Origin of the sequence: Stappia indica, from assembly GCF_020177335.1 — a bacterium.
Taxonomy (GTDB): Bacteria; Pseudomonadota; Alphaproteobacteria; order Rhizobiales; family Stappiaceae; genus Stappia; species Stappia indica_B.
Map to the genome: position 1 here is coordinate 228,209 of NZ_JAIVMG010000003.1, position 55,668 is coordinate 283,876.

The 55,668-nt window shown below is 66.0% G+C and carries 53 protein-coding genes and 1 riboswitch (1 of these 54 running past the window's edge); of the genes, 38 read left to right on the top strand and 15 right to left on the bottom strand.

Annotation, left to right across the window (positions count from 1 at the left end):
• The 3 genes from LC062_RS05400 to LC062_RS05410 all read left to right on the top strand — a co-directional run.
• Positions 1 to 229: the 3' end of a cytochrome c oxidase subunit 3 gene (locus LC062_RS05400; protein ID WP_404829680.1), read on the top strand. 635 nt of this gene lie to the left of the window's left edge; the window shows 229 of its 864 coding nt (coding positions 636–864); the start codon falls outside the window, past its left edge; the stop codon is at positions 227 to 229.
• A 339-nt stretch (positions 230 to 568) separates the two neighbouring features.
• Complete coding sequence (locus tag LC062_RS05405) at positions 569 to 964, top strand: DUF983 domain-containing protein (protein ID WP_224910008.1); 396 nt, start codon at positions 569 to 571, stop codon at positions 962 to 964.
• Positions 954 to 1,730, top strand: a complete 777-nt coding sequence (locus LC062_RS05410) for an SURF1 family protein (RefSeq protein ID WP_224910009.1) — start codon at positions 954 to 956, stop codon at positions 1,728 to 1,730. Before LC062_RS05405 ends, LC062_RS05410 begins: the two co-directional genes overlap by 11 nt.
• A 91-nt stretch (positions 1,731 to 1,821) precedes the next feature.
• Here the strand turns inward: LC062_RS05410 and LC062_RS05415 are convergent, their stop codons facing one another.
• The gene (locus LC062_RS05415) at positions 1,822 to 2,307 is read right to left on the bottom strand and encodes a peroxiredoxin (RefSeq protein ID WP_224910010.1); all 486 of its coding nucleotides are present in this window, start codon (positions 2,305 to 2,307) and stop codon (positions 1,822 to 1,824) included.
• A 138-nt stretch (positions 2,308 to 2,445) separates the two neighbouring features.
• Entirely contained in the window at positions 2,446 to 3,303 is an 858-nt protein-coding gene (locus LC062_RS05420; protein WP_224910011.1) for a protein-disulfide reductase DsbD domain-containing protein, read from the bottom strand.
• Between the two features lie 223 nt (positions 3,304 to 3,526).
• Between LC062_RS05420 and LC062_RS05425 the strand changes: the two genes are divergently transcribed.
• From LC062_RS05425 to LC062_RS05445, 5 genes are all read left to right on the top strand, one after another.
• The gene (locus LC062_RS05425; RefSeq protein WP_224910012.1) at positions 3,527 to 4,126 is read left to right on the top strand and encodes a YqgE/AlgH family protein; all 600 of its coding nucleotides are present in this window, start codon (positions 3,527 to 3,529) and stop codon (positions 4,124 to 4,126) included.
• 500 nt (positions 4,127 to 4,626) lie between these two features.
• A complete protein-coding gene (thrC, locus tag LC062_RS05430; RefSeq protein ID WP_224910013.1) occupies positions 4,627 to 6,039 on the top strand; it encodes a threonine synthase in 1,413 nt (470 codons plus the stop codon).
• Entirely contained in the window at positions 6,039 to 7,322 is a 1,284-nt protein-coding gene (locus tag LC062_RS05435; RefSeq protein ID WP_224910014.1) for a M16 family metallopeptidase, read from the top strand. Before thrC ends, LC062_RS05435 begins: the two co-directional genes overlap by 1 nt.
• A gap of 121 nt (positions 7,323 to 7,443) precedes the next feature.
• Positions 7,444 to 8,121 (top strand): GNAT family N-acetyltransferase, encoded by a 678-nt coding sequence (locus LC062_RS05440; RefSeq protein WP_404829681.1) that lies wholly within the window; start codon positions 7,444 to 7,446, stop codon positions 8,119 to 8,121.
• Between the two features lie 97 nt (positions 8,122 to 8,218).
• Positions 8,219 to 11,059: an EAL domain-containing protein gene (locus LC062_RS05445; protein ID WP_224910016.1), complete on the top strand. Its 2,841-nt coding sequence runs from the start codon at positions 8,219 to 8,221 to the stop codon at positions 11,057 to 11,059.
• Positions 11,060 to 11,166: 107 nt separating this feature from the next.
• On the opposite strand, the gene rnhA is transcribed toward LC062_RS05445, so the two are convergent.
• The 3 genes from rnhA to ispH form a co-directional block, all read right to left on the bottom strand.
• Positions 11,167 to 11,640 (bottom strand): ribonuclease HI, encoded by a 474-nt coding sequence (gene rnhA, locus LC062_RS05450; protein WP_224910017.1) that lies wholly within the window; start codon positions 11,638 to 11,640, stop codon positions 11,167 to 11,169.
• A 65-nt stretch (positions 11,641 to 11,705) separates the two neighbouring features.
• Positions 11,706 to 12,671 carry a homoserine kinase gene (locus LC062_RS05455; protein ID WP_224910018.1) on the bottom strand — a complete coding sequence of 322 codons (966 nt, stop codon included), beginning with the start codon at positions 12,669 to 12,671 and terminating at the stop codon, positions 11,706 to 11,708.
• Between the two features lie 5 nt (positions 12,672 to 12,676).
• Complete coding sequence (gene ispH, locus LC062_RS05460; protein ID WP_224910019.1) at positions 12,677 to 13,669, bottom strand: 4-hydroxy-3-methylbut-2-enyl diphosphate reductase; 993 nt, start codon at positions 13,667 to 13,669, stop codon at positions 12,677 to 12,679.
• Positions 13,670 to 13,836: 167 nt separating this feature from the next.
• Here ispH and LC062_RS05465 point away from each other — a divergent pair, with 167 nt between their 5' ends.
• The 8 genes from LC062_RS05465 (at position 13,837) to LC062_RS05500 (ending at position 21,235) form a co-directional block, all read left to right on the top strand.
• On the top strand, positions 13,837 to 14,430 hold the full coding sequence (locus LC062_RS05465) for a hypothetical protein (RefSeq protein WP_224910020.1): 594 nt from the start codon (positions 13,837 to 13,839) through the stop codon (positions 14,428 to 14,430).
• A gap of 209 nt (positions 14,431 to 14,639) precedes the next feature.
• Positions 14,640 to 14,732, top strand: a riboswitch (glycine riboswitch).
• A gap of 189 nt (positions 14,733 to 14,921) precedes the next feature.
• The gene (gene gcvT, locus LC062_RS05470) at positions 14,922 to 16,070 is read left to right on the top strand and encodes a glycine cleavage system aminomethyltransferase GcvT (protein ID WP_224910021.1); all 1,149 of its coding nucleotides are present in this window, start codon (positions 14,922 to 14,924) and stop codon (positions 16,068 to 16,070) included.
• A 48-nt stretch (positions 16,071 to 16,118) separates the two neighbouring features.
• The gene (gene gcvH / locus LC062_RS05475) at positions 16,119 to 16,490 is read left to right on the top strand and encodes a glycine cleavage system protein GcvH (RefSeq protein ID WP_224910022.1); all 372 of its coding nucleotides are present in this window, start codon (positions 16,119 to 16,121) and stop codon (positions 16,488 to 16,490) included.
• 5 nt (positions 16,491 to 16,495) lie between these two features.
• Entirely contained in the window at positions 16,496 to 16,975 is a 480-nt protein-coding gene (locus LC062_RS05480; RefSeq protein WP_224910023.1) for an OsmC family protein, read from the top strand.
• A gap of 19 nt (positions 16,976 to 16,994) precedes the next feature.
• On the top strand, positions 16,995 to 18,341 hold the full coding sequence (gcvPA, locus tag LC062_RS05485; RefSeq protein WP_224910024.1) for an aminomethyl-transferring glycine dehydrogenase subunit GcvPA: 1,347 nt from the start codon (positions 16,995 to 16,997) through the stop codon (positions 18,339 to 18,341).
• The gene (gene gcvPB, locus LC062_RS05490; protein ID WP_224910025.1) at positions 18,338 to 19,930 is read left to right on the top strand and encodes an aminomethyl-transferring glycine dehydrogenase subunit GcvPB; all 1,593 of its coding nucleotides are present in this window, start codon (positions 18,338 to 18,340) and stop codon (positions 19,928 to 19,930) included. Before gcvPA ends, gcvPB begins: the two co-directional genes overlap by 4 nt.
• 135 nt (positions 19,931 to 20,065) lie before the next feature.
• Positions 20,066 to 20,536: a MarR family winged helix-turn-helix transcriptional regulator gene (locus LC062_RS05495; RefSeq protein WP_224910026.1), complete on the top strand. Its 471-nt coding sequence runs from the start codon at positions 20,066 to 20,068 to the stop codon at positions 20,534 to 20,536.
• Between the two features lie 27 nt (positions 20,537 to 20,563).
• Complete coding sequence (locus LC062_RS05500) at positions 20,564 to 21,235, top strand: cysteine hydrolase family protein (RefSeq protein ID WP_224910027.1); 672 nt, start codon at positions 20,564 to 20,566, stop codon at positions 21,233 to 21,235.
• Positions 21,236 to 21,331: 96 nt separating this feature from the next.
• On the opposite strand, the gene LC062_RS05505 is transcribed toward LC062_RS05500, so the two are convergent.
• Positions 21,332 to 22,474 carry a site-specific DNA-methyltransferase gene (locus LC062_RS05505; RefSeq protein ID WP_404829682.1) on the bottom strand — a complete coding sequence of 381 codons (1,143 nt, stop codon included), beginning with the start codon at positions 22,472 to 22,474 and terminating at the stop codon, positions 21,332 to 21,334.
• Positions 22,475 to 22,910: 436 nt separating this feature from the next.
• Here LC062_RS05505 and LC062_RS05510 point away from each other — a divergent pair, with 436 nt between their 5' ends.
• Positions 22,911 to 24,419 (top strand): AMP nucleosidase, encoded by a 1,509-nt coding sequence (locus tag LC062_RS05510; RefSeq protein WP_224910028.1) that lies wholly within the window; start codon positions 22,911 to 22,913, stop codon positions 24,417 to 24,419.
• A 9-nt stretch (positions 24,420 to 24,428) separates the two neighbouring features.
• On the opposite strand, the gene LC062_RS05515 is transcribed toward LC062_RS05510, so the two are convergent.
• Entirely contained in the window at positions 24,429 to 24,977 is a 549-nt protein-coding gene (locus tag LC062_RS05515) for a 2OG-Fe(II) oxygenase (RefSeq protein WP_224910029.1), read from the bottom strand.
• A 191-nt stretch (positions 24,978 to 25,168) separates the two neighbouring features.
• A complete protein-coding gene (mutY, locus tag LC062_RS05520) occupies positions 25,169 to 26,233 on the bottom strand; it encodes an A/G-specific adenine glycosylase (protein WP_224910030.1) in 1,065 nt (354 codons plus the stop codon).
• Between the two features lie 219 nt (positions 26,234 to 26,452).
• Between mutY and LC062_RS05525 the strand changes: the two genes are divergently transcribed.
• The 9 genes from LC062_RS05525 (at position 26,453) to LC062_RS05565 (ending at position 34,718) form a co-directional block, all read left to right on the top strand.
• A complete protein-coding gene (locus tag LC062_RS05525) occupies positions 26,453 to 26,980 on the top strand; it encodes a DUF721 domain-containing protein (RefSeq protein ID WP_224910031.1) in 528 nt (175 codons plus the stop codon).
• Positions 26,981 to 27,099: 119 nt separating this feature from the next.
• On the top strand, positions 27,100 to 27,753 hold the full coding sequence (locus LC062_RS05530) for a DsbA family protein (RefSeq protein WP_224910032.1): 654 nt from the start codon (positions 27,100 to 27,102) through the stop codon (positions 27,751 to 27,753).
• 69 nt (positions 27,754 to 27,822) lie between these two features.
• Positions 27,823 to 31,284 (top strand): AAA family ATPase, encoded by a 3,462-nt coding sequence (locus LC062_RS05535; RefSeq protein WP_224910033.1) that lies wholly within the window; start codon positions 27,823 to 27,825, stop codon positions 31,282 to 31,284.
• Positions 31,285 to 31,496: 212 nt separating this feature from the next.
• Positions 31,497 to 31,859, top strand: coding sequence for an AtpZ/AtpI family protein (locus tag LC062_RS05540; RefSeq protein WP_404829687.1), 363 nt, complete (start codon positions 31,497 to 31,499; stop codon positions 31,857 to 31,859).
• 62 nt (positions 31,860 to 31,921) lie between these two features.
• Positions 31,922 to 32,680 carry a F0F1 ATP synthase subunit A gene (locus LC062_RS05545; RefSeq protein WP_224910034.1) on the top strand — a complete coding sequence of 253 codons (759 nt, stop codon included), beginning with the start codon at positions 31,922 to 31,924 and terminating at the stop codon, positions 32,678 to 32,680.
• A 76-nt stretch (positions 32,681 to 32,756) separates the two neighbouring features.
• Complete coding sequence (locus LC062_RS05550) at positions 32,757 to 32,984, top strand: F0F1 ATP synthase subunit C (RefSeq protein ID WP_224910035.1); 228 nt, start codon at positions 32,757 to 32,759, stop codon at positions 32,982 to 32,984.
• A 110-nt stretch (positions 32,985 to 33,094) separates the two neighbouring features.
• Complete coding sequence (locus LC062_RS05555) at positions 33,095 to 33,646, top strand: F0F1 ATP synthase subunit B (protein ID WP_224910036.1); 552 nt, start codon at positions 33,095 to 33,097, stop codon at positions 33,644 to 33,646.
• A gap of 10 nt (positions 33,647 to 33,656) precedes the next feature.
• Entirely contained in the window at positions 33,657 to 34,136 is a 480-nt protein-coding gene (locus LC062_RS05560; RefSeq protein WP_224910037.1) for a F0F1 ATP synthase subunit B family protein, read from the top strand.
• A 126-nt stretch (positions 34,137 to 34,262) separates the two neighbouring features.
• Positions 34,263 to 34,718 (top strand): acetyltransferase, encoded by a 456-nt coding sequence (locus LC062_RS05565; RefSeq protein ID WP_224910327.1) that lies wholly within the window; start codon positions 34,263 to 34,265, stop codon positions 34,716 to 34,718.
• Between the two features lie 52 nt (positions 34,719 to 34,770).
• Here LC062_RS05565 and LC062_RS05570 read toward each other — a convergent pair whose 3' ends face one another.
• The 3 genes from LC062_RS05570 to LC062_RS05580 all read right to left on the bottom strand — a co-directional run bounded on the left by LC062_RS05570 (position 34,771) and on the right by LC062_RS05580 (position 37,768).
• Positions 34,771 to 35,439 carry a ribonuclease HII gene (locus tag LC062_RS05570; protein ID WP_224910038.1) on the bottom strand — a complete coding sequence of 223 codons (669 nt, stop codon included), beginning with the start codon at positions 35,437 to 35,439 and terminating at the stop codon, positions 34,771 to 34,773.
• Positions 35,440 to 35,549: 110 nt separating this feature from the next.
• Positions 35,550 to 36,665, bottom strand: a complete 1,116-nt coding sequence (locus LC062_RS05575) for a PA0069 family radical SAM protein (protein ID WP_224910039.1) — start codon at positions 36,663 to 36,665, stop codon at positions 35,550 to 35,552.
• A 119-nt stretch (positions 36,666 to 36,784) separates the two neighbouring features.
• A complete protein-coding gene (locus LC062_RS05580) occupies positions 36,785 to 37,768 on the bottom strand; it encodes an AraC family transcriptional regulator (protein ID WP_224910040.1) in 984 nt (327 codons plus the stop codon).
• Between the two features lie 329 nt (positions 37,769 to 38,097).
• On the opposite strand from LC062_RS05580, the gene LC062_RS05585 reads away from it, so the two are divergent.
• Both LC062_RS05585 and LC062_RS05590 read left to right on the top strand, forming a co-directional pair.
• Complete coding sequence (locus LC062_RS05585) at positions 38,098 to 38,598, top strand: cupin domain-containing protein (RefSeq protein ID WP_224910041.1); 501 nt, start codon at positions 38,098 to 38,100, stop codon at positions 38,596 to 38,598.
• Positions 38,599 to 38,770: 172 nt separating this feature from the next.
• A complete protein-coding gene (locus LC062_RS05590; protein WP_224910042.1) occupies positions 38,771 to 40,258 on the top strand; it encodes a flavin-containing monooxygenase in 1,488 nt (495 codons plus the stop codon).
• Between the two features lie 58 nt (positions 40,259 to 40,316).
• Here the strand turns inward: LC062_RS05590 and LC062_RS05595 are convergent, their stop codons facing one another.
• Both LC062_RS05595 and moaB read right to left on the bottom strand, forming a co-directional pair.
• Positions 40,317 to 41,285 carry an MBL fold metallo-hydrolase gene (locus LC062_RS05595; RefSeq protein WP_224910043.1) on the bottom strand — a complete coding sequence of 323 codons (969 nt, stop codon included), beginning with the start codon at positions 41,283 to 41,285 and terminating at the stop codon, positions 40,317 to 40,319.
• 120 nt (positions 41,286 to 41,405) lie between these two features.
• Positions 41,406 to 41,963, bottom strand: a complete 558-nt coding sequence (gene moaB / locus LC062_RS05600; RefSeq protein ID WP_224910044.1) for a molybdenum cofactor biosynthesis protein B — start codon at positions 41,961 to 41,963, stop codon at positions 41,406 to 41,408.
• Between the two features lie 125 nt (positions 41,964 to 42,088).
• Between moaB and LC062_RS05605 the strand changes: the two genes are divergently transcribed.
• From LC062_RS05605 to LC062_RS05620, 4 genes are all read left to right on the top strand, one after another.
• Complete coding sequence (locus tag LC062_RS05605; RefSeq protein ID WP_224910045.1) at positions 42,089 to 42,754, top strand: ceramidase domain-containing protein; 666 nt, start codon at positions 42,089 to 42,091, stop codon at positions 42,752 to 42,754.
• A gap of 76 nt (positions 42,755 to 42,830) precedes the next feature.
• Entirely contained in the window at positions 42,831 to 45,140 is a 2,310-nt protein-coding gene (locus LC062_RS05610; protein WP_224910046.1) for an NADP-dependent malic enzyme, read from the top strand.
• 208 nt (positions 45,141 to 45,348) lie between these two features.
• Positions 45,349 to 45,978 carry a peroxiredoxin gene (locus LC062_RS05615; protein WP_224910047.1) on the top strand — a complete coding sequence of 210 codons (630 nt, stop codon included), beginning with the start codon at positions 45,349 to 45,351 and terminating at the stop codon, positions 45,976 to 45,978.
• A gap of 271 nt (positions 45,979 to 46,249) precedes the next feature.
• Positions 46,250 to 46,807 (top strand): flavodoxin domain-containing protein, encoded by a 558-nt coding sequence (locus LC062_RS05620; RefSeq protein WP_224910048.1) that lies wholly within the window; start codon positions 46,250 to 46,252, stop codon positions 46,805 to 46,807.
• Positions 46,808 to 46,838: 31 nt separating this feature from the next.
• On the opposite strand, the gene LC062_RS05625 is transcribed toward LC062_RS05620, so the two are convergent.
• Entirely contained in the window at positions 46,839 to 48,518 is a 1,680-nt protein-coding gene (locus tag LC062_RS05625) for an electron transfer flavoprotein-ubiquinone oxidoreductase (RefSeq protein WP_224910049.1), read from the bottom strand.
• Between the two features lie 257 nt (positions 48,519 to 48,775).
• Between LC062_RS05625 and LC062_RS05630 the strand changes: the two genes are divergently transcribed.
• From LC062_RS05630 to LC062_RS05640, 3 genes are all read left to right on the top strand, one after another.
• Complete coding sequence (locus LC062_RS05630) at positions 48,776 to 49,744, top strand: uracil-DNA glycosylase (protein WP_224910050.1); 969 nt, start codon at positions 48,776 to 48,778, stop codon at positions 49,742 to 49,744.
• Positions 49,745 to 49,872: 128 nt separating this feature from the next.
• On the top strand, positions 49,873 to 50,748 hold the full coding sequence (locus LC062_RS05635; protein ID WP_224910051.1) for a S49 family peptidase: 876 nt from the start codon (positions 49,873 to 49,875) through the stop codon (positions 50,746 to 50,748).
• 67 nt (positions 50,749 to 50,815) lie between these two features.
• The gene (locus LC062_RS05640) at positions 50,816 to 51,001 is read left to right on the top strand and encodes a hypothetical protein (RefSeq protein ID WP_224910052.1); all 186 of its coding nucleotides are present in this window, start codon (positions 50,816 to 50,818) and stop codon (positions 50,999 to 51,001) included.
• Between the two features lie 43 nt (positions 51,002 to 51,044).
• Here the strand turns inward: LC062_RS05640 and LC062_RS05645 are convergent, their stop codons facing one another.
• Positions 51,045 to 52,283, bottom strand: coding sequence for an MFS transporter (locus tag LC062_RS05645; protein ID WP_224910053.1), 1,239 nt, complete (start codon positions 52,281 to 52,283; stop codon positions 51,045 to 51,047).
• Between LC062_RS05645 and LC062_RS05650 the strand changes: the two genes are divergently transcribed.
• The 3 genes from LC062_RS05650 to LC062_RS05660 all read left to right on the top strand — a co-directional run bounded on the left by LC062_RS05650 (position 52,282) and on the right by LC062_RS05660 (position 55,653).
• The gene (locus LC062_RS05650) at positions 52,282 to 52,563 is read left to right on the top strand and encodes a hypothetical protein (RefSeq protein ID WP_224910054.1); all 282 of its coding nucleotides are present in this window, start codon (positions 52,282 to 52,284) and stop codon (positions 52,561 to 52,563) included. The two genes, LC062_RS05645 and LC062_RS05650, sit on opposite strands and share 2 nt — an antisense overlap.
• A gap of 258 nt (positions 52,564 to 52,821) precedes the next feature.
• Positions 52,822 to 53,907 carry a quinolinate synthase NadA gene (gene nadA / locus LC062_RS05655; RefSeq protein WP_224910055.1) on the top strand — a complete coding sequence of 362 codons (1,086 nt, stop codon included), beginning with the start codon at positions 52,822 to 52,824 and terminating at the stop codon, positions 53,905 to 53,907.
• A 132-nt stretch (positions 53,908 to 54,039) separates the two neighbouring features.
• The gene (locus LC062_RS05660) at positions 54,040 to 55,653 is read left to right on the top strand and encodes an L-aspartate oxidase (protein ID WP_224910056.1); all 1,614 of its coding nucleotides are present in this window, start codon (positions 54,040 to 54,042) and stop codon (positions 55,651 to 55,653) included.
• Positions 55,654 to 55,668: the final 15 nt, after the last annotated feature.

The window sequence follows — 55,668 nt, forward strand, 5'->3', positions numbered from 1 at the left end:
CATCTACGGCTCGACCTTCTTCATGGCCACCGGTTTCCATGGCTTCCATGTGATCGTCGGCACCATCTTCCTGGCGGTCTGTCTGATCCGCGCGATGGCCGGCCAGTTCACTCCCGAGAAGCACTTCGGCTTCGAGGCTGCCGCTTGGTACTGGCATTTCGTCGACGTGGTGTGGCTGTTCCTGTTTGCCTCGATCTACGTCTGGGGCGCCGGCACCCCGGCGCACTGACAAGGAACGGTGCTCCGGTCGCGGCAACGCGGCCGGAAATCCTGGGACGTTTCGGGGCCGCGGATCATCCGCGGCCCTCAGGTTGCCGACAAAGGGCAACGACGCCGCGAAGGATTTGCCCCCGGACGACACCGTTTCATGGGCAGTGGCGACACGCCCCCGGACATCGGCCCATACTCAGCGTCCTCCCGGACGCCGCAAAGCGGCGATCCGGGACCGGAGAGCCACGGGGGGCGGTCCAGTCCGTTCGCCTTCCGCCGGGCGCCTTCACTTGGGCCGGGCGCCTTCACTTGGGAAGGGAAGGTGGGGCGCAGGAAACGGGGGAGAAGGCAAGAGCGCATGACGCAGGACACGAGCAAACGCGACACGGCGCATTATCCGCCGCAGGATCCCTTGCGGGTCGGCATGAAGGGGCGCTGCCCCCGCTGCGGACAGGGGCGCCTGTTCAAGGGCTTTCTCTCCACCGCCGAGCGCTGCTCCAATTGCGGTCTTGATTTTGACTTCGCCGATTCCGGCGATGGTCCGGCCGTCTTCATCATCATGGCCGTGGGCTTCATCGTCGTTGCCCTGATGCTGGTGGTGGAGATTAGTTTCCGCCCGCCGATCTGGCTGCACATGCTGCTCTGGCTGCCGCTGACGGTGATCCTGGGCCTGGGGCTGCTGCGCCCGCTCAAGGGCGTGATGATCGCCCAGCAATACAAGCACAACGCGCGGGAGGGGAAGGTTGACGACTGATCCCGTTACCGCCAGTCGCCCGGGGGGGCTGCGCCGTCTGCTCTGGCCGCTGATCGCCGCGCTCCTGGTGCTGGCCGCGTTGTTGGCGCTCGGAAGCTGGCAGGTGGCGCGGCTGAACTGGAAGCTCGACCTGATCGAGCGGGTGGAGCAGCGGGTCGATGATGCGCCGGTCGCCGCTCCCGGTCCGGCGGACTGGCCGGCGCTGACCGACGACGGTTGGGACTACCGTCCGGTTCGGGTTAGCGGCCGCTTCCTGCCCGGCGAGCTTTACTACTACATCGCCCTGGCCGATCCGAAAGGAGCTCTCGGTGGTCCCGGCTACTTGGTCTATGCGCCGTTTGCCGCGCGCGAGGGCTATGTGGTGCTGGTCAATCGCGGTTTTGTGCCCGACCGGCAGCGCTTGCCGGAGAGCCGGCCCGGCAGCGCCGCACCGGAAGGCGAGCTCACCATCGAAGGGTTGTGGCGGCGCAACGAGCGCGGCAATTTCGCTACCGTCGAGGCGGATGAAAAATCCGGCATCTGGTTCGTGCGTGAACCTGCGAAGATGGCCGCAAGCCTCGGGGTGGGAGGCACCATGCCGATCGCGCCCTATACGATCGACGCGCGTGCATCGCTGACGCCGCCGTCCGGTCTGCCGCAGGCCGGCGAAACCCTGGTGAGTTTCACCAACAACCACCTGCAATACGCCGTGACCTGGTTCGGTCTGGCCGCCGTTCTGGTGGTGATCTTTCTGGTGTTCGCGCGCGGCCAGTTGCGCAAGCCCTGAGTGCCCCCGACCGGAGCCTGTCCAACCCGGGGGAGCGCAAAGCGAGCTCGGGAGACCGCGCCAGCGCCCTCCCGAGCCGCGAAAACGCGCCTCAGAGTGCGGTGAGGATTGCCGCCGCGCCTGAGACTGTGGCCTCGCCCGGGGCGTCTTCCACGTTCAGCTCGGTTACCTTGCCGTCCTTGACGATCATGGCGTAGCGCTTCGAGCGCAGGCCCATGCCGAAGCCCGAGGCGTCCAGCTCCATGCCGATGGCCTTGGTGAAATCGGCGCTGCCGTCGGCGAGGAACAGGATCTTGTCGCCGGCCCCGCTCGCTTTCTGCCAGGCCTCCATGACGAAGACATCGTTGACCGAGACGACGGCGATCTGATCGACGCCCTTCGCGCGGATGGTCTGCGCATGCTCCACGAAGCCCGGCAGGTGGTTGAGGTGGCAGGTCGGGGTGAAGGCGCCGGGCACGGCGAACAGCACCACCGTCTTGCCGGCGAACAGCTCGCCGCTCTTTACCTCGGCCGGACCGTCGGCACTCATGGTCTTGAAGCTTGCCTCGGGAAGCGTGTCGCCAACCTTGATGGTCATGGGAAAGTCTCCGCTATCGGAAAGGGTAGGGTTTGGGTCCAAGCCCCAGGGCCACGAGGTTTGCCGCGCGGCTCTGAGGAGATAGGCATGCAACCGTCCGCCGTCGAGGTGAAATTTGCAACGATGGCGGATGAAGTTTCATGAGCCGGGGAGGCGGGCGATGTCGATCCGATGTTCGATCGCCGTGCCGCCGGTAACGAGCACAAGCGACAGTGGCTGGCGGCCGCCGGTCTCGGCAAGGCCCCGGGTGGAGAGGGTGAAGCGCATCTGCCCGTTCTCCGTCAGTCCTTCCCGTTTCGGAACGCCATTGTACGATCCGGCCGCGCCATAGGCGAAAAGGTCAGCATCGACGGCGTTGGGCATCAGTTCGGCAGTGATCGTCAACAGTGCTGCGCCATCCTCACCGGAGGGTTCGCGCTCCACCTTGAGAATGCGTGGCGGCACATCCGTCTGCGGGTGCGGCAGGGCGAGCCGGGCGCGCGCCAGCATCATCCGGTGGCCGATATCCGAAGCCGCCAGCGTCTCCTCGGAGACGTCGAGCTCAAGGGAGGCTTCGACCGGCACGCAGATATCGCTGCACATGCCAAGCCGGACCAGGGCGCGCAGGGTCGCGGGCGAGGTGGAGGGGACGGGCAGGTCGATGGGCAGAACCACCTGCCGCCTGTAGACAATCGAGGTGGCATAGCCGTCGTCATACCGCTCCGGAGCGGGAAACCGCAGCCGTGCCGGTTCGATGCCGGAGGAGGTGGAAAAATCCACCTCGGTCGGGATGCCCGAGTCCCCGGGGTACTTCCAGTAGGTGTGCCAGCCCGGATCGAGGTGAATTTCCAGGCCGATATCGGCGGTTCCGGTGCTCGCATCCACACCGCCGGAGATCAGCCTCAGCTTGCCGCCGGTGACCTCCTGCCAGGGACTTTCGCCGGCAAGAGCGCCCATGGGCAGGCAAAGGGCGCACAGGGCGATCAAAAAACTGCGGATCATCATCCGGAGGGGCATGGCGATTTGGTCTTTCGTGACGGCAAGGCGCTGGCCCGGATCGTAGGGGGATCGGGCGGCGGGCGCCAAGAAAAAGCTTCGTGATCGCGCCGGCGCGGTCTGCGGTGACGGGATTGTGTCGCGACCCTGCGGTTCACAAGTGCCCGCGAGAAGCGTAATCTGGAATGAATTCAGATCTGTGGCTTGAGCGCCCAAGGCGCTGGAAAGGCGGGAACGAAGGATCATGCGGAGCGGGCAACCGGAAGACACGTCCCTGACGGGGCAATTGCTGATCGCCATGCCGCAGATGGAAGACGAACGCTTTGCCCATGCCGTCGTCTATCTGTGCGCGCATTCGCCGGAAGGGGCGATGGGCATCATTCTCAACCAGCAGGCATCGAGCCTCTCCTTCCCCGAGCTGTTGCGGCAGTTGGACATCATTCCCGAGGAAGGGGACATCGTGTTGCCCGAGCCGGCGGATCGGATGCAGGTGCATCGCGGCGGGCCGGTGGAGACCGGACGCGGCTTCGTGCTCCATACCGGCGATTTCTTCATCGACAACTCGACGCTGGCGATCCAGGACGGTATTTGCCTTACCGCGACCCTCGATATCCTGCGGGCGATTGCGGAAGGGCGCGGCCCCAGACAGGCGATGCTGGCACTGGGCTACGCCGGATGGGGGGCCGGGCAGTTGGAGACCGAGATTCAGGCCAATGGCTGGATCACCGGTCCGGCGGATAGTGCCATCATCTTTGATGAGACGATCGACAACAAATGGGATCGGGCGCTTGCCAAGATGGGTATCTCTTCGGGGATGCTGTCGCGTGAGGCGGGGCACGCCTGAACCGGCCGTCGGACCTTCCGCGTCCGACGGCCACAAATGCAAGCCATGCACCGGAAATGCGCGCGGGGGCGGGTGTCGGTGTGTCGCATCTCGCTTGCCCGCCTATTCCTGGACCGTTAGGGTGCGCGATGGGATGCGCTTCGGTCAGGCAGGGGCCGTGCTCGGATTCCGGCGTTGGTGGTACCCATGCCAGGGGCAGACCCGCTTGGAAAATTCTGGCGGATGGATTTCCGCGCCGATGACCGTCGGACGTGCGTCTGGGCTTGTTGTCTCATGTGCGAACGGCCGTGCCGCAAGCTTGCGAAGCGGGTGGGAAAGGCAAAGCCCTCGGTGAGTGCCGGACGCGCGTCGCGGCGACGGACAAGATCGCCCTGCGGTGGCGGGGCGGGCAGGAGATACCTCGGGCCGTGGGGTCCGGCAAACAGATCGCGGGTCGTACCGGTGCTCCGGTGGGACACGAAATGAAACGCTTAGAAGAACGCATCAAAGGAAGTCCTCACGTGAAATATGTCAGTACGAGAGGCGAGGCTCCGGTTCTCGGATTTTCAGATGTTCTCCTGACCGGGCTGGCTGCCGATGGCGGGCTTTACGTGCCCCAGTCCTGGCCCCGGCTTGAGCCTGAGACGATCGCTGGGTTCGCCGGGCGGTCCTATGCCGAGGTCGCCGAGACCGTGATTGCCCCCTTCGTTGGCGCCGACATCGAACGCGGCGCGTTGCAGACGATGATCCGCGAGGCCTATGCCGGCTTCCGGCATCCGGCGGTGACGCCGCTGGTGCAGATCGCACCGCAGCGCTTCGTGCTTGAGCTGTTTCACGGGCCGACGCTGGCGTTCAAGGATGTGGCCATGCAGCTGCTCGGGCGGCTGATGGATCATGTGCTGGCCGAGCGCGGCGGCCGGGCCACCATCGTCGGGGCAACCTCCGGGGACACCGGCGGCGCGGCGATCGAGGCGTTCCGTGGGCGCGAGCGGACCGATGTCTTCATCCTCTTTCCCGACGGTCGGGTCTCCGACGTTCAGCGCCGGCAGATGACGACGCCGACCGAGGCGAATGTTCATACGCTGGCCCTGACCGGCACCTTCGATGACTGCCAGACGATCCTCAAGGAGATGTTCGGCAACACCGCTTTCCGCGACAAGGTGCATCTGGCCGGGGTCAACTCCATCAACTGGGCGCGGATCGTCGCGCAGGTTGTCTATTACTTCGTCGCCGGCGCCGCGCTCGGCGCGCCGCACCGGCCGATCTCCTTCACCGTGCCGACCGGCAATTTCGGCGATATCTTCGCCGCCTATGTGGCCAAGCGCATGGGGCTGCCGATCGAGCGGCTGGTGATCGCCACCAATGCCAATGACATTCTGGTGCGCACGCTGGAGGAAGGGCGGTACGAGACCCGGGGCGTTTCGCCGACCATCTCGCCGTCGATGGATATCCAGATCTCGTCCAACTTCGAGCGGCTGCTGTTCGAGGTCCACGACCGGGATGGAGCTGCGGTGCGCCAGCTCATGGGCCGGCTCTCCCAGTCCGGCGGCTTCACGCTCGATGGGGCGGCGCTGGAGCGGATCCGCGCCGAGTTCGATGCCGGGCGCTGCGACGAGGCGGCGACGTCCAGGACCATCGAGCGGACGCTGGCGGAAGCCGGTTATCTTCTGGATCCGCATACGGCCACCGGCGTCAAGGTGGCCGAGGAGCAGGGCGAGACGACAACGCCGATGGTGATTCTGGGCACGGCCCATCCGGCCAAGTTCCCCGACGCGGTCGAGGCCGCTTGCGGGCAGCGGCCGGAGCTGCCGCCCATGCTGCAGCCTATGATGAGCGCGCCGGAGCGGTTCAAGCCGCTTCCCGCCGACCGCGCGGCCGTCGAAGCGCATATTCTCGATCAGGCTCGCGCCGCCCACGTTGAGGAGGTGTCCTGATGGAGGCTCGCGTCACCCGGCTTGCCAACGGATTGACGGTCGTCACCGACCGGATGCCGCATCTGCGCACCGCCGCACTCGGGGTCTGGGTCGGAACCGGGTCACGCTCGGAAACGCCGGAGCAGAACGGCATTACCCATCTGCTCGAACACATGGCGTTCAAGGGCACGCGCAGCCGGTCGGCGCGGCAGATCGCCGAGGAGATCGAGGCGGTCGGTGGTGAGCTGAACGCCTCCACCAGTGTCGAGCACACCAACTACCACGCCCGGGTTCTGGCCGAGGATGTGCCGCTGGCGGTGGAGCTGATCGCCGACATCTTGCAGAATTCGGTGTTCGACCCGGAGGAGCTGGCGCGCGAGAAGCACGTGATCCTGCAGGAAATCGGCGCTGCCCACGACACGCCGGACGACAAGGTGTTCGACCTGTTCCAGGAAACCGCCTGGGCCAATCAGGCAATCGGCCGGCCGATCCTGGGGACACCCGAAACGGTTCTGTCGTTCCGCCCGGAGGACCTGCGAACCTATCTGTCGGAGCGCTATTCCGCACCGGAACTGGTGCTGTCGGCGGCCGGTGCCGTGGAGCATGAGGCCATCGTTGCCCTGGCTGAGGAGCATTTCTCCGGCCTGCCCAACCGTCCGGCGCCGCAGGCCAGCGGCGCGGTCTATACCGGCGGCACCAGCCATCTTGAGCGGGATCTTCTGGAGGTTCAGCTCGTCCTCGGCTTTGAGGGCAAACCCTATCGCGCACCGGACTATTACGCGGTGCAGGTTCTCGCCTCGGTGATGGGCGGGGGCATGTCCTCGCGCCTGTTCCAGGAAATCCGCGAGCGGCGGGGCCTGTGCTACGCGATCTATGCCTTCCACTGGGCGTTCCAGGATTCCGGCCTGTTCGGGGTTCACGCGGCCACCGGCGAGGAGGACATCGACGAGTTGTTCCCGGTGTTGGTCGATGAGCTCGGGCAGGCGGCGCAGACCATCGAGCAGGCGGATGTGGACCGGTCCAAGGCGCAGATTCGCGCCGGTCTGATGATGTCGCTGGAAAGCCCGGCGGCGCGGGCGGGGCAGATCGCCCGCCAGCTGATGATCCATGGCCATGTGCTGACCCCGGAGGAGATCCAGGCACGCATCGACAAGGTGACGCTTGAGCGGTTGCGGTCGGTGGCGGCGGAAACCTTCGCCGGTGCGCCGACCGTTTCGATCGTCGGCCCGCCCAGCGTCAAGCGGCAGGGTTCGGAAGTGTCCGCCAGGCTCAATGATCTGGCGGTGCGCGCGGTGGAGGCCTGAGCGGCCCCGGTCGGTCGCATCACAGCACCGATGTGACAGGTAGGTGGCTTCTCCGGCGTGTGCCGGGCGCGGACAGGGATCCGGTGGCGACAGGCGGATCAGGGGCGAAGCGGGGATCGCGATGGTCTTCTTGCGTGGTTTCGGCGGAGGGGAGGACGGGCGGCGATTGTTCGCTGACGGGGTCTGGTTGCGCGCGCCCCAGCCGGGCGACTTTCCCGAATGGTCCGGCTTGCGGGAGCAGAGCCGGAGTTTTCTCCAACCCTGGGAGCCGCTCTGGCCGCGCGATGAACTGACGCGCGGCGCGTTCCGCCGGCGGTTGCGCCGTCACGCCCGGGAAATGCGCGAGGACCGTTCCTTTCCCTTCTTCATCTTTCGCAGCGGCGACGACCGGTTGCTCGGCGGCGCGACCCTGTCCAACATCCGCCGCGGCGTGGCGCAGACCTGTTCGCTGGGCTACTGGATGGCCGAGCCCTATGCCGGTCAGGGCTACATGAGCCGGGCGGTGACCGCGCTGTTGGCCTTTGCCTATTCGGATCTCAACCTGCACCGGGTCGAGGCGGCCTGCCTGCCGCACAACGGCCCGTCGATCCGTCTCCTCCAAAAAGCCGGATTTGAGAGAGAAGGCTACGCGCGCGGTTACCTGCGCATCGCCGGTGAGTGGCAGGATCACCTGTTGTTCGCGAAACTGGCCGGCGATCCGGAAGCGTCCGGGACCCGTCTGGAGGAGCCCGCGGAGCTCAATGCCTCCATATGTTCCGCTGCCACGATGACGTGGCGCGGCCAGAAAGAAACCTTGTGAGATGGTGCCGATGCCGATATGTGTCCGGCACGTCTTGAAAGCCGAAATTGAGTGGGTCGTGCGGTTGCGTGTTCTGAGTCTGCTGTTTCTTACCCTCATGACTTGGCTCACCCTTGTCGCGCCGGGCGCGGCGCTGGAGGCGGTGGAGGTGCCGGCCGCCGCCGATGCGATCGATCTGACCGGCGCGGTCGAACTCTACCCCGGCGCGGGCGCCCAGCTTCAGGTGTCCACGGCGCCGGGCGCCGACGGCATCGTGCGGCGGATCGAGGTCAATTCCCGCGACAGCGCCAACACCAGCTGGGCCGTCTTCGCCCTGTCCAATCCGGGCGACGAGCAGATCGACCGGCTGATCGTCGCGCCGTTTTTCCAGCTTGTCGGCTCTCACCTGATCTGGCCGGATCTCGGTTCCTCGCGCATCGCCTCGATCACCCCGAGCCAAGGCATCGCGCCGGAGCGTCAGTCGAGCCAGGAGGCGGATGTCTTCCTGGTGACGCTCGATCCGGGGGCGGTGGTCACCTATGTGGTGGAAATGCGCAGCGATGCGCTGCCGCAGATCCGCCTGTGGGAGCCGGATGTCTACAAGGACACGGTCAACGCCTACACCCTCTACCGGGGCATCATCCTTGGTATTTCCGGCCTTCTGGCACTGTTCCTGACCATCCTGTTCGTGGTCAAGGGAACGATCATGTTCCCGGCGACCGCGGTGCTGGCCTGGTCGGTCCTGTCCTATCTGACCATCGATTTCGGCTTCTGGAACAAGGTGTTGCAGATCACCCCGGGCGAGGAACAGCTCTATCGGGCCTGCGCCGAGGTGGCGCTGGCCGCCAGCCTGATCATCTTCCTTTACGCCTATCTCAATCTCAACCGCTGGCACATCCGCTACAGCCATCTGGCGCTGGTGACCCTGATCCTGGTGCTCGGCCTGCTTGGCGTTGCCGTCTGGGATCCGTCGGTTGCCGCCGGTATCGCCCGAATTTCGCTGGGCATCATCGGCATTCTCGGCTTCGCGGTGATCGCCGCCCTGGCCGTTCAGGGCTATGACCGGGCGATCATGCTGGTGCCGACCTGGATCCTGCTGCTGGCCTGGGAGGTCGGCGCGGTGATGACGGTGACCGGGGCGCTGGCCAATGACATCGTCCAGCCGGCGCTGGCCGGCGGGCTGGTGCTGATCGTGCTGCTGATCGGCTTCACGGTGATGCAGCACGCCTTTGCCGGCGGTGCCATCGCCCAGGGGCTGATTTCCGATGTGGAGCGTCGGGCGCTGGCCCAGACCGGATCCGGCGACATCATCTGGGACTGGGACATCGACCGGGACCGGATTTCGACCGGCAACGAGGTGGAAGACCTGCTCGGCCTGAAGCACGGCGTCCTGGAAGGGCCGGCGCGCGACTGGCTCGACATCCTGCACCCGCAGGACCGCGACACCTTCCGCGGTACCCTGGACGCGGTGATCGACCAGCGCCGGGGCCGGATTTCGCAAGCCTTCCGCCTGCGCTCCGAGGACGGGCATTTCCGCTGGTTCCGTCTGCGCGCCCGGCCGATCGTCGGCTCGGACGGCGAGGTGATCCGCTGCGTCGGCACCCTGCTCGACATCACCGATCAGAAGGTGACCGAGGAACGTCTGCTGCATGACGCGGTGCATGACAACCTCACCGGCCTGCCGAACCGCGAGCTGTTCATGGACCGGCTGTCGGCGGCGCTGGCCCGTGCAAGGGCCGAAGGCCTCGGCCGCCCCTCGGTGCTGGTGATTGATCTCGACCGGTTCAAGCAGGTCAATGATTCCATCGGACTGTCCGCCGGCGACAGCATCCTCCTGACCATTGCCCGGCGCCTGTCGCGGCAGTTGAAGCCGCAGGACGCGCTGTCGCGGCTCGGCGGGGACACCTACGCGCTGCTGCTTCTGTCGGAACAATCGGCGGACCGGGTGGCGACCTTTGCCGATGCGGTGCGCCGCGCGGTGCGCTCGCCGATCACCTTCGGCGACCAGGAGGTGTTCCTGACCGCCTCGGTGGGTGTGTCGATCTATGAGGACGAGACGATCTCCGCCGCCGACCAGGTTCGCGAGGCCGACATGGCGATGAACCACGCCAAGCGGATGGGCGGCGACCGGGTCGAGGTGTTCCGCCCGACCCTGCAGGGCGAGGGGGCCAATCGACTGGAGCTTGAGGCCGATCTGCGCAAGGCGCTGAAGACCGACGGCATCTCCGTCTTCTACCAGCCGATCGTCCGCCTGGCGGACCGTTCGATCGCCGGCTTCGAGGTGCTGGCCCGCTGGAACCACCCGAGCCGTGGAGCGATTTCGCCGCTGGAGTTCATCCCGGTGGCCGAGCAATCCGGCCTGATCAACGAGCTGGGGATGTTCGTGCTCGACCGGGGCGCGCGCCAGCTCTCCGACTGGCAGTCGAATTTCCGCCTGCCGGTGCCGCTGTTCGTCAGCGTCAACATTTCCTCGCGGCAACTGCTGCGGCACGATCTGATCAACGACGTGAAGGCGGTGTTGTCGCGCTCGGCGCTGGCGCCGGGGACGCTCAAGCTGGAATTGACCGAATCCGTGGTGATGGCCAATCCGGAATATTCGGCGAAGATGCTGGAGCGGCTGCGCGCGCTTGGCGCCGGTCTGTCGCTCGACGACTTCGGCACCGGCTATTCCTCGCTCAGCTACCTGCAGCGCTTCCGTTTCGACACCATCAAGGTCGACCAGTCCTTCGTGCGGCCGAACGGGCGCAGCGCCCGCCCGGTGATCCTGCGCTCGATCATCGCCCTTGGTCACGACCTTGGCATGCAGGTGGTGGCCGAAGGGGCCGAGAGCGAATCCGACTCGCTCGAGCTGCATCAGCTTGGCTGCGAATACGCGCAAGGCTTCCTGTTCGGCCAGCCGATGGACGCGGCCCAGGCCACCAAGCTGCTGGAAACGGAAATGGCCAGCCTGCACGGCTGAGGCCGGAGCCGGAGCGGCGAGGGCTGAAACGGGCGAGGGCCGTGGCGCCACTTGCCGGCAGAGACGGTCTTCCCCGCTGCGTGTTGCCCAGCCGACCGGTCCGCTGCTCAGGAGGCGGTGGAGTTGCCGTTTTTCGCGGATTTTCCGGATTTGTAGGGCGCCATGCCCTCACGGGCGAGCGCATCGGCCCGCTCGTTCTCCTCGTGGCCGGCGTGGCCCTTCACCCAGTGCCAGGAGACGTCGTGCCGGCCGCGCGCCGCATCAAGCCGCTGCCACAGGTCGGCGTTCTTCACCGGCTTCTTGTCCGAGGTGCGCCAGTCGCGGCGCTTCCAGTTGGCCAGCCACTGGGTGATGCCATTGCGCACATAGGTGCTGTCGGTGTGGAGCTCGACCGTGCAGGGGCGCTTCAGCGCCTCCAGTGCCTCGATGGCGGCGGTCAGTTCCATCCGGTTGTTGGTGGTCTCGCGCGCGCCGCCGCAAAGCTCGCGCTCATGTTCGCCGAAACGCAGCAAGGCGCCCCAGCCGCCGGGGCCGGGATTGCCCGAGCACGCGCCGTCGGTGTGGATGATGACCTTGCTCATGCTGTCCCTTGTAAAAATGCGAGAGGGGCCGGTGCCGGCCCCGGTCGAGGTGTCTGGTGCGGATGTCAGTGATCGAGGCCGTAGTCGCTCGAGGAGCTGACGCTCTGATGAAACCGCAGTTTCTTCAGATATTCGCGCGGATCCTTTGGCGTGACCAGCGCGCCTTCCGGCACCCGCAGCCAATCGTGCAGCCGGGTCAGCAGGAAGCGCAGCGCCGCGCCGCGTGCCAGAAGCGGCAGGCTGTCGAACTCGGCCGGGGTGAAGGGGCGCACAGTGGTGTAGCCATCCAGCAGGGCCCGTGCCTTGGTGACGTTGAACGACAGGTCCGGCTCGAAGCACCAGGCGTTGAGGCAGATCGCCACGTCATAGGCGAAGGCGTCATTGCAGGCGAAATAGAAGTCGATCAGCCCCGACAGCCGGTCGCCGATGAAGAACACATTGTCCGGGAAAAGATCCGCATGGATGACACCGGACGGCAGCCCCTTCGGCCAATGCGCCTCCAGATGATCGAGTTCGGCGACAAGCTCCGCGCCAAGCCCTTCGGCGATGGTGTCCGCTTCGTCCAGGGAGCCGGCGGCCAGCGGCCGCCAGCTGTCGACGGACAGCGCATTGGGGCGGCACATGGTGAAGTCGCTGCCGGCGAGATGGAAATGGGCGAGCGCCTCGCCGAGGGCGGCGCAATGCTCCCGCTTCGGTCGGCGCACCCACATGCCGTCGAGAAAGCCGATGATCGCCGCCGGCCGGCCCGCCAATTCGCCCAGCATGGCGCCCTCGCGGCTGGCCACCGGGGTCGGGCAGGAGATACCGCGCGCGGCAAGGTGCTTCATCAGCTCCAGAAAGAACGGCAGGTCGGAGCGCTCCACCCGCTTCTCATAGAGCGTGAGGATGAAATAGCCCTTTTGGGTGTGCAGCAGGAAATTGGAGTTCTCGACCCCTTCCGCGATCCCCTTGCAGGCCAGGACGCCGCCAATGTCGTATTGCGCGACGAAGGCAGCGAGCTCCTCGTCGGAAACGTCGGTATAGACTGCCATGATGCTTATTCGGCCGCCATGTCACGCAAGGCGCGCGGCAGGTTGAAGGAGATGGTCTCCTCCGCCGTGCGCACGCTGTCCACCTTTACCTCGTAGCGCTCGGCGAAGGCGGCGATGATCTCTTCCACCAGCACTTCGGGGGCCGAGGCGCCGGCGGTGATGCCCAGCCTGCCAAGCGGCGGCAGGGCGTGCCAGGGGATGTCGCTGGCCCGCTGCACCAGGATCGAGACCGGGCAGCCGGCCCGCTCGGCCACTTCCCGCAAGCGCTGCGAATTGGAGGAGTTCGGCGCGCCGACGACCAGCATGGCGTCGACCTTCGGTGCCACCGCCTTGACCGCTTCCTGGCGATTGGTGGTGGCGTAGCAGATGTCGTCCTTGTGCGGGGCGACGATGTCGGGGAAGCGCTCGGTCAACACCTCGACGATGGCGCGGGTGTCGTCGACCGAAAGGGTGGTCTGGGTGATCCAGGCCAGCGGCTTTTCCCCGCCGGGCACGAAGGTCCGCGCGTCCTCCACCGTCTCCACCAGGCGCACCGCGCCTTCGGGCAACTGGCCCATGGTGCCGATCACCTCGGGATGACCGGCATGGCCGATCAGAATGATCTCCCGGCCGCGGCGGTGGTGCAACTCGGCTTCCTTGTGCACCTTGGAGACCAGCGGGCAGGTCGCGTCGAGATAGAACATGGCGCGCGAGCGGGCCGCCTCGGGCACGGATTTGGGCACCCCATGGGCGGAAAACACCACCGGCCGGTCGATATCGGTTTCCGGGATCTCGTCCAGTTCCTCGATGAAGACCGCGCCCTTGGCCTTGAGGCTTTCCACCACGAACTTGTTGTGCACGATCTCGTGGCGCACGTAGACCGGCGCGCCGAAACGCTCCAGCGCCAGTTCCACGATCTGCACGGCGCGGTCGACGCCGGCGCAAAAGCCGCGCGGCGCGCACAGGAGCACGTTGAGGGGAGGGCGCGGTGCCCCCGTGTGCTGCGGTGTCGAAGCCAAGACCGGATCCCCTTGCGTATCGTTCCGCCGGTGTCGAAGTTTCCGGCAATAGAGATTTGCCCGCCCGCCCTGTCAAGGGCGGACACCGCTCGCCAAGCGCTCATGTGCCTGATATAGACGGGCGCTGTCGATATATGGGCAATGTGAACGAATTGGGAAACGATCGAATGCGACAGGCCGCGATGGTTCGCCTTGGCTCCTCCTTGGCAGTGCTCTCCCTCACGCTGGCGCTGGCCGCTTGCGGCGGTGACGGGCTGTCGCTCGGCGGCGATGTCTCCAAGACCATCGTGTCCGGCAATGCCGCCGGCCAAGGGGTGGTCGACGTCGATCCGGCGATCTTTGCCAAGGAAGTGCCCTGTCCGCCGCTGGAGGTGGAAGCGGGCAATTACCTGAGCGCGAGCTACGAGCGCGGCAAGGATAACGACCCGCGCGCCCTGCGCTATCAGGCAAGCCTTGAGAAATGGGCGCGCAAATGCCGCCGCGAGGGCGGCGAGGTGAAGATGACGCTCGGCGTTTCCGGCCGTGTCACGCCGGGACCGGCATGGAAGGGCGGGGAGATCCTGCTGCCGATCCGGGTGACCTACGCGCCGCTCGCCGATGAGGGGGGCAAGTCGGAGGTGAAGATGTTCACCGTCCCGGTCACGGTGGGTGAGGGCGCGCCGGCCGAGCAATGGGCGCTGGTCGAGCAGGGGCTGGTGATTCCCCAGGATCGCTCGATCAAGGTGCAGATCGCGCTGACCGACAAGAAGCGCCGCCGCTGAGGATAGGCGCCGGCCGGGAGCGAAACCGGCCGAAACCGGCGGGCTTTCCCGGCCCGGTTGCCCGTGCCGATGAGCACGAGGCACGACGATTGACACTTCCAGCCGGCCCGGCGAGAGTGTATGGAGATTGAAGGCGGCGTTTTCGTTGTGCGCCGCTTTTTCATTTTCCTGCGGCAGAGCCCTGGCGGCGATGCGGTGCGAAGATGAAACCATGTACTGCGGGAGAGACCGGGGCGAGAAGCTCCGGCGCCGAAGGAGCAACCGCCCCGGAAACTCTCAGGCCAAAGGACCGCAGGCCAAGCAACGCTCTGGAAAGCAGTGCGACCGGGACAATGGACCGGCCGGGCTCACCGAAGGAGTAACCGCCGGACGGCATCGCGAAGCGCGCGATTCAGCCGCAGGGCGGGAAATCTCTCAGGTTGTCGGGACAGAGGGGGCGCGTGAGCACGGATGTGTTCGCGTCGCCGCACTCGTGAGCCAGGACGCCTGACATGACCCTTGAGACCGACGGTCCTCTTCTGTCGACACCGCTGACCGACCTGCACCGGGAGCTGGGCGCGCGCCTCGTTCCCTTCGCCGGCTACGAGATGCCGGTGCAGTTTCCCGCCGGCATCATTGCCGAGCACACCCACACCCGCGAAGCGGCCGGTCTGTTCGATGTCTCGCACATGGGGCAGGCGTATCTGATCGGCCCCGACCACGAGACCACCGCCCGCGCGCTTGAGCGGATCGTCCCGTCCGACATCCTGAACCTGAAGCACGGCCGGCAGCGCTATTCGGTGCTTCTGAACGGCGAAGGGGGCATCATCGATGATCTGATGGTGACCCGCCCCGTCTCGGAGGCCGAGGACGGCCGGTTGTTCCTGGTGGTCAATGCCTCGCGCAAGGCGGTGGACTACGACTTCATCCGCGCCGCCCTGCCGGACAACGTCCGGCTGGAGACGATCGAGGATCGCGCGCTGATCGCCGTGCAGGGGCCGCAGGCCGCCGCCGTGGTCGCCGCCCATGCGCCCGAGGCGGCGAAGCTTGCCTTCATGGCGGCCGCGCCGATGGAGTTCGACGGCATCGCCTGTCACGTCTCCCGCTGCGGCTACACCGGTGAGGATGGCTTTGAACTGTCCGTTCCCGCCGGGGCGGCGGAGGCGATCGCCCGGGCGTTGCTGGCCGATGAGCGGGTCCAGCCGATCGGTCTTGGCGCTCGCGATTCGCTGCGCCTTGAGGCCGGGCTTTGCCTTTACGGTCATGACATCGACGAGACGACCTCGCCGATCGAGGGCGCCATCACCTTTGTCCTGCAGAAGCGGCGCAAGGAAGCGGGCGATTTCCCCGGCGCGGACCGGATCCTGTCGGAGCTGGACGCGGGCCCGAAGCGGCTGCGTGTCGGCTTGCGGCCGGAGGGCCGAGCCCCGGCGCGCGAGGGCGCGGAAATCCGCGACACCTGCGGCACCGTTGTCGGCACTGTCACCTCCGGCGGCTTCGCGCCGACGCTCGGGGCGCCGATTGCCATGGGCTATGTCGATGCCGCCCATGCGGCGCCGGGCACCGCCCTCGTTCTGGTGGTGCGCGGCCGCGAATTGCCCGCTACCGTTGCCGACATGCCCTTCGTGCCGCAGCGCTACTACCGCAAACCGAAATCCTGACACCTTAACCGGGACGGCACGCCCGTCCGGAGCATCTGGGAGATTGCCATGACCACCCGCTACACCGAAGACCACGAATGGATCACCGTCGAGGGCGATGTCGCCACCGTCGGCATTACCAACTACGCCCAGGAACAGCTGGGCGATGTGGTGTTCGTCGAACTGCCCGATGCCGGCAAGACGGTTGCCAAGGGCGATGAAGCCGCCGTGGTGGAAAGCGTCAAGGCCGCGTCCGAGGTCTTCGCCCCGCTCGATGGCGAGATCGTCGAGGCCAACACCGCCCTTGCCGATGAGCCGGGCAAGGTCAACGAGGATCCGGAAGGCGGCGCCTGGTTCGTCAAGATCCGCATGAGCGACAAGAGCCAGCTCGACGGCATGATGGACGCGGACGCCTACAAGGCCCATCTGGAAGGTCTTTAAAGACCATGGCCCGGCACTTCTATCAGGCGGAGATCACCTGGACCTGCGAGGGCGACTTCGCGGCCAATGCCTATTCGCGCGGGCACCACTGGTCGTTCGATGGCGGAGTGCAGGTGCTAGCCTCCTCCTCGCCGTCGATGGTGCCGGTGCCCCAGTCCATCGAAGCCGCCGTCGATCCGGAGGAAGCCTTCGTCGCGGCGCTGTCGAGCTGCCACATGCTGTGGTTCCTCGATCTGGCCCGCCGCGACGGTCTGGACGTCAAGGCCTATCGGGACGCGGCCGAAGGGGTGATGGAGCGCATCGCCCCCGGCAAGATGGCGGTCACCCGCGTCATCCTGCGGCCCGAGGTCACCTTCGGCGGCGCCGAATTGCCGGAGGCGGCGCGGGTCGAGCATCTCCACCACCGGGCCCATGAGGCGTGTTTCATCGCCAATTCCGTGACGAGCGAGATCGAACTGGCCGCGCGCCCGTCGATCCTCGCCTGAGATCACAAAGGAGCACAGGATGCGGTATCTGCCGCTTTCCGATACCGACCGCGCCGATATGCGCGCCCGTGTCGGCGTTTCGGACATCAACGAGATTTTTGTCGATATTCCCGAAAGTGCCCGGCTGGACGGTCTGCTCGACCTGCCGCTGCACCAGAGCGAATTCGCGGTCGAACGCGACATGGCGCGCATGGCCGCGAAGAACGTGGCGGCCTCCTCGGTGCCGTTCTTCGTCGGCGCCGGCGCCTACAAGCATCACGTGCCGGCCAGCGTCGATCACCTGATCCAGCGCTCCGAGTTTCTCACCTCCTACACGCCGTATCAGCCGGAGGTGACGCAGGGCACGCTGCAGTACCTGTTCGAGTTCCAGACCCAGGTCGCCGCCCTGACCGGCATGGAGGTGGCCAATGCCTCCATGTATGACGGCTCGACGGCCACCGCCGAGGCGGTGCTGATGGCCCACCGGGTCACCCGGCGCAACAAGGCGGTGCTGTCCGGTGGCTTGCATCCGCAGTACCGCTCTGTCGCCGAAGGGCTCAGCGAGATGGCAGGCGACCGGGTGGTCAGCCTCGCCGCCGATCCGCTTGGGGCGGAGGACATCCTCGCCGCCATCGACGACGAGACCTCCTGCGTCGTCGTCCAGTCGCCGAATTTCTACGGCCAGTTGGTCGACCTCAAGCCGATCGCCGACAAGGCCCACGCCCATGGGGCGCTGCTGATCGCCGTCTTCACCGAGGTGGTGTCGCTCGGCCTGATCGAGCCGCCGGGCGCGCAAGGCGCCGATATCGTCGTCGGCGAGGGCCAGTCCATCGGCAACGGCCTCAATTTCGGCGGCCCCTATGTGGGGCTCTTCGCCACGCGGCAGAAGTTCATCCGGCAGATGCCGGGCCGGCTCTGCGGCGAGACCGTCGATGCCAATGGCAAGCGCGGCTACGTGCTGACGCTCTCCACCCGCGAGCAGCACATCCGCCGCGACAAGGCGACCTCGAACATCTGCACCAACTCCGGCCTGTGCTGCCTGGCCTTCACCATCCACATGACGCTTCTGGGCGGAAATGGTCTGGCGACGCTGGCGCGCATCAACCACGCCAGCGCGGTGAAGCTGAAGGCGGTGCTCGAAGAGGTGCCGGGGGTGTCGGTGCTGAACGACACGTTCTTCAACGAATTCACGGTGAAGCTGCCGAAGCCGGCGGCCGGCGTGATCGAGGAACTGGCCAAGCGCGGCGTGCTCGGCGGTGTGCCGGTGTCGCGGCTGGAGCCGGGGCAGGCGGAGCTTGAGCCCCTGCTTCTGGTGGCCGCGAGCGAGGTCAACAGCGACGAGGACCGGGCGGCGTTTGCCGCGGCGCTGAAGGAGGTGCTGGCATGAGCATGAACACGCAAGGACGTCCGTCCGCGCCGACAGAGGCCGGCGGCACTGCGGCGCATGAGACCTTCACCGGCAACAAGGCGTTGCAGATGGAAGAGGCGCTGATCTTCGAGATCGGCCGCAACGATGTCTGCGGTGTGGACCTTGAGGAGCCGGAGGATTTCACGCCGGCACTCGGTGGCCATGCCCGCCGCGCAGAGCTGGATCTTCCGGCCCTGACCGAGCCGGAGGCGATGCGCCACTACGTGCGCCTGTCGTCGAAGAACTACGCCATTGATGCCGGGCTCTATCCGCTCGGCTCCTGCACCATGAAGCACAATCCGCGTCTCAACGAGAAGATGGCGCGGCTTCCGGGCTTTGCCGACGTTCACCCGCTGCAGCCGCGCTCCACGGTGACCGGCGCGGTGGAAATGATCGCCGAGTTGGCCCACTGGCTGGTGACCCTGACCGGCATGGAAGCGGTGGCTATGAGCCCCAAGGCCGGCGCCCATGGCGAATTGTGCGGCATGATGGCGATCAAGGCGGCGCATACCGCCGCCGGCCGCGATCCCAAGGTGGTGCTGGTGCCGGAATCGGCCCATGGCACCAACCCGGCGACGGCGGCGCTGCTCGGCTACAAGGTGGTGTCCATCGAGGCGCGCGAAGACGGCACGGTCGACACCCGGGCGGTGCAGGACCGGATCGCGGAACACGCGGGAAACATCGCCGGCATCATGCTGACCAACCCGAACACCTGCGGGCTGTTCGAGCGGGACATCATTGCCATCGCCGAGGCGATCCACGCCGCGGACGGCTACTTCTACTGCGACGGCGCCAATTTCAACGCCATCGTCGGCAAGGCCCGGCCCGGGGATCTCGGCGTCGATGCCATGCATATCAACCTGCACAAGACCTTCTCCACGCCTCATGGCGGCGGCGGTCCGGGCTCCGGCCCGGTGGTGCTGTCGGAGCGTCTGGCGCCCTTCGCGCCGCTGCCGTTCCTACGCAAAGGGGCGAACGGACCGGAGTGGATCGAGAGCGCGGCGGAGCTTCTGGACGGCGAGCAGCCGTTCGGTCGGATGACCGCCTTCCATGGCCAGATGGGCATGTATGTCCGTGCGCTCGCCTACATGAAGAGCCACGGCGCCGACGGCCTGCGCCAGGCCTCGGAAGACGCGGTGCTCAACGCCAATTATGTGCGTGTCGGCCTTGAGGACCTGATGAGCCTGCCGTTCGGCTCGCGCTGGTGCATGCATGAGGTGCTGTTCGATGACAGTTTCCTCAAGGACACGGGTGTGACCACCCTCGATTTCGCCAAGGCGATGATCGACGAGGGCTACCATCCGATGACCATGTACTTCCCGCTGGTCGTCCATGGCGCGATGCTGATTGAGCCGACGGAATCGGAAAGCCGGGCCGCGCTCGACCTGTTCATCGCCACCATGCGCGATCTGGTGATGAGCGCGCAGCGGGGCGAGACCGGTCGTTTCAAGGGCGCGCCGTTCCATGCACCGCGCGCGCGCCTTGACGAAACCCGGGCCGCGCGCAAGCCGGTGCTGAAATGGGAGCGTCCGGCGGCCAGCGAGGTGCAGCCCCAGGCGGCGGAGTAGGCGTCTTCCCGCAGAAATGACAAGCAGACGAACGCCCGGCCATCGCGCCGGGCGTTTTCGTTTCGGCTGGGCGATTGCGTTTTGTCATTCCGTGTGTCAATTTGACATATAAGATGTCATATTGAGGCGATGGTGATGACGGATACGACCGAGGCGGTCTACGAGCTGCTCCAGATGGTGCGCCCGCTGCACAGGCGGGTTGCCCGGTCGGTTGCCGAACACCTGAAAGAGGCCGGCATCGGCGTGGGCGAACGCGCGGTGCTGGCGCTTCTGGTCGAGGGGGAGCCGCGCAGCGTGCCGGCGATTGGGCGCGCGCTCTTCCTGCCGCGCCAGAACGTACAGAAATGGGTGGACGGGCTGCTGCGGGCCGGGCTGGTGGAGCGCAGGCCGAACCCGGCGCACCGTCGCTCCCATCTCATCGCCGCCACGGACGAAGGGCGCGACCTCTTTGCGCAAATCCGCGCGCGCGAGACGCGGGCCATCGCCGAACTCGCCGGGCGGCTGTCGCCGTCGGATGTGAAGGTGGCCTCCGACGTGCTTGCAGCCTGCCTTGAGCATTTCTCGCCGTTCGAGGATGACCCGGACCGGCCGGGGCCGCTCGCCTGACCTTCGTCGCCTGCCAGGAGGTTGCCCATGTGGCCTATCATTCTTTTAGCCGTCGTCGCGGGCCTTGCCGCCCTTGCCGGTTTCTTCGTCGCGACCGCGCGGCGCATTGCCCGGCCAACGCGAGGCGAGGCCATTGCGCAAGATGCCGACCGCAGCGCGCTGCTCGTCATCGACATGCAGGAGGATTTCACAAGGTCAGAGGGCACGGGCGCCTATGACCCGGCCGACCGGGATCGGGCGATTGCCCGGATCAACATGCTGGTCGCGCGGGCGCGCGATGCGGGTGATCCGATCGCCTTCATCCGGCAGGAGCACCGGGGCAGGGCGGTGCAGCTGGTCGCGAGCCTTCTTCTCGGCGGGGCCGGCAATCCAGGCCGGCCGGGCGGGCGTCTCGACCGGGACATCGACGCGCAAGGGGCCCCGGCCTTCGTCAAGCATGTGGCCGATGCCTTCTCCAATCCCGAGTTGGAGGCCTATTTGCGCGCGCACAACGTCGGGAGCCTCACCCTGACCGGCCTGGACCTTACTCATTGCGTGAGAGGAACGGCCCTTGGCGCGCGCAATCGCGGCTACGATGTCGTCGTGGACCGCGCCGGATCGCTGGCCGCGCGGGAACAGGCGGCCACGCGGGCGATGGACGACATGGAGGCGGCGGGCGTCGTCCTTTGTGACGGCGAAGGAACGCTCGGCCTCGGTTGAGCGGAAGAGTCGGCCCGCCATGCGAAACCGCCCCCGGCCGGTTGTCCGGACGGAGGCGGTGACGATGCGCGGGGAACGCTTCTTGAAAGTCGAGGGTCAGGCGGCGGGACGGCGCAGCCGGAAGATCTGCCGCAGCGCGTCGATCGGTACTTTGGCACCATTTTGTTCAATGTGCCAGTAGGTCCAGCCGTTGCAGGCGTCCTGACCTTGCAGCAGCGCGCCGACCTTGTGGATCGAGCCGGTGTGCTCGCCGCTGGTCAGCGATCCGTCGGCGTGCACCGAGGCCTTGAACTTGCCCTTCGGGCAGGTGAGCGTCGCACCGGGGTGCAGCAGGCCGGCTTCCAGCAGGTTGCCGAATGGCACGCGCGGCGCGGCCCGCTTGCCCTTGGTCACGGTGAGGGAGGCCGGTGCCGCCGGTTCGACCTCGGCAATGCGCGCCGTGGCCGCATCGATATAGGCCTGTTCGCGCTCCACCCCGACGAAATGCCGCCCGAGCTTCTTCGCCACCGCGCCGGTGGTTCCCGTCCCGAAGAAGGGATCGAGCACCAGGTCCCCCGGCTTGGAGGAGGACAAGAGCACCCGGTAGAGCAGCGATTCCGGCTTCTGCGTCGGATGAACCTTCTGCCCGTCCGCGTCCTTCAGCCGCTCGGCGCCGGTGCACAGCGGCAGGTGCCAGTCCGATCGCATTTGCAGATCGTCGTTGAACGTCTTCAACGCTTCATAGTTGAAGGTGTATTTGGCGTCCTTCGACGGCGAGGCCCAGATCAGGGTCTCATGGGCGTTGGTGAAACGCTTGCCGCGAAAGTTCGGCATCGGGTTCGACTTCAGCCACACCACATCGTTGAGGATCCAGAAGCCGAGATCCTGAAGGATGCTGCCGACCCGGAAGATGTTGTGATAGGAGCCGATCACCCAGATGCCGCCATTGGGCTTCAGCACCCGCCGCACGGCCATCAGCCACGCCCTGGTGAAGGCGTCATAGGCCTCGAAGCTGGCGAACTGGTCCCAGTGATCGTCGCAGGCGTCCACCTTCGACTGATCGGGCCGCAGCAGGTCGCCGCCGAGCTGCAGGTTGTAGGGCGGGTCGGCAAAGACGAGGTCGACCGAGTTCTTGGGCAACCGCTCAAGCGCGGCCACGCAATCCCCCTTGAGGATCGAATCCATCCATGCCGGCTGATCGCCGGCGAGATCTGAGAAGCGGGGTGCCACGGCGGGCACCCCTTTACGCTGTACACTCATTGCGACGCATTACCTCACGCAATTACGAGCATCATGGTTACCGGGCTTGGTAAATCAGGAGTTAAGCGCCTGAAGAAAAAACCTTTTGAGAATCAAGGTATTGTTTACCATGTCGCGACCCTGAGGGCTGCGCTGCTTCGCTTCGTTAACGCGCGTTACAACCGGCGCAGGCGGCAAAACCTGCCTAACGGGCTGTGCCCCATCGACTTTTCTCAGCCGGCCGAGGCGCACAGTTGCGAATTGCAAGACCTGCCGCGCACAAGTGTTAACGGTCTTCGCCGGGCGCTCGCTCGCAGGCCGGTTCGATAAAAAACGTCTCGCGGCTTGAAAAAAATTTCAAACTGCAGGTGAATGGTCACCATGTCGCCCATTCGTGCGACGAGGCTGGTGGACGAGACGCGACAAGGACCAGAGAAAAGCCAGGAAAGGTGAGTGCATGACAGGTGTAGCAGAGAGCCGGATCGACGAGGGACCAATCACCGAATTCACGCCGCCTCACCGGCCGCATCTGTCGTTCCGCGACGCGGATCTCGCCGTGGCCCATCTGCGCAAGCTGTTCGAGGAAAACACCGCTTTCCTGCGCGAGGCCTTCCAGCGCTTCGTCAATGGTGAGCTGCCGGAGGGGCGGGTGCGTGCCTGCTATCCGGAGGTCCGGCTGGAAACGGCCACCCATGCCCGGCTCGACAGCCGGCTGGCCTATGGCTTTGTCTCCGGTCCGGGGGTGCATTCGACCTCGATCACCCGGCCGGATCTGTTCACCGACTATCTGCACGAGCAGATCGAACTGTTGATCCGCAATCACGACGTGTCCGTTGAGGTCGGCGTCGGCGATCTGCCGATCCCGCTGCATTTCGCCTTCTACGACGGCACCCATGTAGAGGGCGTCGCCGACACCCTGCAACGGCCCTTGGCCGATGTGTTTGACCTGCCGGACCTGTCGGTGCTGGATGACGCCATCGTCAACGGCACCTTCGAGGCGCCGGCGGGGACGCCGCGCCCGCTGGCGCCCTTCACCGCGCCGCGCGTCGACTATTCGCTGCACCGGCTGCAGCACTACACCGCCACCGCCGCCGAGCATTTCCAGAACTACGTGATCCTCACCAACTACCAGTTCTACATGGATGAGTTCTGCCGGTTGGCGAGGGACCTGCTCGCCGACCCGGAGAGCGGCTATTGCCGTTTTGTCGAGCCGGGCAACGTTATCACCCATGCCGGGGAGGCGGGGCCGGCGGAAGGCGAGCGGCCGGCGCGGCTGCCGCAGATGCCGGCTTATCACCTGGCACGGGCGGACCAGTCCGGCATCACCATGATCAACATCGGTGTCGGGCCATCCAACGCCAAGACCATCACCGATCATGTGGCGGTGCTGCGGCCCCATGCCTGGCTGATGCTGGGCCACTGCGCGGGCCTGCGCAACAGCCAGCAACTGGGCGATTATGTGCTGGCCCATGGCTATGTGCGTGAGGACCATGTGCTCGATGCCGACCTGCCGGCCTGGGTGCCGATCCCGCCTCTGGCGGAAATTCAGGTGGCGTTGGAAAAGGCGGTGGAGGAGGTCACCGGCTATGCCGGCTATGAACTGAAGCGGGTGATGCGCACCGGCACGGTCGCCTCGATCGACAACCGCAACTGGGAACTGCGCGATCACCGGGAGCCGGTGCAGCGGTTCTCCCAGTCGCGGGCGATTGCGCTCGATATGGAATCGGCCACCATCGCCGCCAATGGCTTCCGCTTCCGCGTGCCTTACGGAACGCTGCTCTGCGTTTCCGACAAGCCGCTGCACGGAGAGTTGAAGCTGCCGGGCATGGCGACCGAGTTCTACAAGCGGCAGGTGGCGCAACACCTTCGGATCGGCATCCTCAGCATGGAAAAGCTGAGGGCGATGCCGCGCGAACGGCTGCATTCGCGCAAACTGCGCAGCTTCGCCGAGACCGCATTCCAGTAAAGGCGACCTTTAGCGGAATGCCGGCCCGTGGCACCAGCAGGTGAGCGAATGGCGGGTGCCATGGGTCACTGGCGCGACCCGGTGCAGCATGAAGGAGGCAAAGAGCGTTGCATCGCCGACGCCGCGGGCCGCCGTGACGGTCGCACCGCCGGGATTGATCTCCAGTTCGCCGCCGCGATAGCTCTCAGGGTCGCTCAGTTGCACGACGATGGTCAGCTTGCGCCAGCGTGCGATCGGGCCGTCGCCGATGTCCGAATGCCAGTCGTAGTGACCGGCGACGCTTTCGTCATAGGCAGCGACCTGGAGCCGTTCGCGAAAATCGCTGATGTCGAAGTCGAAGACATCACGGTTGGCACGCGCCACGCCCGAGACGATGCGCTCCATCACCCAGGCGGCGGAGCCGGTATCGTCGAGCCAGGCGATGTCGGCGCGGCGGATGTTGTGATTGTGCAAACCGCCGACGAGCCCGCCGGAGCTTGCCTGAACATCGGCGGCGAGGCGAATGACCTCCGCAGCTTCCGCAGCGGAGAAGAGTGCAGGAACAGCATGAATGAACACGGGCCGAAGTCTCCACAACGGCATAAGGGAGCGTGTCATGCGCCAGAAAGAAAAACAAGGCAACTGAAATCGATAGACTTGCCTTCCCTCTCGGTAGGGGAGGTTGTTCCTCATGCTTGCCACGCAGGGTGGAAAAATGTTGGACGCTGCAACCGGTGTCGATTTTCGGCGGTAGTCGTTGGGTCTGGACGCTAGGCGCCGCGAGCCGTCGCGACCGCCTTTTTCATCACCGTTGGCAGGGCTTCGCCGGCCAACGCCTCCGGCGCAGACCACCAAGAGCCGTCGGCAAGGGCAAGGTCGGCCGGGGCTCTCGCCCGCCAGACCGCCAGTTCCAGATGGAAATGGGTGAAGGTGTGGCGCACGTCAGCCGGCATCCGTCGCCAGTCGAGATCGAAGGGAGCCAATGTCAGATCGTCCGTCGCCGCGTCTTCAGTGAAGGGCGTGGTCGGCGGTTCGCTCATGCCGCCAAGCAAGCCCTTCGGCGGGCGGCGGCGCAGCAGCACGGCGCCGTCTCCCTCGCGCAAGGCAATGAAGGCCATGCCGCGCCGGGTCGGCTTGGCAAGCTTCGGCGCCTTGCGCGGCAGGGTTTCGGCGATCCCCAGGCGCTGGCCCGCGCAGGCGCCCGTCCACGGGCAAAGCGCGCAGGCCGGCTTGCGCGGGCTGCAAAGGCTTGCGCCCAGATCCATCATCGCCTGGGCGAAATCGCCGGGACGATCTGTCGGCACCAGATCCTCGGTGCGCGCGCGGATGTCGGGCTTGGACGCCGGCAGCGGCGTTTCGATGGCATGAAGGCGGCTGATCACCCGCTCCACATTGCCATCGACGACGGCCGCCGGCCGATCAAAGGCGATGGCGGCGATGGCCGCTGCGGTATAGGGACCGATGCCCGGCAGGGCGCGCAAACCCGCTTCATCGGCGGGAAACTGGCCCTGGTGCTCGGACGCGACCTTTTCGGCGCAGGCCTTCAGATTGCGCGCCCGTGAATAATAGCCAAGCCCGGCCCAGGCCTTCATCACCTCCGCCTCATCGGCGGCGGCCAGCGCCTTTACCGTCGGCCAACGGTCCAGGAACGCCTCGAAATAGGGTTTTACCGCCTGCACGGTGGTCTGTTGCAGCATGATTTCCGACAGCCAGACGCGATAGGGATCGGGCTGGACTCCCGCCCGCTTGTCGGCAGGCGAGACCCGCCAGGGCAGGGTGCGGGCGTGGCGGTCGTACCAGGCGAGAAGATCGGTGGGGCTGGCTTGAGCTGTCATGGGGACAGGATCGGCCAAGGCGGCGCGAATGCAAGAGCGCGCGGTGCTCGGCGGCAGCGTTTTCCCGCGCCTTTCCCGCAAGGGGCATACGCCAGCGGTGGCAAATGGGGACAAGGGCTTGCGTGGGCGGGGTTCTGTCGCGAAAACACCGCAATTGCGGCCTCAAAAAAAGACATGAGTGATTCGCTGCGAACAGGACGGAAACAGGAGCGTTCGGGCATGGCTAATGTTGGCGGCCGTCAACGCGGCCCACGGCGGGTGACCCGCGCCAGACCGCTGGGCGATCTGATCGGCGCCTCGCTGGAGCGGGCCTGCCTCAAGCGGGGGTTCGCCGCCGCCGATCTGGTGGCCGACTGGCCGGATATCGTCGGCGAGCGCTATGCCGGACGGGTGCAGCCGATCCGGCTCGACTGGCCGCGCGGCGCCGACACGCCGGACGCTGAGCCCAAACCGGCGACGCTGGTGGTGCAGACGGATGGGGCGACCGCCCTGCTCCTGACCCATGACATGCCGCAGGTGATCGAGCGCATCAACGGCTTCTTCGGCTGGGCCGCCGTTGGCCGCATCCGGATCCTGCAGCGCCCGGTGACGCCGCCGCGCTCGCACGCCCCGCCGAAGCTGCGGGCGCTGACCGAGGCGGAGGAGGGGCGTCTTGCCGACAGGCTCGCGCCGCTGAAGGGCTCGCGCCTTGGCGAGGCCCTGGAAAAGCTCGGTCGGGCGGTGATTGCCCGCTCCAGCCAGGGATAACCGGGCGGGCCGGGCGCGCGTGGTCCGCCATCCCCCATTGCCGCCACATTTTCCCTGTCCGGTTGACGGGCTTGTCAAAGGCGATAAACACCACAAGTGAAGATCAACGGCCACATTCTATGGGGAACCCGCACGTGACTTTGGATCGCAGACAATTCGTCACCCGCACCGGCATCGGCGCGCTTGCCATCGGGCTTGGCGCCTTCCCGCTGTCGGCGCTGGCTGAGACCGTGGACGTGGCCGAGCTGATGAAGCCCGGCGCGCTGCCGGAAAATGCGCTTGGCGCCGAGGATGCGCCGGTGACGGTGGTGGAATATGCCTCGATGACCTGCGGTCATTGCGCCAACTTCCACAAGGATGCCTTCCCGCATCTGAAGAAGGAATACATCGACACGGGCAAGGTGCGGTACGTCTTCCGCGAATTTCCGCTCGATCCGGTCGCCGCCGCCGCGTTCATGCTTGCCCGCTGCGCGCCGGAGGGGAAGTATTTCGATGTGGTCGATCTTCTGTTCGAGGATCAGCGGGCCTGGGCCTTCACGGACAACCCTTACAATTCGCTGCTGAACTTCGCCAAGCAGATCGGCTTCACGCAGGAAAGCTTCGATGCTTGCCTGAAGGACCAGACCCTGCTCGACGGGATCAATGGCATCAAGGATCGTGCCGCGCAGGAATTTGGCGTATCCTCCACGCCGACCTTCTTCTTCAACGGGAAGAAGGAGAGTGGGGCGCAGAGCATTGAGCAGCTGGACACGGCCATCGGCAAGCTTCTCTGAGATGACGAGGGCGCGCGGCAGGACGGCTGTGCCGCGCGTCTTCTTGCGCCATGGGGCGGCGTGGCGGCAATGAAATTCACCAAGCTTCGCATTCTGGGCTTCAAGTCCTTCGTCGAGCCGATGGAGTTCATCATCTCCGACGGGCTGACCGGGGTGGTCGGTCCGAACGGCTGCGGCAAGTCGAACCTCGTCGAGGCGCTGCGCTGGGTGATGGGGGAAAACTCCTACAAGAACATGCGCGCGTCCGGCATGGACGACGTGATCTTTTCCGGCAGCCTCAACCGTCCGGCGCGCAACACCGCCGAGGTGACGCTGTTCCTCGACAATGCCGACCGCACGGCGCCGACCGGGTTCAACGATACCGATCTTCTGGAAGTGACCCGGCGGATCGAGCGCGAATCCGGCTCCAACTACAAGATCAATGCCCGGGATGTGCGCGCCCGCGACGTGCAGCTCCTGTTCGCCGATGCCTCGACCGGCGCCCGCTCGCCCGCGCTGGTGCGCCAGGGGCAGATCGGCGAGCTGATCGCCGCCAAGCCGACCTCCCGCCGGCAGATCCTGGAAGAGGCGGCGGGCATTTCCGGGTTGCATTCGCGCCGGCATGAGGCGGAGCTGCGTCTGCGGGCGGCGGAACAGAATCTCGATCGTCTGGAAGATGTGCTGGTGCAGATCGAGGGCCAGCTCGATGGCTTGAAGCGTCAGGCCCGGCAGGCAAGCCGGTTCCGCAATCTGTCGGCGGAAATCCGCGCCGCCGAGGCGACGCTCTATTACCTGCGCTGGCTTGACTGCCGCGACCAGCTCGCCGCCGCCGAACAGGAGCATGCCGCAGCCGAGGCCGAGGTTGCCGAGGCAACCGCGGCCCAGGCCGAGACGGCGAAGGCCCAGGCGATCGCCGCCTACAAGGTGCCCGAGGCCCGCGATGGCGCGGCCAGTGCCGGGGCGGCGCTGCAGCGCCTCCTGATCGCCCGCAACGAGCTGGACGGCGAGGAACGGCGCGCCCGCGAACGGCTGTCGGAGCTGTCCGCGCGGTTGCAGCAACTTCAACAGGACATCGGCCGCGAGGAAGCCCTGATCGCGGAGAACGGCGAACAGCTTGCCGCGCTGGTGGAAGAAGAGGAAGAGCTGCGCGCCGAGGCGCTGGCCGATGAGGAACAGGCCGCGCTGGCTGGCGAGAAGGTCGAGGCGGCGGAAGCGGTGCTTGCCACCGCCGAGGAGCGGCTTGAGACCCTGACCGGGGAGCAGGTGGGCACCGCCGCACGGCGTCGCCAGTTCACCCAGGCGGTGCAGGATGCGCGCGCCCGCGCCGAGCGGATCGGCCAGCAGCATGAGACCGCCGCCGCGCAGATTGCCGCGCTGGATGAGCAACTCACAGCTGCCGGCGATCTGGAAACCCTGCAAGCGAGCCTGGAGGCGTCGGAGGAGGAGCTTGCCGTCGGCGAAGAGGCGGCCATGCTGGCCGAAGAGGCGGTCGAGACCGCCCGTGCCCGGCTGGAGGCAGCGCGCGGACCGCTCGGCGAGGCCGAGGGGCTGGTCTCCCGGCTGGACACCGAAGCGCGCATGCTGACCGAGATCATCGAGGCGGGCAGCTCCGGCGACTGGACGGCGGTGGTCGACGAGATGAGCGTGGCGCCGGGGTATGAAACCGCGCTCGGCGCGGCGCTGGGCGAGGATCTGGATGCGCCGGTGGGCGGTGAGGCGCCGATGCGCTGGAGCGCATCGCCCGGCGATGGCGCGGCGGATCCGCAATTGCCGGCTGGCGCCATCCCCCTTGCCGGAGAGGTGTCTGCACCGGCGGCCCTGTCGCGCCGGTTGGCGCAGATCGGTGTGGTCGATGCGGCGGATGGCGCGCGGCTGCAAGGCGAGCTGAAACCGGGCCAACGGCTTGTCAGCCGGGATGGGGCGATCTGGCGCTGGGACGGGTTCACCGTTTCCGCCGATGCGCCGAGCGCGGCCGCGCAGCGGCTGGAGCGTAAGAACCGGCTGGCGGTTGTCGAGGACGAGAGGATCGCCACCGCCGATGCGCTGGATGAGGTCCGGCGGGTGTTCGCCGAGGCGGGCGAGACTGTGCGGCGGGCCGGAGAGGACGAGCAGGCGGCGCGCCAGCGGCTGCGCGATCTGCGGATGCGCGTTGAGGCCGGGCGGCAGGATGTTGCCCGGGTCGAGCGGGCGATTTCCGAAACCCTCGCCCGGAAATCCGGGCTGGAAGAGACGCTGGCGCGGCTTGCCCAGGACCGGGAGGAGGCCGACGCGGCGGTCGACGAGGCGCAGGCGCTGCTGGAGGATCTGGCCGACGACGACGGGCTGGAGCGCCGGGTCGACCTCGCCCGGGCCGAGGCGGCGGAGGCACGCGCGGCGGTTTCGCGCGAGCGCGCGGCGGTCGATGGCTTCGCCCGGGAGCAGCAGATGCGCCAGCGCCGGCTGGATGCCATCGCCCGCGAACGGGCCAGCTGGGTCCAGCGGGCTTCCGGCGCCGAGCAGCAGATCGGGGTGCTGCGCGAGCGCATGGAAACGGCGGCGGAGGAGCGGGAGACCTTGCTGCAGGCGCCCGATGACATCGATGCACGCCGGCGCGATCTGCTGGACGGAATCGCCAAGGCGGAAGAGGCGCGCAAGGCCGCCGACGATGCCCTGCTCGCGGCGGAAGCGGCGCAGCGCGAGGCCGATGCGGCGGCCCATGCGGCCCTGTCTCACTTTTCGCAGGTGCGCGAGCGCAAGATTCGTGCTGAGGAGCGTGTCGAGGCGGCCCGTGGCCGCAAGAGCGAAACCGAAGAGCGAATCGACGAGGTGCTGGAGGTCGCCGTTGCCGCGCTGCCGGGCCTTGCCGGCCTCAAGGAAGGGGCCCCCTTGCCGCAGGCCGAGCCGGTGGAACGCCGGGTGGAGCGGCTGAAGGCGGAGCGGGAACGGCTGGGCGGCGTCAACCTCAGGGCCGAGGAGGAGCTGGCGGAAATCGACAGCCAGCGCAGCACGTTGACCAGCGAGCGCGACGATCTGATCGAGGCGATCCGGCGGCTGCGTACGGCGATTTCCAACATCAACCGCGAGGCGCGAGAGCGTCTGCTCGCCGCCTTCGACACCGTCAACAGCCAGTTCCAGCGCCTGTTTACCCATCTGTTCGGCGGCGGCACCGCCGAACTGCAACTGGTCGATGCGGAAGACCCGCTCGATGCGGGGCTGGAGATCATCGCCCGGCCGCCGGGCAAGAAGCCGCAGACCATGACGCTTCTGTCCGGCGGTGAGCAGGCGCTGACCGCGATGGCGTTGATCTTTGCCGTGTTCCTGACCAATCCGGCGCCGATTTGCGTGCTGGATGAGGTGGATGCGCCGCTCGACGATGCCAATGTGGAGCGCTACTGCGATCTCTTGGACGAGATGGCGCGCAGCACGGAAACCCGCTTTGTGGTGATTACCCACAACCCGATCACCATGGCCCGGATGAAGCGGCTGTTCGGCGTGACCATGGCCGAACGCGGCGTGTCGCAGCTGGTCTCCGTCGATCTGGATACCGCGGAACGCTTCCTGGAGGCGGGTTAGGCTTCCGTGCATTGCGGCAACAGCTCGCGCCCAAAAGCGTCGGGCGGTTCGCCAGACTGTTGATGGCAATGGATAAATGAATAAAAACAGGTACTTGCCTTGTTTCGCTGTGTCCTTGACAGGGCAGGGGGTGCCGACTATGGTGCGCCCGGCTTTCAGGGGTTTGCGTGAAGCGATCCAGCAAGCGTCGATCGCGCGGGGATAAGAACGATATGCCTCCTAGCGACGATGATTCGGGGCGCAAGAGCGACAAGCCGGTGGAAGCTGAACTGTCCGAGCGGATGGACCGGCTGGTGCGTGCGCTTGAAGAAAAGAATCCGAAGCCGGAAGAGCCGGGGCCGGATGCCTCTTCGAGCGGTGCGCATGGCTATGTTCAGGCCATGAAGCTGTCGACGGAATTCGTCGCTGGCATTCTGGTTGGAGCGGCCATCGGTTGGGTGATCGACAGCGGCTTCGGAACGGGTCCTTGGGGCTTGATCGTGTTCCTGCTGTTGGGTTTCCTTGCGGGCGTGCTGAATGTCCTTCGGTCTGCCGGTCTTGTGGCTGAGCCGTTCGACAAGTCGCGCGACGGATAGTTTTGAACCATTTCACGGCGCTCTTCGCGCCTCCACGCGACCGCTAAAGAGGGGCTGACCCGGTGGCGAACGACCCGATCCATCAGTTCCAGATCACCAAGATCGTGCCGATCGAAATGGGTGGCCTCGATCTTTCCTTCACGAATTCGGCCCTGTTCATGGTCGCGACCACCGCCGTGGTGTCGCTTTTCCTGATCATGTCGACCAGCGGCCGCGGTCTCGTGCCGACGCGCTGGCAGTCGATGGCCGAGATGAGCTACGAATTCGTGGCCAGTACCTTGCGAAGTTCGGCGGGCAACGAGGGAATGCGGTTCTTCCCGCTTGTCTTCTCGCTGTTCATGTTCGTGCTGATCGCCAACCTGATCGGCATGTTCCCGTACTTCTTCACCGTGACCAGCCATCTGATCGTGACCTTCGCCCTGGCGATGCTGGTGATCGGTACGGTTGTGCTTTACGGCTTCGCCAAGCACGGCATGAAGTTCCTCAAGCTGTTCGTGCCCGATGGTGTTCCGGGTGCGCTGGTTCCGCTGGTGACGCTGATCGAGGTGATTTCCTTCCTCTCGCGTCCGGTGAGCCTCTCCGTTCGTCTGTTCGCCAACATGCTGGCCGGCCATATCACCCTGAAGGTGTTCGCTGGCTTCGTGGTGTCGCTCATCGCAGCCGACGGGCTCGGCGTGATGGGGCCGGTCACGGCGATCCTGCCGCTGGTCATGGCGGTGGCCCTGACGGGTCTGGAGTTCCTGGTGGCCTTCCTTCAGGCCTATGTTTTCACGGTTTTGACCTGCATGTATCTCAACGATGCGCTGCATCCGAGCCACTAAGGGTCATTTGGGTTCGGCTTCGCAATAACGCGAAGCTGACAACGTCGCTGCAATCTCTACTCAAGGAGCAAGTGTCATGGAAGCTGAAGCAGCAAAGTACATCGGTGCCGGTATCGCCTGTCTCGGCATGGGCGGCGCCGCCGTCGGTCTCGGCAGCATTTTCGGCAACTTCCTCTCGGGCGCCCTGCGCAACCCGTCCGCTGCCGATGGCCAGTTCGGCCGCCTGATCTTCGGCTTCGCCGTGACCGAGGCGCTCGGCATTTTCTCGCTTCTCGTCGCTCTTCTCCTGCTCTTCGCCGTCTGATTTCGTAGACGGCGTCAGCGACGCGGATTCCGACCGGGCGGACCTCCTCCGCCCGGTCATCGCATCGCGACGACGGCGATGCCGAAACCGGAGCGTCATTGGAGACCATCATGGCCACGACAAGCGCTGAAACCCATACCGGAACGGAAGTTCCCGCCGACGCGCACAGCCCTGGCACCTTTCCTCCGTTCGACGGTGGAACCTTTGCCTCGCAGATCCTGTGGTTGGCGATTACCTTCGGCCTTCTCTACTGGATCATGAGCAAGGTCGCCCTGCCGCGCATCAGCGGAATTCTCGAAGACCGCCGCGACCGGATCGCCGGCGATCTGGCAGAAGCCAACCGGCTGAAGCAGGAAAGCGATGCTGCCATTGCCGCTTACGAGCAGGCACTGGCCGAAGCACGCGGCAATGCACACAAGATTGCCCATGACACGCGGGCCAAGCTGAAGGCCGATGTCGAGGCGCGCCGCACCGCAGCCGAAGCCGGTCTGGCTGACAAGCTGGCGGATGCGGAGAAGCACATCGCGGAGCTCAAGACCACGGCGCTTGCCAATGTGGGCGAGATCGCGACCGACACGACGACTGCACTGGTCGAGACCCTGATCGGCAAGGCGCCGACCAAGGCGGAACTGACCAAGGCCGTCGATTCGGCAATGAAGTGAGGATAGGCTGATGGATGCGACAGCATGGAGCCTGATCGGGCTCGTTCTCTTTCTCGGCCTTATCACGTACATGAAGGTTCCGGCGATGATCACCGGTGCGCTGGACAAGCGCGCCGACGGCATTCGTCAGGAGCTGGATGACGCTCGCAAGCTGCGCGAGGAAGCCCAGTCGCTGCTCGCCGACTATCAGCGCAAGCGTCAGGAAGCCGAAGTCGAAGCCGAGGGCATCATTGCCGAGGCCAAGCTCGAAGCCGAGCGTCTGACGGTCGAGGCCAATGAGGCGCTCGAAGAGATGATCGCCCGCCGCACGGCCGCTGCCGAACGCAAGATCGAGCAGGCCGAAGGCCAGGCGGTCGCCGAGGTGCGTGCCCGGGCTGCGGAAATCGCAGTGGCGGCCGCAACCGACATCCTTGGCAAGAAGGTGGCTGGCAAGGTCAGCGACGAGCTTCTGACCAAGAGCATCGGCGAGGTCAAGGATCGGCTCAACTGATCCGGAACTTGGTCCATTGCATTTGAAAGACGGCTCCGCTCACGCGGGGCCGTTTTTTTATGGTGGGTGCAAGCGAAGCGCTACCCGTTCTTGCCGGCCAGTGTGGCGTCGGGCTATTCCATCCCCATGATCACGTTCCGAAAATCGCGCCCCGCCGATGGGCCTTCCGTCGTCGAGATCTGGCGGCGTTCCGTCGATGCCACACACGGCTTTCTGTCGCCGCAAGATCGACGGGACATTGAAAGCGAGGTGCGTGGTTTCCTGCCTGACGCGCCGCTGGATCTTGCCATTGATGCCAACGGAAGGCCGGTTGGCTTCATGCTGCTCGACGGCGGCCACATGGAGGCGCTGTTCATCGATCCCGACCATCGCGGCAAGGGCGTCGGCCGTCAGCTCGTCGCGGAGGCCCTGAAGCGCGAACCGGACCTTTCGACCGATGTGAACGAGCAGAACCTTCAAGCGGTCGGCTTCTATCGGCGCATGGGCTTCGAGCCCATCGGACGCTCCGAGCGGGACGGGCAAGGGCGGTCTTATCCGCTGATCCATCTGCGCCATGCGGGTACGGGCCAAAAGGCCGGCTAGGAGTGCGCCGCAGGCACCTGCGGTCTTCCGATGAGCCGCAAGCTGGCGGCTTTCAATCCTGATCAAGGCCGAGGACGGCGCGGATCGGCCGGAAGCTGCGGCGGTGCAGCGGGCAGGGGCCGAGTTTTCCAAGCGCGGCTGAATGGGCGGCCGTGCCATAGCCCTTGTGTCGCGCAAAGCCATAGCCGGGCCAAACCGCGTCCATGCGCGTCATCAGCCGGTCACGGGTGACCTTGGCGACGATGGAGGCGGCAGCGACACAGAGCAGCCGTCCGTCTCCCTTGATTGCTGATTGACCGGGGAAGGCGAGGTCCGGCGGCACATCGCGCCCATCAATGAGGCAGGCCCGGGGCGCGCGCGGCAGGGCGGTTGCGGCCCGGGTCATGGCGCCAAGGGTGGCGGCGCGGATGTTGAGCCGGTCGATGCTCTCGGGGCTGGCCAAGGCAATGGAGACCTCGGCGGTTTTCAGGATTGCCTCAAACGCCCGGACCCGTCCGGCCTCGTTCAGGGTTTTGGAGTCGCGAATGCCCTCCGGCAGATTGTCATAATCGAGGATCACGGCGGCGACGCTCACCGGCCCCGCCCAGGGACCGCGTCCCGCTTCGTCGATCCCGGCCAGCCTGCCATCGAAGGATTGGGCGATCCGCGCCTCGGCGCGAGGATCGATCTCGCCGGGAAGATCGAGGGCCAGCACCGGGCGTAGCTGAAAGTCGTTTGCCATGTCCCATGGTTCGCCTTCGCCGGCCCGGTGGGCAAGGGGCGCGCGCCGGCAATCCCCGCTTTTCCGCCGAGTGCCGGCGAGGCCTCGGCATCTGCCAAGAGTGCGATCTGTCAGAACAGGGCCAATTGCACGCCGCCGCTGCGCGGCGGAGAGAACAGGTCGGTGCGCAATGGCTGCCGGCGCCGGTTGAGACCGAGCCGCTTGCTGACAAGGGCAAAGCGCTTGGCCAGTTGCTCCGCATAGGGGCCTTCGCCGCGCATCCGCTTGTTCCATTGGGCGTCGTAATCCTTGCCGCCGCGCATGGATCGGATCAGGTTCATCACATGACGATAGCTGTCCGGTCGGTGACGCAACAGCCAGTCGCGAAACAGCGGACTGACCTCGATCGGCAACCGCAGCAGGATGTAGCCCGCCGCGCTCGCGCCCGCCTCCTGGCCCGCCTCCAGAATGCGTTCCATCTCCGAATCGGTCAGGGCCGGGATCACCGGCGCCACCATCACGGCGGTGGGAATGCCCGCCTCGCTGAGGCCCCGCAGCGCATCGAGGCGGCGGGAGGGGGTTGCGGCGCGCGGCTCCAGCGTGCGCGCCAGCTTGCGGTCGAGGGTGGTGACCGACAGGGCCACCTTGACCAGCCCGCGTTCGGCCATGGGCGCAAGCAGGTCGAGATCCCTCAAAATCAGCGCCGACTTGGTGACGATGCCCACAGGATGATTGCAGCGCGACAGCACCTCCAGAATGCCGCGCATCACCTGGTGCTGCCGCTCAATCGGCTGATAGGGGTCGGTGTTGGTGCCGATGGCGATGGAGCGCGGTTGGTAACCGGTCTTGCCAAGCTCCCGTTCCAGAAGCTCCGGCGCGTTCGGCTTGACCGTCAGACGGGTCTCGAAATCGAGTCCCGGCGACAGACCGACATAGGCATGGCTCGGGCGGGCAAAGCAATAGACGCAGCCATGCTCACAGCCGCGATAGGGATTGACCGAGCGGTCGAAGGAAATATCCGGCGAGGCGTTGCGGGTGATGATGCTGCGCGCCCGCTCCTCATGCACTTCGGTCTTCAGGTCGGGCAGCGTGTCGAGCGTGCCCCAGCCGTCATCGAAGGCGTCCTGGCTCTCGCGCTCGAAACGGCCGGCCATGTTGAGACCGGCACCCCGTCCCTTGCCGCGCGGGCTGTCACCGGGCGGGGGAGGGGGCGACTGATTCGGGGACTGGATATCGGCGATGGGCATGGGCGGCCCTTGTGTCCTGTTGCGGTTCTAAATGAGAACATAACAGGAACAATCGGGCTGGGGAAGGGGCGTCGGCGGCGCGTGGTCGTCGCAGCGCGCAAAAGCGGGGAGCGGGCGGCCTACCCGGCGCTGCGCCGCAGGGTGTCGCTCGGCCGCTCGCCATAGCGCTCGCGATAGGCGCTGGCGGCGCGTCCCAGATGGGTGAAGCCGGCGGCATGAATGAGGTCGGTGATGCTCTGGCCTTGCCCGCCAGCGGTCAGCCGCTCGCGCAACAGCGCCAACCGCCGTTCCTGGACGGCCTCGGTCAGGGTCTGGCTCCGGTGGGTCTTGAAGGCGATCTGCAGCGCGCGCAGTGAGCAGCCACAATGGCGTGCGAGATCGGCATAGTTGATGGTGCCGTCCAGATGCGCGTCGATGAAGGCGAGGGCCCGGCTCACCCGGGTCGGCGTGGCGCTCGCACCGGCCGGCAGATCGAACAGGCCCGTGCGGACATTGCTTTCGTGGCCCCAGATCAGGGCGCTGCAGATGCTGTCGGCCACCTGCTGCAGCAAGGCCGGATGGTGGGCTGCCGGGCTTTCCGCCATCCGCGCCAGATGGCCGATCTGCGCGGCGATGATTCGCCCCGGATCCTGGTCGAGGCGCAGCAGCGGATCGAACACGATCTCCTCCACCGGTGCGTCGAGGAAGGTCGCCATCATGCCTTCCAGATGGCTCCGTTCAAGCATCAGGATCAACTGGCCGCAGGAGCGGTGCCAACGCATCACCGAGGGGCGGGTCGGCGAGAGCACGGAGGCGGACCGCGCCGGCAGCGTATCGCTGGCGGCGGTGCCGCAACGGATCTCGGCGCCGCCGCGCATCGGCACCTGGATCAGGTAGAAGCGTTCCAGGCACCCCGGGTCGATCTCCACGTCGCCGCCATAGGCGACATAGTTGATGGACCCGCCCGCGAAGCGCAGGCTGTTGTGGGTGGCGAAGAAGGTGGCGCCGCGATCCAACGGGCTGAGCCGGTGGGCGCAGAAGATGCGTCCGACCTGTTCCGCAGCTCGGGAAACGTCCTGGGTGGCGACCTTCACATGGCTGGCAAGCGGCTGCCCTGCATCCATGACTGGTTGTGACCTGTTCAAGCGCTCTGGAAGCCGGTCCTTGGTTGGCCGGTCTGTTGCGGCGACGCTATCACGATCGCCGGGGTGCGTCATGCTGCAGTGCAAGGGGGCTGTTTGCGTTGCGAAATGCCGGAAACTACGGGATTTTTGTAACCAATCTTCGTTTAGCGGCTACCGGCTTCGCCAGGCGGATAGACGCGGGCGCTGGGGAGGCGTTTGCTTGAAACATCAAATATCGCTTCGGAATGACCCGCGCCGACAAGGCGGACACCGGAGTGCCAGAGGAACTTGGGGCGCGCCTGCAGCGTTCCGTAAGGGAGACAGACACGATGAAGACATCCATCCCCAACATGGTTCAGGTCAACACCGATCCGGGCATCACCCGCGCCGGAACCGGCATTGACGAGGTCGAGTGGAGCATTCTCGGCCACACCTACTGGCTGAAGTCGGAAGGAGAGAGCTGCTTCGCCTTCGAGACGCTGGACCCGCCGGGCACCTTCGTGCCGCCGCATATCCATCCGACCCAGGATGAATTCATCTATGTGCTGGAAGGGCGGTTCGACCTTTATCTCGATGGTCAGCATCATCAGGCAAATGCGGGCGATATGGTGCGCATGCCGATGGGCATTCCCCATGGTTACTACAATCTGACCGACAAGCCCTGCCGCGCCATCTTCTGGGTCAGCCCGGCCCGCCGCCTGCGTGAGCTGTTCGACAATCTGCACAATCTCGGCGACCCGGAAGAGGTGGTGCGCCAGTCGGCCATGCGCGAGGTGCAGTTCCTGCGTCCGGAAGAGATGGCGTTCGACCCGCTCACGCTGAAGGGCTGACACCAAGCCAGCAACGGGCGTGATCGCCAGGTGCCTGCCGCCGCCGGGATGCCGGCGGCGAAGGCCCCCGTGCGCCCATGCCCTGAAAGCCCCATCTGCCACGGGGGGCGTGTTGCGGCCGCGGCCAGGGAGCCGGCGCGGCGCTCCTCGTGAGAAACCGTGGAACAAACACATGGTCAAGCGCAAGAAGGTCTGCGTCATCGGCGCCGGCGTGAGCGGACTTGCGTCCGCGCATGCCTTCAACAGCCGGGGACATGAGGTCACCGTTCTGGAACGCAGCCACGATCTGGGCGGCGTCTGGGAACCCTCCCGCTCCTATCCCGGGATCAAGACACAGAGCCCGAAGGATCTCTATCGCTATGTCGGCAAGGCGATGCCGGCGGATTACCCGGAATGGCCCTCCGGCCGTCAGGTCTACGAGTATCTGCGGGACTATGCGGCGGACAACGGGTTGATGCCGCTGATCCGCTTCTCCCACAAGGTGACGGCAATGGAGCGCCGGCCCGATGGCGGCTGGCGGCTGGCGGTGGAAGCCGAAGATGGCACGGCGCAGGCGATGGAGTTCGATTTCGTCGTCGTTGCCAGCGGCACCTTCAGCGACAAGAACGAGGTCACCCATCCGGGCCGGGACGCCTTCGAGGCGGCCGGCGGCAAGGTGATGCACTCCTGCGAATACACCGACGCGTCGATCGTGCGCGGGCGCAAGGTGGTGGTTCTGGGCTTTTCCAAATCCGCCACCGATGTTGCCGTCAACGCGGTCCGGGAAGGGGCGAGCGAGGTCTCCATCGTCTATCTGGAGCCGGTCTGGCGCATTCCCTACAAGTTCGGCGGTCTCGTCAATTTCAAGCGGATCCTCTATTGCCGCGCCTCCGAAAGCATGTTCCCGGGCTGGAGCATGACCGCTCTTGGGCGGATCGGCCACGCGCTGGCCAAGCCCTTGATCTGGGCCAACTGGCGCGGACTGGAAGCGCTGCTCACCGCGCAGTTCGGGTTGAAGAAACTGGGGATGCGCCCCGAAAAACCGATCGAGGACACCATCTCCTGCGGTCTGCCGATCGCCACGGAAGGGTTCTTCGATTTCCTCAAACAGGGGCGGATCAAGGCCTATCAGGGCACCTTCGATCACTATGAGGGCAAGTCGGTGGTGCTGACCGGCGGCCAGACCCTGGATGCGGATGTGGTGGTGCAGGCGGTCGGCTGGAAGCTGGGGATTCCCTTCCTGCCCGAGGAGGTGCGCGCGCGGCTGATCGACGGCGATGGCCAGTACCGGCTCTACCGGCTGATCGTCAATCCGGAGGTGCCGGACCTCGGCTTCGTCGGCTTTAACTCAAGCTTCGCCACCGTTTTGACCAGCAACATGGCAGCGGAATGGCTGGTGCGCTATGTGGATGGCCAATTGGCCAATCAGCCGTCGCCGGAGCGGATGCGGCAGTGGATCGACGCCCATCTCACGTGGCGCCGGACACGGCGCCCGGCAGCCAAGGTCTATGGCGGGCTCTGTTCCGCGCCTTATCACTTCCGTCATCTCGATGAGTTGATCAAGGATATGGGCGCCAGCAAAACCTCCCGCGCCAATCCGCTGGCGGAGGTGTTCACCCCGCCCAATGCCGATGCCTTCGGCAAATACCTCGAAACGGTGCCGAGCTATCAGGTCGGCTGAAGTCATACCGTTCGCGTCCCCGCCCGGGCAGGTTTTCGGGCGGGGGGCGATGCTTTGCCTAAAGGGCGAACTGATAGGTCGCCGGCATCCAGCGGTAGCCCTCGCCGGTCGGCTCCAGGAAGCCAAGAGCGGGGAAGGGCATGTGGTAGCCGGTGACCGGGAGTTTGTTGCTGGCGATCATGTCGAACAGCCGCTTGCGGGTCGCCGCCGCCTTGTCCTTGTCCATGTCATAGCGCACGTGCCAATCCGGGCGCTGGATCGACACCACGAAATGATTGGCGACATCGCCCCAGATCAGCAGCTTCTTGCCGCCGCTCTCGATATGGAAGGACATGTGCCCGGGGGTGTGGCCGGCGGTGTCGAGGCCGAGAATGCCTGGCAGCACCTCTGTCTCGTCGCCGATGAAGGTCGTCTTTTCCGCCAGTGGCGTGACATTGGATTGCACCAGCCTGGCTACCCGCTCGGTCGGTCCGCTGAGCCGGTCCTCGGCGCTCCAGAAGTCGTATTCCACTTGTCCGGTCACGTAGCGCGCGTTCGGATAGGTCGGCGCACCGCCGGTCATCAGCCCGCCGATATGATCGGGATGCATGTGGGTGATGACCACCACATCGACCTGTTCGGGACTGTAGCCGGCCGCAGTAAGCTGAGCCGGCAACGTGCCGTTGTCGCCGCCAAGGCCGGTGTCGAACAGCACCAGTTCGCGCCCGGTATTGACCAGCACCGGGGTGAAGCCATTGACCATGCGGTCTGAGGGCAGGTGGTTGGCGGCCAGAAGCTCCGCCACCGTCTCGGGTTGCTGGTCGGTGCCGAAGATCGGATGCGGCCCATCCATCGCCCTTGCCGCGTCGAGCAGGGTGGTGACCTCGAAGTCGCCGAGCTTGAACCGGTTGAACCGGGGGGCGGCGGCTCCGAGCATCGGGGCTTCCGCTTTCGCGCGCGGGGTCATCGACATGAGGGCCGGGGCGGCGAGGCCAAGGCCGGCGGCGCCGGCCAAAAGGCGGCGGCGTGATAGGGATGCTGTGCTCATTCCAGGTTCCTCCCTTGCGTGTGTCGCGAGCGTCGTTGCGCTGACACTTATGGTCTTACGGCAAGCGGGACAGCGCGGATCACGCATCCGTGATGAGGCACGGCGCGATATTGCGCGGGCTCAGGCCTCGCGCAGCTTACTGCGTTTCAGGTGTTCATCGAGGCGCGGCAGGATCTCGACGAAATTGCAGGGCATGTGCCGGTAGTCGAGCTGCCACTTGAGGATGCCGTCCCAGGCATCCTTGCAGGCGCCCGGCGAGCCGGGCAGCACGAAGAGGTAGGTGGCATTGGCCACCCCGCCGGTGGCGCGTGACTGGATGGTCGAGGTGCCGATCTTGTCGTAGGAGATCCGGTGAAAGACCTCGGAGAACCCGTCCATGCGTTTTTCGAACAAGGGCTCGATTGCCTCCGGGGTGACATCGCGTCCGGTGAAGCCGGTGCCGCCGGTGGTGATGATCACATCGACATCGGGCGCGGCGATCCAGCGCTGGACCACCTGCCGGATCGCCTCCACATCGTCGGTGGCAATCGCCCGGTCGGCCAGATGGTGCCCTGCTTCCTGCAACCGTTTGGCCAGCGTGTCGCCGGAGCGGTCATCTTCCAGCACTCTTGTATCGGAGACGGTGAGCACGGCGATGCGCAGCGGGATGAACGGGCGGCTGTCATCAAGGCGATGCATGGTGTGGTGTTTCCTCTTGGACGGGCGGGAGCCTCCGCCGGTAAGCTTGTCACAATCTAGGCGTCCGGCGATGGTTCCGCCAGTATGGGCGCATCGGACCAAACAGCGCGGCCTTGCGAGAGGGGATGATGGACTGGACGGCGGCGGTCGATGGCTATTGCGAGCGGGTTGCGCCGGGCTTCTGGCAGGAGCCGGTGAATGCGGTGACCAACCTGGCCTTTCTGCTCGCGGCAACTCTGGCGCTGCGGTCCTGGAGGCGCTCTGGCGGAGATGACCGCGCCGGCCTTGCCCTGATCCTGATCGTCTTTTCCGTCGGCATCGGCTCGTTCCTGTTCCACACCTTCGCCAATCGTTGGTCGGGGCTGGCGGATGTGTTGCCGATCATGTTGTTCATCCAGTTCGCCTTTTACCTGGCGCTGCGCCGGGTGATGGGCTTGAGCGTTGCGGCTGCGCTGCTGCTCACGCTGGCCTTTCTGGTGGTCTCGTCTGCCGTGGGGCCGTGGCTGGCGCGCAGCGTCGGCTCAAGCGGGGCCTATCTGCCGGCGGGGCTGGCCATTGTCGGCATCGCCGCACTGGCTCCGCGCGACCAAAAGGCGCAGCGCCGGGCGCTGTTTGTCACCGGCTTGCTGTTTTTCGTTTCCCTTGGCTTCCGGGCCGGTGATATGCCTGTCTGTCCGGCTTTCCCTATCGGAACGCATTTCGTATGGCATTGCCTGAATGCCGTGGTCCTGTACCGTCTGATTCGCGTGTTGAGCGATGCGCGGGGCGGCGTGCGGGACGCGGTAGCGTGAGGGAGCCGGTGTTCGTTCGCCGCGCAAAGGCCCTCCTCGCGCATTCCTTGCCACCTGCCAATCCCAACGGACCGTCATGACCGATAAGCCGACCGCCCCCAAGACCATCAGCGAACTCGATGAGGCGGCGCTCTTCTATCACCGCTACCCCCATCCGGGAAAACTGGCGATCCAGGCGACCAAGCCGCTGGGCAACCAGCGCGATCTGGCGCTTGCCTATTCGCCGGGGGTGGCGGCTCCCTGCCTGGAGATTGCCCGCGATCCGGCACTGGCCGCCGATTACACCGCCAGGTCCAATCTGGTCGGCGTGATTTCCAACGGCACGGCGGTGCTGGGGCTCGGCGCCATCGGCGCGCTCGCCTCCAAGCCGGTGATGGAAGGCAAGGCGGTCCTGTTCAAGAAATTCGCCGGCATCGACGTGTTCGATATCGAGGTGGACGAGCTCAAGGTCGAGCCCTTCGTCGAGGCGGTGGCGGCACTGGAGCCGACCTTCGGCGGTATCAACCTTGAGGATATCAAGGCGCCGGAATGCTTCATGGTCGAGCGCGCCCTGCGCGAGCGGATGAACATTCCGGTGTTCCACGACGACCAGCACGGTACGGCCATCATCGTCGCCGCTGCGGTCAAGAACGCGCTGGAATTCGCCGGCAAGGACATCGCCGAGGTCAAGATCGTCGCCTCCGGCGCCGGTGCGGCCGCGCTTGCCTGCCTCAACCTCTTGTGTTCGCTTGGCGCGCGCCGCGAAAACATCTGGGTGACCGACATCGAAGGGGTGGTCTACTCGGGCCGCGAGGCCCTGATGGACGAATGGAAGGCGGTCTTCGCCCAGGACACCGACAAGCGCACCCTGGGCGAGGTGATCCCGGACGCGGATGTGTTCCTCGGCGTGTCGGCGGGCGGCGTGCTGAAGCCGGAGATGGTGGCGACGATGGCCGAGCGGCCGCTCATCCTGGCGCTGGCCAATCCCAACCCGGAAATCATGCCGGAAGCGGCCCTTGCCGTGCGTGACGACGTGATGATGTGCACGGGCCGGTCCGATTACCCCAACCAGGTCAACAACGTCCTGTGCTTCCCCTATATCTTTCGGGGGGCGCTGGATGTCGGCGCGACCACCATCAACGAGGAGATGAAGCTCGCCGCGGTGGCCGCCATTGCCGAACTGGCGCGTGAGGAGCCCTCCGAGGTGGTCGCCCGTGCCTATGGCGGGGTCAGCGAGACCTTCGGCGCGAAATACCTCATTCCCTCGCCCTTCGACCAGCGGCTGATCCTGCGCATCGCGCCGGCAGTGGCGCGGGCGGCGATGGAGACCGGCGTTGCCCAGCGGCCGATCGAGGATTTCGAGGCCTATCATGACCGGCTGAACCGGTTCGTTTTCCGCTCCGGCCTGATCATGAAGCCGGTGATTGCCGCCGCGCGTGGCGCCTCCACCCGGATCATCTATTCCAACGGCGAGGATGAGCGGGTGCTGCGCGCCGCCCAGGTGCTGATCGAGGACAAGCTCGCGCATCCGATCCTGATCGGCCGCCCTTCGGTGATCGAGACCCGCAGCGCCCGCTTCGGCCTGAAGATCCGTCCGGGCGTCGATTTCGAGTGCATCAACCCGGAAGACGATCCGCGCTACCGCGAATATGTGGATACGCTGCTGGAGCTGGTCGGGCGGCGCGGCGTGACGCCCGAGGCGGCGCGCACCATGATCCGCACCAACACCACGGTGATCGGCGCGATTGCCTTGCATCGGGGCGAGGCGGATGCGCTGATCTGCGGTCTCGACGGACGCTATTCCAAGCATCTGGCCGATGTGCGCTCGATCATCGGCACGGCCAAGGGGGTGCAGGACTTCTCCGCCCTGTCGCTGCTGATCAACACGGGCGGAGCCACCTTCTTCACCGACACCTATGTGACGGAGAAGCCGAGCGCCCGGGAAATCGCCGAGACGACCATGCTGGCGGCAGAGGAGATCCGCCGCTTCGGCATCACCCCGCGCGCCGCGCTGCTGTCGGCCTCCAACTTTGGCTCGCGCGACATGGAATCGGCCCACAGGATGCGGGAGGCGCTGGCGATCCTCGGCGAGATCGCGCCGGATCTGGAGGTCGACGGCGAGATGCATGGCGACAGTGCCCTGTCGCTGGCCATGCGCGACCGGGTGATGCCGAACTCGCGGCTGACCGGCGAGGCCAACCTTCTGGTCTTCCCGTCGCTGGACGCGGCCAACATCGCGCTCAATCTGGTGAAGGTGATGACCGACAGCCTGCATGTGGGGCCGATCCTGCTGGGCACGGCCAAGCCGGTGCACGTGCTGACCCCGTCGGTGACCTCGCGCGGCGTGGTCAACATGTCGGCCTTCGCCTCGGTCGAGGCCAAGACCCGCAAGGCGGCGGAAGGCTGACCGGACGCGGCGCGTTTCGCCGGTCACCCGAAGAAATGGAAAAAAGCGCCGGAGCGGTTCGCCGCTCCGGCGTTTTTACGTTTCCGCGCCCTTGAAATCGGTGCCAGATGACCGAAGATCAGGGCGCTCGCGGCGGTCTTATGCCGCATTGTCCTATATTCAGATTCTGTGAAGTTACCCGTTCCACCAGCAGAAAAGGTCAGGCGACATGTCACTCCATATTGGCGATATCGCACCGAACTTCACGATCGAGACCACCAAGGGAACGATCGACTTTCACGACTGGATCGGTGACTCCTGGGTGTTCTTCTTCAGCCATCCTGCGGATTTTACGCCGGTCTGCACGACGGAAATGGGCCGTACGTCGCAATTGGCGGGGCCGTTTGCCGCGCGCAACACCAAGCCGCTTGGCCTGTCCACCGACACGGTCGCGGAACATGTCAAATGGATTGCGGATGTCAACGACACCCAGAACACCGACCTGCAGTTCCCGATTGTCGCCGACGCCGATCTCAAGGTGTCGCGGCTCTATGACATGCTCCACCCGGATGAGAGCGAGACCCAGGCGGTCCGGTCGGTGTTCATCATCGATCCGAACAAGAAGATCCGCCTGACCATGACCTACCCGATGAACGTGGGGCGCAACTTCGATGAGATCCTGCGGGTGATCGATGCCTTGCAGCTTGCCGACAAGAACAGCGTGGCAACGCCGGCGGACTGGCGCCCCGGCGATCGGGTGATCATCCCGCCGTCCATCACCAACGAGGTCGCGAAGACGAAATTCACGCAAGGTTGGGAAGAGGTTCGCCCCTACCTGCGCTTTACCGACGTGGCGTGACCAACGCCAACTGACCGCGTTTGATGCCCGCCTTCCCGGGGCGACTGTAGGTCGATCCGGGGAGGCGTTGCCGCCGTGCCAGCGGGCAAGTCATTCCGCGGGCAGGCGTTTTCCGCGTGCCTCCCGGGCGACATGCCAGGCCGATGCGAGGGCAGGGGTGCTTTGCCGGCTTTTCGACAAGTGCCTTGAGATTTGTCATGAAATCTTCGCGAGCCTGATACACTCTGGGCGTGTGCGTGCGGTTTGCGCGCCAGTGTTCGGGTGAGAAGTCATGTCCCATTTGCTCGTTGTCTATGCCACCACGGAGGGGCACACTCGCAAGATCGCCGCGCGGGTGGCGGAGCGTGTGCGCGCGGCCGGACACAGCGTGACCCTTGTCGATGCAGGTGCGGCGGAGCGGCTGGAGCTGGGGCCGTTCGATGGGGCGATCCTGGCGGCCTCGCTGCATGTGGGGCAGCACCAGCGCGAGATCCGGGATTTCATTCACAAGCAGCGCTGTCGCCTTGAGGCGGTGCCGACGGCCTTCATTTCCGTCAGCCTGTCCGGCGGCTCGTTGCTGGCGGAAGACCGGCGAAACGCGCAAGGCGCGCTTGAGGCAATGTTCGAGGAACTGGACTGGCAGGCAACCGCGGCGCATCTGGCCGGCGGTGCGGTTCAGGACGGGCGGATGGGCCTCTTCAAGCGCTGGATCATTCACCGGATCCTGCGCCGCAAGGGCGTGGAGATGGATCCGTCCGGCTATATGGAATTCACCGATTGGCCGGCGCTCGACCGGTTCGTCGCGCGGTTTCTTCACGACAATCTGCATCAGGCGCGCGGCGGCGCCTGATGCGAAAGCCCGTACGGGGCGGCTTTACCCCTTACATGTTCGGGTAGTTCGGTCCACCCGCGCCCTCCGGCACCGTCCAGGTGATGTTGCCGTTCGGATCCTTGATGTCGCAGGTCTTGCAGTGGACGCAGTTCTGCGCGTTGATCTGGAAGCGCGGCGCATCCTCGCCCTCTTCGATCCATTCGTAGACACCGGCCGGGCAGTAGCGGTTCGACGGACCGGCATAGACGTCATGTTCGGAAGACTTCTGCAGGGCCATGTCCGCCACCTTGAGGTGGATCGGCTGATCCTCCTCGTGGTTGGTGTTCGACAGGAACACCGAGGACAGCTTGTCGAAGGAGACTTCGTTGTCGGGCTTGGGGTAGGCGATCGGCGTATGCTTTGCCGCCGGCTCCAGGCTCTCCGAATCCCGCTTGCCATGCTTCAGCGTGCCGAACAGCGAGAAGCCGAACAGCTCGTTGGTCCACATGTCGAAACCGCCGATGCCGATGCCGAGCAGGGTGCCGAAACGGCTCCACAGCGGCTTGACGTTGCGCACCGGCTTCAGGTCGGCGCCGATGGCGCTTTCCCGCCAGGCGGTGTCGAATTCGGTCAGCTCCGCGTTGTCGCGGCCGGCGGCAAGAGCGTCCATCACCTGCTCGGCAGCCAGCTTGCCGGAGAGGATCGCGTTGTGCGAGCCCTTGATGCGCGGCAGGTTGACGAAGCCGGCCGAGCAGCCGATCAGCAGCCCGCCGGGGAAGGAGAGCTTGGGCACCGACTGGTAGCCGCCCTCGGTGATCGCCCGCGCGCCATAGGAGATGCGCTTGCCGCCCTCGAAGGTGTCGCGGATCGCCGGATGGGTCTTGAACCGCTGGAACTCGTCGAACGGCGACAGATAGGGGTTCTTGTAGCCAAGGTGGACGACGAAGCCGACGGCGACCTGGTTGTCTTCAAGGTGGTAGAGGAACGAGCCGCCGCCGGTGCGGTTGTCGAGCGGCCAGCCGAAGGAGTGCTGCACCAGGCCGGGCCGGTGCTTGGCCGGGTCGATCTGCCACAGCTCCTTGAGGCCGATGCCGAACTTCGGCACGTCGCAATCGGCGTCCAGCTCGAAGCGCTTGATCAATTCCTTGGCGAGCGAACCGCGCACGCCTTCGCCGATCAGCACGTATTTGCCGCGCAGCTCCATGCCGCGGGTGTAGTTGGCGTTCGGCTTGCCGTCGCGGCCGACACCCATGTCGCCGGTGGCAACACCGACCACCTTGCCCGCGTCATCGTACAGCACCTCGGCGGCGGCGAAGCCGGGGTAGATCTCGACGCCGAGCGCTTCGGCCTTTTCCGCAAGCCAGCGGCAGACATTGCCGAGGGAGACGATGTAATTGCCGTGGTTGTTCATCAGGCGGGGCATGATGAAATTGGGCAGGCGGATCGAGCCGGCCGGGCCGAGCAGCAGGAAATGATCCGCCGTCACCTCGGTCTTGAAGGGCGTGTCCGCCTCCTCGCGCCAGTCCGGCAGCAGCGCATCGATGCCAATGGGGTCGACCACCGCGCCAGAGAGAATATGCGCCCCGACTTCCGAGCCCTTCTCCAGAACGACGACGGAAACGTCCTCGCCCTTTTCCTCGGCGATCTGCTTCAGCCGAATGGCCGCCGACAGGCCGGCAGGTCCCGCGCCGACGATCACGACGTCGAAGTCCATGCTCTCGCGTTCCGGAAGCGCGTCCGCCTCGCTCATAGTGTTTTCCCCCGCATCGCTTTCGTGCCCGAAAGATGTTCTGAAACCGGTCATTGGATATGCGCCGATCCGGCAGGGCCAGCGCATGGGATGCCGGACGCACGCTGCTTTCTGTTTAGTGCACTGCGAAAGCGGCTGCAATGGTGCTTCCGGACCCTGTTGCATATTACGTTTACGTAAACGGTATGAGCAAGGGCCGGCTGTGCGATCCCGTCTGACATGATTGCCACGGGCGGGCGGATGCGGCAAAACGGGGCATGGCGTCAGGCACCCCCAAAGATCCGATTGCAGAGAACGGGCACACGGCAGCCGCACCGGCCGATCGCCGTGCGCTGGCGGCGCTGCTCGATTTCTATCTCGCGGCCGGGGTTGATACCGGCATCGACGAACTGTCCTACGACGCCTTCGCCGCCTCCGAGCCGGCGGCCGCCGCCGCTGCCGCGTCCGCGTCGTCCCTGCCGCAGATGGCAGATCCGCCCTTCGCCGCCGCCGCTCCCGCACCCGCTGCGGGGCGACCGCCCCTGCCGGGTCACGCGCCGCAGGCCGCTCCCCGCCCACCGGTTGCCGGTACCCACCAGGCGGTGCTTCCGGATGATGAGGCGATCGTTGCGGCCCGGGATGCGGCGCACAGCGCGGCGACCCTTGGCGACCTGAAGGACATCCTTTCCCGCTTCGAGGCCTGCAATCTGCGCCTGACGGCGAAGTCGCTGGTTTTTGCCGATGGCAATCCCGAAGCCGATGTCATGTTCATCGGCGAGGCGCCGGGCCGGGAGGAGGATCGGCAAGGGGTTCCCTTTGTCGGCCGCTCCGGGCAGTTGCTCGACCGGATGTTGGCGGCCATCGGCCTTGACCGCACCAGCGCCTATATCACCAACGTGGTGCCCTGGCGCCCGCCGGGCAACCGCACGCCGAGCCCGCAGGAAACCGAGATCTGCAAGCCGTTCATCCTGCGCCAGATCGAGCTGGTCGCGCCGAAGGTTCTGGTGTTCCTGGGCGGCGCCTCGGCCAAGGCGCTGACCGGGGCGCCGGAAGGGATCCTGCGCTTGCGTGGCAAGTGGCTGGACATGCCGCTCGGCTCCGGCCGGATCCGGGCGATGGCGACCCTGCATCCGGCCTATCTGCTGCGCACGCCCGCGCAGAAGCGCTACGCCTGGCGGGACTTTCTGGAAATCCGCGCGGCCCTCGACGCTTGCGCGCCCGCTCCCACGGACGGGGCGCCCGACTAGGCGCGGGCGGAGAAGCGGTCTTCAGAAATCGGCCTGCTCTTCAATGCGCGAGGGGAAGGCTTATATTTGCGCGAGGTGGGGGAGGGTGCTCCTTCCCTGAACGCCTGGTTGATGTGAGAGGATCCAACGTGCTTGACGGTGTTCGCAAATACCTGCCCGGAAAACTGGGGGAGGTCCCCACGGTCATTCCCGTGGTGCGTCTTCAGGGCGCCATCGGCGTTTCTTCCTCGCCGTTTTCCTCCACCTTGTCGCTGGCCAATGTGGCCCGGCCGCTGGACAAGGCCTTTTCCATGCCCGGCCCGGCGGTGGCCCTGATCGTCAATTCGCCCGGCGGCTCGCCGGTGCAATCGCGGCTGATCCACAATCGCATTCGCTCGCTGGCCAAGCAGCATGACAAGGAAGTCCTGGTGTTCGTCGAGGATGTGGCCGCGTCCGGCGGCTATATGATCGCCGTGGCCGGCGATGAGATCATCGCCGATGCCTCGTCGATCGTCGGCTCCATCGGCGTGATCTATGCCGGGTTCGGCTTCACCGGCGCGCTCGACAAGCTGGGGATCGAACGGCGGCTGCACACCGCCGGCGAGAACAAGGCGCTGCTCGATCCCTTCAGCCCGGAGCGGGACGAGGATGTGCGCCATCTCAAGGCGATCCAGCAGGAGGTGCATGACGACTTCATCGATCTGGTGAAGTCCCGCCGCGGCGATGTGCTCAGCGAGGCGCCGGATCTGTTCTCCGGCCTGTTCTGGACCGGAACCGCCGGCCGCGATCTCGGGCTTGTCGACAGTCTCGGCGATCTGCGCTCCGTGCTGCGTGCCCGGTTCGGCGAAGAGGTGAAGACCCGCCTGGTGACCGCGCCGCGCTCGCTTCTGGGCCGGCGTCAGGGGGTGGGCGTTGCCGCCGCGCTGGGCGAATTGCTGACCGGGCGCGATCAGGGCGCAGGGCTTGCCGAGGAGGCAATCACCGCGCTGGAGAACCGGGCGCTTTGGGCCCGGTTCGGTCTGTAGGTCAGGCCACCGGTGATTTTGTGTCCCCGATGAAGGGGCGCGCAAGCAAGGCAGGGGAGACAAGAAGATGGTCAATGCCTTTGGCATCGCGGCGCTGGCGCTTGGCGGTTATGCGCTGGTGCGCGCTGTACGCCGCGAAATGACCCGGGTGGAACGCAAGGTCTCCGAGGCCGCGCGGAAAGACACCGATGGCGCCCCGCCCAAGGAGCTGGTGCGCGATCCGGAAACCGGCCGCTACCGGCCTGAAGACTAGCCAGCGCCCGCCGTGGCGGGCGCCGGTTTGGCTCCGTGTTTTTCTATTCGGCCGGGACGCCGGCCAGCCGGGCCACCGGTTCCTCGCGGATCGGCCAATGCACCAGCGCGGCGAAGATGCTGAGGGCGATACCGATATACCAGATCGCATCATAGGATCCGGTCTGGTCATAGAGCCGCCCGCCCAGCCAGACGCCCAGAAACGCGCCGATCTGGTGCGAGAAGAAGACGAAGCCGAACAGCGTCGCCATGTAGCGCGGGCCGAACATCACCGCCACCAGTCCGGAGGTGGGCGGCACGGTGGACAGCCACAAGAAGCCCATGGCGCCGGCGAATATCAGCACGCTCAGCGGCGTCGGCGGCACCAGCAGGAACAGACCGATGGCCACCGCCCGCGCCAGATAGATCAGGGCGAGGAAGATCGGCTTGGAGAAGCGGCCGCCGATATAGCCCGATGCCAGTGCGCCGAATACGTTGCAAAAGCCGATCAGCGCAATGGCGCTGGCGCCCCACATCGGGTCGAGGCCGAGATCGACGATGTAGGGCGGCAGGTGCACGGTGATGAAGGCGACGTGAAAGCCGCAGACGAAGAAGCCGAAGGTCAGGAGCACGAAGCCGCGCGTGCCGAAGGCTTCCCGGAGCGCTTCGATCAGGCTCTGGTCGTGCGCGCCCGGTGTCGCCGGTCCGGCGTCGGGCTTGCCGCGCAGCGCAATGGCAAGGACGGGCACGAGCAGCATCAGCCCGGACATGATCAGGAGTGCGTTCTGCCAGCCGAAGCCGTCAAGCAGCCCCTGGCCGAGCGGCGCGAACAGGAACTGGCCGAAGGAGCCGGAGGCCGTGCCGATGCCGAAGGCGAGCGAGCGCTGCGCCGGGGTGACCGTCCGGCCGAAGGCGGCGAGCACCAGCGAGAACGAGGAAAAGGCAACGCCGGTGCCGATCATCACGCCGGCGGAGAGATGCAGCACCAGCGGCGTGTCCGCCTGCACCGTCAGCACCAGCCCGGCCGCGTAGAGCACGCCGCCGAAGGCAAGGGTGCGTGCGGTGCCGTAGCGGTCGGCGATCATGCCGGCGATCGGCTGAGCCGCGCCCCAGAGAAGGTTCTGGATCGCCAGCGCCAGCGCGAAGGTTTCGCGCGACCAGCCCTGATCGCTGGTGATGGGACCGAGAAACAGCCCGAGCGCCGAGCGCGGGCCGAAGGTCAGCATCGAGATCAGGCAACCGCAGATGATGATCAGCGGAATGTTGGGGCCATCCCTGAAACGGCCGGGCAGGGGCGTGGGCATGAGGCGGATCCGGATTGCGGCGGCGCTGGGCCGAAATGGAGTGTTGGTGGGACTATGCCGCGCTTTGCGAGCTGAAAATAATGAAACATATTTATTCCAGATATTCGCATCTAGCATGAAACACGCATCCGATGAACATGTCGCCGCCAGCACCGAGGCCGGCCGCCTGACGGTCATCGAGGTGCCGGATTTCCGCGCGAGACTGTCCGTCTGGCTGTTATCTGGCGGAGCGCACGGCTCGCTGGCCTATGCCTTTTCCGCCCTTGAAACAGCCGTCTGAGCCGTTTTTGATGATGAAACGGACGTCTGATCAATAGGTTGCGGTGTTTGTGATGGTTTCGACAAGAAACCGTTTGGCAAGATCCCGGCGCGCACTTATATATACCCCGAATGAGCATAACCACCGGCGCGAGCCGCCTTTTTTAAACCTCTGGTTATGCTCAAATTGAGCACAATGCATCCGGCGGCGGAAGCATTGCGGATGCAGGGGGATCGGAGCGGGAGGCCCGTCCGGTCGCCATCAGTCAGGGAGGTCGCCATGACCACCACCATCCTGTCCTCCAGCTTCCAGGCTGGATCCTCCGAGCGCGTCGCGACGGCGCTGGACCGCTATGGTCCGGTCGAGCGGCCCGATCTTGCCTACACGCCGGAGGTCGCGGCCGAGACCGCCCCCATCTACGAGAAGGTCAAGGACTTCATCCCGGAGATCGAGTGGCCGCTCCTGGCGCCGCTGATCCATGCCATCAACAAGCTGAAGCGCGAGCGCAACGCGGTTGTTCTGGCGCACAACTACATGACGCCGGAGATCTTCCACGGGGTTGCGGACATCGTCGGCGACAGCCTGCAGCTGGCCAAGGAGGCCGCCCGCACCGACGCCGAAGTGATCGTCCAGTGCGGCGTTCACTTCATGGCCGAGACGGCGAAGATCCTCAGCCCGGAAAAGACCGTGCTCATTCCCGACAGCAAGGCGGGGTGCTCGCTGGCCGAATCGATCACCGCCGAGGATGTGCGCGGCCTGCGCGAGAAGCATCCGGGCGTGCCGATCGTCACCTATGTCAACACCTCGGCGGCGGTGAAGGCGGAATGCGACATCTGCTGCACCTCCTCCAACGCGGTGCAGGTGGTGGAAAGCCTCAACGCCCCGCGCGTGCTGCTGATCCCCGACCAGTATCTCGCCGCCAACGTGGCGCGCCAGACCGACGTGGAGGTTCTCACCTGGGCAGGCGCCTGCGAGGTGCATGAGCGCTTCACCGCCGAGGAGCTGCGCGAGTATCGCGAGATCGAACCGTCGGTGAAGATCATCGCCCATCCGGAATGCCCGCCGGAGGTGGTCGACGAGGCGGATTTCTCCGGCTCGACCGCCGGCATGATCGACTGGGTGAAGACCAACCTGCCGGAAAAGGTCATGCTCGTGACCGAATGCTCCATGGCCGACAACATCGCCTCGGAAACCCCCGGCGTCGATTATGTCCGGCCCTGCAATCTCTGCCCGCACATGAAGCGGATCACCCTGTCGAAGATCCTCGATGCGCTGGTGGAGATGAAGGAAGAGGTCACCGTCGATCCCGAGGTCGCCGACCGCGCGCGCCAGGCCGTCGAACGGATGATCCATCTGAAAAGCTGACGGACGCCGCCGGCGCCCGTATCATGACGTCCCTGCCTTGCCCGCCCGGGCCGCTTTCCCGCGGTCCGGGCTTTTCGACCGTTCAGCGGCCTACCTCCCACGACCGCCGGTCCTGTCTCCGGAACCGCATTCATGTCCGCATCCGCAACCAGCCATATCGATGACGTTCTGATTCTCGGCGGAGGCCTGACCGGTCTCTTCTGCGCGCTCAAGCTGGCGCCGCGTCCCGTCACCATCCTGTCCGCCTCGCCGATCGGTGAGGGGGCGTCGTCTTCCTGGGCGCAAGGGGGCATTGCCGCCGCCGTGTCCGATGAGGACAGCACCGCCGCCCATGCCGAAGACACGCTGGCCGTCGGTGGCGGGCTGTGCGAGGAAAAGATCGTCCGGTTGATGACCGAGGAAGCGGGCGAGCGCGTGCGCGATCTGCTCGGCTATGGCGTGCCGTTCGACATGGATCTGGAAGGGCGCCTGCAGCTTTCCCGCGAGGCGGCCCATTCGGCCAACCGGATCGTCCGGGTGCGTGGCGACATGGCCGGCCGGGCGATCATGAATGCGCTGGTGGCCGCCGTGCGTCAGACCCCGTCCATCCGCGTGGTGGAAGGCTATCTCGGCGAGGAACTGCTGCACGAGGGCCGGCTGGTCACCGGTGTGCTCGCCCGCCGGCGCGGCGATCATGAACGGCTCGCCTTTCCTGCCCATGCGGTGGTGCTGGCCTCCGGCGGCATCGGCCATCTGTTCGCGGTGACCACCAACCCGCCGGAAGCCAACGGCCAGGGCGTTGCCATGGCGGCGCGCGCCGGCGCGGTGATCGCCGATGCGGAATTCGTCCAGTTCCACCCGACCGCGCTGAACGTCGGGCGCGATCCCGCGCCGCTTGCCTCCGAGGCGCTGCGCGGCGAAGGCGCGGTGCTGGTAAACGGCGCCGGCGAGCGCTTCATGGAAGCGGTCGATCCCTTGAAGGAGCTGGCACCGCGCGATGTGGTGGCCCGGGCGGTGTTCGCCGAGATCGAGGCTGGGCGGGGGGCCTTCCTCGACTGCCGCGAGGCGATCGGAACAGTGTTTGCCGAGAAGTTCCCGACGGTTCATGCCGCCTGTCTCAGCGCCGGCATCGACCCGGTGCGCGAACCGATCCCGGTGGCGCCGGCTGAGCACTATCACATGGGCGGCATCCTGACTGATGCCAATGGCCGCAGCTCGCTCGACAATCTCTGGGCCGCCGGCGAGGTCGCCTCCAGCGGTGCCCATGGCGCCAACCGGCTGGCGTCGAACTCGCTGCTGGAAACCGTGGTGTTCGCCGCGCGCATCGCCGAGGACATTCAGGGGCAGATGCCCAATCCGCGCACGGCCCACTGGCCCGCTCTCAACGAGGACATTCAGGAAGCCACCCGCCGCAACGAGGTGGAACGCAGCGCCATCACCGTGCTGCGCGAGACCATGGCCGCGCATGTTGGCGTGCAGCGCGACGAGGACGGGCTGACCCGCACCCTGGCGATCGTCACCGCGCTGGAGGCCCAGTGCCGCCGCCGGTCGATCCTCAACATGATGACCACCGCCAAGATGGTGGCTGGCGCCGCACTGCTCCGGCGCGAAAGCCGGGGCGGTCACTGGCGCCGGGATTTCCCAGAGACCGATCCGGCGCAGGCGCGCCGGTCCTTCCTCAGGCTCTCCGATGTCGAGGCATTGGCAAGGGAAGCGGCGGAAAGCGCCGTCGGACAGGCGGCGATTGCCGAAAAGGTGAAGCTGTGAGCGGACGCGACACCC

Coding starts and splice junctions, on each gene's coding strand:
- LC062_RS05405 (WP_224910008.1), top strand. CDS start 569: ATGACGCAGGACACGAGCAAACGCGACACGGCGCATTATCCGCCGCAG.
- LC062_RS05415 (WP_224910010.1), bottom strand. CDS start 2,307: ATGACCATCAAGGTTGGCGACACGCTTCCCGAGGCAAGCTTCAAGACC.
- LC062_RS05420 (WP_224910011.1), bottom strand. CDS start 3,303: ATGCCCCTCCGGATGATGATCCGCAGTTTTTTGATCGCCCTGTGCGCC.
- LC062_RS05425 (WP_224910012.1), top strand. CDS start 3,527: ATGCGGAGCGGGCAACCGGAAGACACGTCCCTGACGGGGCAATTGCTG.
- LC062_RS05435 (WP_224910014.1), top strand. CDS start 6,039: ATGGAGGCTCGCGTCACCCGGCTTGCCAACGGATTGACGGTCGTCACC.
- LC062_RS05440 (WP_404829681.1), top strand. CDS start 7,444: ATGGTCTTCTTGCGTGGTTTCGGCGGAGGGGAGGACGGGCGGCGATTG.
- LC062_RS05445 (WP_224910016.1), top strand. CDS start 8,219: ATGACTTGGCTCACCCTTGTCGCGCCGGGCGCGGCGCTGGAGGCGGTG.
- rnhA (WP_224910017.1), bottom strand. CDS start 11,640: ATGAGCAAGGTCATCATCCACACCGACGGCGCGTGCTCGGGCAATCCC.
- LC062_RS05455 (WP_224910018.1), bottom strand. CDS start 12,671: ATGGCAGTCTATACCGACGTTTCCGACGAGGAGCTCGCTGCCTTCGTC.
- LC062_RS05465 (WP_224910020.1), top strand. CDS start 13,837: ATGCGACAGGCCGCGATGGTTCGCCTTGGCTCCTCCTTGGCAGTGCTC.
- gcvT (WP_224910021.1), top strand. CDS start 14,922: ATGACCCTTGAGACCGACGGTCCTCTTCTGTCGACACCGCTGACCGAC.
- gcvH (WP_224910022.1), top strand. CDS start 16,119: ATGACCACCCGCTACACCGAAGACCACGAATGGATCACCGTCGAGGGC.
- LC062_RS05480 (WP_224910023.1), top strand. CDS start 16,496: ATGGCCCGGCACTTCTATCAGGCGGAGATCACCTGGACCTGCGAGGGC.
- gcvPA (WP_224910024.1), top strand. CDS start 16,995: ATGCGGTATCTGCCGCTTTCCGATACCGACCGCGCCGATATGCGCGCC.
- gcvPB (WP_224910025.1), top strand. CDS start 18,338: ATGAGCATGAACACGCAAGGACGTCCGTCCGCGCCGACAGAGGCCGGC.
- LC062_RS05495 (WP_224910026.1), top strand. CDS start 20,066: ATGACGGATACGACCGAGGCGGTCTACGAGCTGCTCCAGATGGTGCGC.
- LC062_RS05500 (WP_224910027.1), top strand. CDS start 20,564: ATGTGGCCTATCATTCTTTTAGCCGTCGTCGCGGGCCTTGCCGCCCTT.
- LC062_RS05505 (WP_404829682.1), bottom strand. CDS start 22,474: ATGAGTGTACAGCGTAAAGGGGTGCCCGCCGTGGCACCCCGCTTCTCA.
- LC062_RS05510 (WP_224910028.1), top strand. CDS start 22,911: ATGACAGGTGTAGCAGAGAGCCGGATCGACGAGGGACCAATCACCGAA.
- mutY (WP_224910030.1), bottom strand. CDS start 26,233: ATGACAGCTCAAGCCAGCCCCACCGATCTTCTCGCCTGGTACGACCGC.
- LC062_RS05525 (WP_224910031.1), top strand. CDS start 26,453: ATGGCTAATGTTGGCGGCCGTCAACGCGGCCCACGGCGGGTGACCCGC.
- LC062_RS05530 (WP_224910032.1), top strand. CDS start 27,100: ATGGGGAACCCGCACGTGACTTTGGATCGCAGACAATTCGTCACCCGC.
- LC062_RS05535 (WP_224910033.1), top strand. CDS start 27,823: ATGAAATTCACCAAGCTTCGCATTCTGGGCTTCAAGTCCTTCGTCGAG.
- LC062_RS05540 (WP_404829687.1), top strand. CDS start 31,497: ATGCCTCCTAGCGACGATGATTCGGGGCGCAAGAGCGACAAGCCGGTG.
- LC062_RS05550 (WP_224910035.1), top strand. CDS start 32,757: ATGGAAGCTGAAGCAGCAAAGTACATCGGTGCCGGTATCGCCTGTCTC.
- LC062_RS05555 (WP_224910036.1), top strand. CDS start 33,095: ATGGCCACGACAAGCGCTGAAACCCATACCGGAACGGAAGTTCCCGCC.
- LC062_RS05560 (WP_224910037.1), top strand. CDS start 33,657: ATGGATGCGACAGCATGGAGCCTGATCGGGCTCGTTCTCTTTCTCGGC.
- LC062_RS05565 (WP_224910327.1), top strand. CDS start 34,263: ATGATCACGTTCCGAAAATCGCGCCCCGCCGATGGGCCTTCCGTCGTC.
- LC062_RS05570 (WP_224910038.1), bottom strand. CDS start 35,439: ATGGCAAACGACTTTCAGCTACGCCCGGTGCTGGCCCTCGATCTTCCC.
- LC062_RS05575 (WP_224910039.1), bottom strand. CDS start 36,665: ATGCCCATCGCCGATATCCAGTCCCCGAATCAGTCGCCCCCTCCCCCG.
- LC062_RS05580 (WP_224910040.1), bottom strand. CDS start 37,768: ATGGATGCAGGGCAGCCGCTTGCCAGCCATGTGAAGGTCGCCACCCAG.
- LC062_RS05585 (WP_224910041.1), top strand. CDS start 38,098: ATGAAGACATCCATCCCCAACATGGTTCAGGTCAACACCGATCCGGGC.
- LC062_RS05590 (WP_224910042.1), top strand. CDS start 38,771: ATGGTCAAGCGCAAGAAGGTCTGCGTCATCGGCGCCGGCGTGAGCGGA.
- LC062_RS05595 (WP_224910043.1), bottom strand. CDS start 41,285: ATGAGCACAGCATCCCTATCACGCCGCCGCCTTTTGGCCGGCGCCGCC.
- moaB (WP_224910044.1), bottom strand. CDS start 41,963: ATGCATCGCCTTGATGACAGCCGCCCGTTCATCCCGCTGCGCATCGCC.
- LC062_RS05605 (WP_224910045.1), top strand. CDS start 42,089: ATGATGGACTGGACGGCGGCGGTCGATGGCTATTGCGAGCGGGTTGCG.
- LC062_RS05610 (WP_224910046.1), top strand. CDS start 42,831: ATGACCGATAAGCCGACCGCCCCCAAGACCATCAGCGAACTCGATGAG.
- LC062_RS05615 (WP_224910047.1), top strand. CDS start 45,349: ATGTCACTCCATATTGGCGATATCGCACCGAACTTCACGATCGAGACC.
- LC062_RS05620 (WP_224910048.1), top strand. CDS start 46,250: ATGTCCCATTTGCTCGTTGTCTATGCCACCACGGAGGGGCACACTCGC.
- LC062_RS05625 (WP_224910049.1), bottom strand. CDS start 48,518: ATGAGCGAGGCGGACGCGCTTCCGGAACGCGAGAGCATGGACTTCGAC.
- LC062_RS05630 (WP_224910050.1), top strand. CDS start 48,776: ATGGCGTCAGGCACCCCCAAAGATCCGATTGCAGAGAACGGGCACACG.
- LC062_RS05640 (WP_224910052.1), top strand. CDS start 50,816: ATGGTCAATGCCTTTGGCATCGCGGCGCTGGCGCTTGGCGGTTATGCG.
- LC062_RS05650 (WP_224910054.1), top strand. CDS start 52,282: ATGAGGCGGATCCGGATTGCGGCGGCGCTGGGCCGAAATGGAGTGTTG.
- LC062_RS05645 (WP_224910053.1), bottom strand. CDS start 52,283: ATGCCCACGCCCCTGCCCGGCCGTTTCAGGGATGGCCCCAACATTCCG.
- nadA (WP_224910055.1), top strand. CDS start 52,822: ATGACCACCACCATCCTGTCCTCCAGCTTCCAGGCTGGATCCTCCGAG.
- LC062_RS05660 (WP_224910056.1), top strand. CDS start 54,040: ATGTCCGCATCCGCAACCAGCCATATCGATGACGTTCTGATTCTCGGC.